At 36.2% G+C, this 56,115-nt stretch carries 44 protein-coding genes, 1 tRNA gene and 2 pseudogenes; 31 read left to right on the top strand and 16 right to left on the bottom strand.

The genetic code is table 11. The features are described from left to right. Positions 1 to 514 precede the first annotated feature (514 nt). Positions 515 to 600, bottom strand: a tRNA-Leu gene (locus G580_RS0108865). Between the two features lie 109 nt (positions 601 to 709). On the opposite strand from G580_RS0108865, the gene recN reads away from it, so the two are divergent. The 7 genes from recN to G580_RS0108830 all read left to right on the top strand — a co-directional run bounded on the left by recN (position 710) and on the right by G580_RS0108830 (position 8,728). After that, positions 710 to 2,350, top strand: coding sequence for a DNA repair protein RecN (gene recN, locus G580_RS0108860; protein ID WP_028841839.1), 1,641 nt, complete (start codon positions 710 to 712; stop codon positions 2,348 to 2,350). After that, the gene (locus G580_RS10760) at positions 2,351 to 3,280 is read left to right on the top strand and encodes a hypothetical protein (protein WP_022855023.1); all 930 of its coding nucleotides are present in this window, start codon (positions 2,351 to 2,353) and stop codon (positions 3,278 to 3,280) included. Further along, on the top strand, positions 3,265 to 4,071 hold the full coding sequence (locus G580_RS0108850) for an SAM hydrolase/SAM-dependent halogenase family protein (protein ID WP_028841838.1): 807 nt from the start codon (positions 3,265 to 3,267) through the stop codon (positions 4,069 to 4,071). Before G580_RS10760 ends, G580_RS0108850 begins: the two co-directional genes overlap by 16 nt. Next, complete coding sequence (locus tag G580_RS10755; protein ID WP_051173332.1) at positions 4,052 to 5,437, top strand: UDP-N-acetylmuramate--L-alanine ligase; 1,386 nt, start codon at positions 4,052 to 4,054, stop codon at positions 5,435 to 5,437. Before G580_RS0108850 ends, G580_RS10755 begins: the two co-directional genes overlap by 20 nt. Continuing rightward, positions 5,437 to 6,474, top strand: a complete 1,038-nt coding sequence (locus G580_RS10750; RefSeq protein ID WP_051173331.1) for a sensor histidine kinase — start codon at positions 5,437 to 5,439, stop codon at positions 6,472 to 6,474. The genes G580_RS10755 and G580_RS10750 overlap by 1 nt, the downstream gene beginning before the upstream one ends. After that, positions 6,464 to 7,861, top strand: coding sequence for a sigma-54-dependent transcriptional regulator (locus G580_RS0108835; protein WP_022855019.1), 1,398 nt, complete (start codon positions 6,464 to 6,466; stop codon positions 7,859 to 7,861). Before G580_RS10750 ends, G580_RS0108835 begins: the two co-directional genes overlap by 11 nt. Positions 7,862 to 7,957: 96 nt before the next feature. After that, the gene (locus tag G580_RS0108830; protein WP_028841837.1) at positions 7,958 to 8,728 is read left to right on the top strand and encodes a sulfide-dependent adenosine diphosphate thiazole synthase; all 771 of its coding nucleotides are present in this window, start codon (positions 7,958 to 7,960) and stop codon (positions 8,726 to 8,728) included. An 80-nt stretch (positions 8,729 to 8,808) separates the two neighbouring features. On the opposite strand, the gene uvrC is transcribed toward G580_RS0108830, so the two are convergent. From uvrC to ileS, 6 genes are read right to left on the bottom strand one after another with little or no spacing between them, the layout of a single operon-like run. Beyond that, positions 8,809 to 10,611, bottom strand: a complete 1,803-nt coding sequence (gene uvrC / locus G580_RS10745; protein WP_051173330.1) for an excinuclease ABC subunit UvrC — start codon at positions 10,609 to 10,611, stop codon at positions 8,809 to 8,811. An 8-nt stretch (positions 10,612 to 10,619) separates the two neighbouring features. Next, entirely contained in the window at positions 10,620 to 11,756 is a 1,137-nt protein-coding gene (locus G580_RS0108820) for a 3-isopropylmalate dehydrogenase (RefSeq protein ID WP_051173329.1), read from the bottom strand. Between the two features lie 40 nt (positions 11,757 to 11,796). After that, a complete protein-coding gene (gene pabB, locus G580_RS10740; RefSeq protein WP_051173328.1) occupies positions 11,797 to 13,572 on the bottom strand; it encodes an aminodeoxychorismate synthase component I in 1,776 nt (591 codons plus the stop codon). After that, complete coding sequence (locus G580_RS0108810) at positions 13,572 to 15,455, bottom strand: tetratricopeptide repeat protein (RefSeq protein WP_028841835.1); 1,884 nt, start codon at positions 15,453 to 15,455, stop codon at positions 13,572 to 13,574. Before G580_RS0108810 ends, pabB begins: the two co-directional genes overlap by 1 nt. Next, positions 15,445 to 15,915 (bottom strand): signal peptidase II, encoded by a 471-nt coding sequence (gene lspA / locus G580_RS0108805; protein WP_028841834.1) that lies wholly within the window; start codon positions 15,913 to 15,915, stop codon positions 15,445 to 15,447. The genes G580_RS0108810 and lspA overlap by 11 nt, the downstream gene beginning before the upstream one ends. Next, positions 15,916 to 18,717 (bottom strand): isoleucine--tRNA ligase, encoded by a 2,802-nt coding sequence (gene ileS / locus G580_RS0108800; RefSeq protein WP_028841833.1) that lies wholly within the window; start codon positions 18,715 to 18,717, stop codon positions 15,916 to 15,918. A 233-nt stretch (positions 18,718 to 18,950) separates the two neighbouring features. On the opposite strand from ileS, the gene mnmG reads away from it, so the two are divergent. Beyond that, positions 18,951 to 20,819, top strand: coding sequence for a tRNA uridine-5-carboxymethylaminomethyl(34) synthesis enzyme MnmG (gene mnmG / locus G580_RS0108795; protein ID WP_028841832.1), 1,869 nt, complete (start codon positions 18,951 to 18,953; stop codon positions 20,817 to 20,819). Further along, on the top strand, positions 20,813 to 21,892 hold the full coding sequence (locus tag G580_RS11160; protein WP_051173327.1) for a CCA tRNA nucleotidyltransferase: 1,080 nt from the start codon (positions 20,813 to 20,815) through the stop codon (positions 21,890 to 21,892). Before mnmG ends, G580_RS11160 begins: the two co-directional genes overlap by 7 nt. 2 nt (positions 21,893 to 21,894) lie before the next feature. On the opposite strand, the gene G580_RS0108785 is transcribed toward G580_RS11160, so the two are convergent. Then, positions 21,895 to 22,635: a hypothetical protein gene (locus tag G580_RS0108785; protein WP_211211394.1), complete on the bottom strand. Its 741-nt coding sequence runs from the start codon at positions 22,633 to 22,635 to the stop codon at positions 21,895 to 21,897. Between the two features lie 103 nt (positions 22,636 to 22,738). On the opposite strand from G580_RS0108785, the gene G580_RS0108780 reads away from it, so the two are divergent. Further along, positions 22,739 to 24,082, top strand: coding sequence for a sigma-70 family RNA polymerase sigma factor (locus tag G580_RS0108780; RefSeq protein ID WP_028841830.1), 1,344 nt, complete (start codon positions 22,739 to 22,741; stop codon positions 24,080 to 24,082). Here G580_RS0108780 and G580_RS0108775 read toward each other — a convergent pair. After that, entirely contained in the window at positions 24,079 to 25,575 is a 1,497-nt protein-coding gene (locus tag G580_RS0108775; RefSeq protein ID WP_028841829.1) for a UvrD-helicase domain-containing protein, read from the bottom strand. The two genes, G580_RS0108780 and G580_RS0108775, sit on opposite strands and share 4 nt — an antisense overlap. A gap of 22 nt (positions 25,576 to 25,597) precedes the next feature. After that, complete coding sequence (gene mnmA / locus G580_RS0108770) at positions 25,598 to 26,614, bottom strand: tRNA 2-thiouridine(34) synthase MnmA (RefSeq protein WP_028841828.1); 1,017 nt, start codon at positions 26,612 to 26,614, stop codon at positions 25,598 to 25,600. A gap of 68 nt (positions 26,615 to 26,682) precedes the next feature. Here mnmA and G580_RS0108765 point away from each other — a divergent pair, with 68 nt between their 5' ends. The 17 genes from G580_RS0108765 to G580_RS0108685 all read left to right on the top strand — a co-directional run bounded on the left by G580_RS0108765 (position 26,683) and on the right by G580_RS0108685 (position 43,017). Next, complete coding sequence (locus G580_RS0108765) at positions 26,683 to 28,425, top strand: YcaO-like family protein (protein WP_028841827.1); 1,743 nt, start codon at positions 26,683 to 26,685, stop codon at positions 28,423 to 28,425. A 16-nt stretch (positions 28,426 to 28,441) separates the two neighbouring features. Then, complete coding sequence (locus tag G580_RS0108760; RefSeq protein WP_028841826.1) at positions 28,442 to 28,876, top strand: NIL domain-containing protein; 435 nt, start codon at positions 28,442 to 28,444, stop codon at positions 28,874 to 28,876. Positions 28,877 to 28,921: 45 nt separating this feature from the next. Then, the gene (locus tag G580_RS0108755) at positions 28,922 to 30,013 is read left to right on the top strand and encodes a type IV pilus twitching motility protein PilT (RefSeq protein WP_028841825.1); all 1,092 of its coding nucleotides are present in this window, start codon (positions 28,922 to 28,924) and stop codon (positions 30,011 to 30,013) included. A 7-nt stretch (positions 30,014 to 30,020) separates the two neighbouring features. Continuing rightward, a complete protein-coding gene (locus G580_RS0108750; protein ID WP_028841824.1) occupies positions 30,021 to 31,184 on the top strand; it encodes a type IV pilus twitching motility protein PilT in 1,164 nt (387 codons plus the stop codon). Positions 31,185 to 31,194: 10 nt separating this feature from the next. Beyond that, the gene (locus tag G580_RS0108745; RefSeq protein WP_028841823.1) at positions 31,195 to 31,671 is read left to right on the top strand and encodes a hypothetical protein; all 477 of its coding nucleotides are present in this window, start codon (positions 31,195 to 31,197) and stop codon (positions 31,669 to 31,671) included. Beyond that, positions 31,668 to 32,552, top strand: coding sequence for a UTP--glucose-1-phosphate uridylyltransferase (locus G580_RS0108740; protein ID WP_028841822.1), 885 nt, complete (start codon positions 31,668 to 31,670; stop codon positions 32,550 to 32,552). The genes G580_RS0108745 and G580_RS0108740 overlap by 4 nt, the downstream gene beginning before the upstream one ends. A gap of 15 nt (positions 32,553 to 32,567) precedes the next feature. Continuing rightward, positions 32,568 to 34,925 (top strand): replication restart helicase PriA, encoded by a 2,358-nt coding sequence (gene priA, locus G580_RS10730; protein WP_051173326.1) that lies wholly within the window; start codon positions 32,568 to 32,570, stop codon positions 34,923 to 34,925. 27 nt (positions 34,926 to 34,952) lie between these two features. Next, positions 34,953 to 35,099 (top strand): hypothetical protein, encoded by a 147-nt coding sequence (locus tag G580_RS11575; RefSeq protein WP_156874819.1) that lies wholly within the window; start codon positions 34,953 to 34,955, stop codon positions 35,097 to 35,099. A gap of 126 nt (positions 35,100 to 35,225) precedes the next feature. After that, entirely contained in the window at positions 35,226 to 36,839 is a 1,614-nt protein-coding gene (locus G580_RS0108725) for an AAA family ATPase (protein WP_028841821.1), read from the top strand. Positions 36,840 to 36,852: 13 nt separating this feature from the next. Beyond that, positions 36,853 to 37,209 carry a response regulator gene (locus tag G580_RS0108720; protein ID WP_028841820.1) on the top strand — a complete coding sequence of 119 codons (357 nt, stop codon included), beginning with the start codon at positions 36,853 to 36,855 and terminating at the stop codon, positions 37,207 to 37,209. Between the two features lie 13 nt (positions 37,210 to 37,222). Beyond that, positions 37,223 to 38,407 (top strand): 12,18-didecarboxysiroheme deacetylase, encoded by a 1,185-nt coding sequence (gene ahbC, locus G580_RS0108715; protein ID WP_028841819.1) that lies wholly within the window; start codon positions 37,223 to 37,225, stop codon positions 38,405 to 38,407. Between the two features lie 22 nt (positions 38,408 to 38,429). Next, entirely contained in the window at positions 38,430 to 39,020 is a 591-nt protein-coding gene (locus tag G580_RS0108710) for an IMP cyclohydrolase (protein ID WP_028841818.1), read from the top strand. 3 nt (positions 39,021 to 39,023) lie between these two features. After that, positions 39,024 to 39,719 carry a type I 3-dehydroquinate dehydratase gene (gene aroD, locus G580_RS0108705; protein WP_028841817.1) on the top strand — a complete coding sequence of 232 codons (696 nt, stop codon included), beginning with the start codon at positions 39,024 to 39,026 and terminating at the stop codon, positions 39,717 to 39,719. Positions 39,720 to 39,730: 11 nt separating this feature from the next. Next, on the top strand, positions 39,731 to 40,555 hold the full coding sequence (locus tag G580_RS0108700; protein ID WP_051173325.1) for a shikimate dehydrogenase: 825 nt from the start codon (positions 39,731 to 39,733) through the stop codon (positions 40,553 to 40,555). After that, positions 40,555 to 41,838, top strand: coding sequence for a 3-phosphoshikimate 1-carboxyvinyltransferase (gene aroA / locus G580_RS0108695; RefSeq protein ID WP_038042006.1), 1,284 nt, complete (start codon positions 40,555 to 40,557; stop codon positions 41,836 to 41,838). Before G580_RS0108700 ends, aroA begins: the two co-directional genes overlap by 1 nt. Further along, on the top strand, positions 41,831 to 42,373 hold the full coding sequence (locus G580_RS0108690) for a shikimate kinase (RefSeq protein WP_028841814.1): 543 nt from the start codon (positions 41,831 to 41,833) through the stop codon (positions 42,371 to 42,373). Before aroA ends, G580_RS0108690 begins: the two co-directional genes overlap by 8 nt. Next, positions 42,370 to 43,017, top strand: coding sequence for an MBL fold metallo-hydrolase (locus tag G580_RS0108685; protein ID WP_028841813.1), 648 nt, complete (start codon positions 42,370 to 42,372; stop codon positions 43,015 to 43,017). Before G580_RS0108690 ends, G580_RS0108685 begins: the two co-directional genes overlap by 4 nt. Here the strand turns inward: G580_RS0108685 and G580_RS0108680 are convergent. Both G580_RS0108680 and G580_RS10725 read right to left on the bottom strand, forming a co-directional pair. Beyond that, entirely contained in the window at positions 43,012 to 44,319 is a 1,308-nt protein-coding gene (locus tag G580_RS0108680; protein ID WP_028841812.1) for a UDP-glucose dehydrogenase family protein, read from the bottom strand. The two genes, G580_RS0108685 and G580_RS0108680, sit on opposite strands and share 6 nt — an antisense overlap. A 28-nt stretch (positions 44,320 to 44,347) precedes the next feature. Beyond that, the gene (locus G580_RS10725; RefSeq protein WP_051173324.1) at positions 44,348 to 45,460 is read right to left on the bottom strand and encodes a D-alanyl-D-alanine carboxypeptidase family protein; all 1,113 of its coding nucleotides are present in this window, start codon (positions 45,458 to 45,460) and stop codon (positions 44,348 to 44,350) included. A 246-nt stretch (positions 45,461 to 45,706) separates the two neighbouring features. Between G580_RS10725 and polX the strand changes: the two genes are divergently transcribed. From polX to G580_RS0108660, 3 genes are read left to right on the top strand one after another with little or no spacing between them, the layout of a single operon-like run. Next, positions 45,707 to 47,425 carry a DNA polymerase/3'-5' exonuclease PolX gene (polX, locus tag G580_RS0108670; RefSeq protein WP_028841811.1) on the top strand — a complete coding sequence of 573 codons (1,719 nt, stop codon included), beginning with the start codon at positions 45,707 to 45,709 and terminating at the stop codon, positions 47,423 to 47,425. Beyond that, positions 47,426 to 49,735 (top strand): hypothetical protein, encoded by a 2,310-nt coding sequence (locus G580_RS0108665; protein WP_028841810.1) that lies wholly within the window; start codon positions 47,426 to 47,428, stop codon positions 49,733 to 49,735. Between the two features lie 17 nt (positions 49,736 to 49,752). Further along, positions 49,753 to 50,751: a YeeE/YedE thiosulfate transporter family protein gene (locus tag G580_RS0108660; RefSeq protein ID WP_028841809.1), complete on the top strand. Its 999-nt coding sequence runs from the start codon at positions 49,753 to 49,755 to the stop codon at positions 50,749 to 50,751. Between the two features lie 121 nt (positions 50,752 to 50,872). Here G580_RS0108660 and hpt read toward each other — a convergent pair whose 3' ends face one another. From hpt to G580_RS10720, 4 genes and pseudogenes are all read right to left on the bottom strand, one after another. After that, on the bottom strand, positions 50,873 to 51,406 hold the full coding sequence (gene hpt, locus G580_RS0108650) for a hypoxanthine phosphoribosyltransferase (protein ID WP_028841808.1): 534 nt from the start codon (positions 51,404 to 51,406) through the stop codon (positions 50,873 to 50,875). A 14-nt stretch (positions 51,407 to 51,420) separates the two neighbouring features. After that, the gene (gene gyrB, locus G580_RS0108645) at positions 51,421 to 53,832 is read right to left on the bottom strand and encodes a DNA topoisomerase (ATP-hydrolyzing) subunit B (RefSeq protein ID WP_028841807.1); all 2,412 of its coding nucleotides are present in this window, start codon (positions 53,830 to 53,832) and stop codon (positions 51,421 to 51,423) included. 46 nt (positions 53,833 to 53,878) lie between these two features. Next, positions 53,879 to 54,994, bottom strand: a complete 1,116-nt coding sequence (gene dnaN, locus G580_RS0108640) for a DNA polymerase III subunit beta (RefSeq protein WP_028841806.1) — start codon at positions 54,992 to 54,994, stop codon at positions 53,879 to 53,881. Between the two features lie 60 nt (positions 54,995 to 55,054). After that, a pseudogene (locus G580_RS10720) lies at positions 55,055 to 55,777 on the bottom strand (NAD(P)/FAD-dependent oxidoreductase); the annotation flags it as partial. 128 nt (positions 55,778 to 55,905) lie between these two features. Here G580_RS10720 and G580_RS10715 point away from each other — a divergent pair. Then, positions 55,906 to 56,115 (top strand): annotated as a pseudogene (locus G580_RS10715) (IS256 family transposase); the annotation flags it as partial.

The raw sequence follows: 56,115 nt of genomic DNA, 5'->3' as shown, positions 1-56,115 counted from the left end.
AATCTAACTTTTTTAAGTTTAGTATAAAACTAAATTTTTAAAAATGACCCTTTGAAACCCTGATGAAATCTATGCTTGACAGCCTGGGATAACAAAAATTTTTTACATAAAATCAATAACTTACAAGGATACTTTTTGGCAATTTCAATTGCAAATGAGACTCAATAAAATACCTCTAAAAATACCCTTCTCTATGTCGCATAAAATCTTATTTGTAGGGAAGGGCAAAAAATGTTTATTTGTTTACCAAATATACTTACACACACCCTTGAAAAAGTTATGCTGGCCCCTTAAAGCTCAAGATTGCCCCTGCCCTGTAGCCTATTCTCTTGTCAAAGACCTAAGATATATTAAAAACTATAATCTAAAACAAAATTTTTACAAGATAAATAGTTTAAAAATATAATTTGGAAAAGTAGGGAGGGGTTTAGAGTCTAATTTGTAATGGTTGTGATGAGCCCGCGTGGTTAAATAAAAATGTGAAAAAATAATTCCCTTGAAACTTAGAGAAAAATGCCCGGGGCCGGACTCGAACCGGCACGGGGCGGAAACCCCAGTGGATTTTAAGTCCACAGCGTCTACCAATTCCGCCACCCGGGCGAAAAACCCGTATACTTTTGTAAATATTACTCTAAAAATCTGGTTTATCAAGAGGTTCTCACCTTGTTTTTTGCCAGAAAATGTTTTAAAATTTTATCGTACTTAAGCCATGTTAAAAGAACTTAGTATTAGAAATTTGGTGTTGATAGACGAAATCTCGCTTAACTTTGATAAAGGATTTATTGTTTTTACCGGAGAAACAGGGGCAGGAAAGTCTTTGATAATAAAGGCAATAAGGCTCCTTTTAGGAGATCGGTTTAGTCAAGACTATCTGAAACCAGGGGCTAAAGAAGGAGAGGTAGAAGCCCTTATCTGGGGAGGCGATTTTCTATATCAAAGATTAAAAGACTTAGGATATCAAGAAACAGATGAGGTGCATATCCTCAGGGTTTTTTCTCCAAAAAAACAGAGAGTTTTTATTAACGGAGAACCAGCTTCTTTAACAGACCTTAGCTACCTAATCAAAGATTTAATCCTTCTTACCAGTCAGCACGAATTTTACACCCTTATTGATCCCGAAAAACAGTTAGAGCTTTTAGATGAGTTTGCTGATTCATTTAGTCTTTTGAAGGCTTATAGAGAGGCCTTAGCTCGTTATAAAGAAATTTCTTCTCAAGTTTTGGCTTTAGAAAAAAAACTTGAGGATCTCTCCGTTAAAAAAGATTTTTTACTTTTCCAGATAAAAGAGCTTGAAGACCTAAAACCCGATCCTGAGGAAGAAGAACAACTTAGAGAGGAAAGAGAAAAACTTAAAAACCTTACGTTTTTAAAAGAACAGTTAGACTTGACATCAAAAAGTTTAGAAGAGACTACCTCAAACCTTTATCAGGCTTTATCTTCTTTAGAAAAAATAAGTAGTTTGGATAGAGTTTTTAAGATTTATGCTGAAAAAACCTCAGGGTTTTATTATGAAATTAAAGAGATTTTAAGAGAAATATACACCTATTCCAGAGGGCTTCCTGAAGATAGTTCCCTTTTAGACCAAATAGAAACAAGGCTTTCTCAATACGAAAAATTAAAAAAGAAATATCAGCGAGACACCAGAGGCTTGCAAAAGTTATTAGAGGAACTCAAAAGTGAGTTAAACCTTCTTGAGTTTGGGAGAGAGGATTATGAGGATTTAAAGAAAAAGCAAGAAATAGTTTTAGAAGAAGTCTTAAGCTTAGCTAAAGATTTGTCGTTGAAAAGAAAAGAGGGATCTTTAGCCCTAACTAAATTATTAAAAGAAGAGCTAAAAGAACTTGGGATGGAAAAGGTTGAGTTTTTGATAGAAGTTAACTCTAAAGCACCTGAAGGAAGTAACCTTGGTTCTTATGGGCTTGATGAGGTGAGATTTCTTTTTTCATCTAATCCAGGGATCCCTCCAAAACCTCTTGAAAAGGTAGCTTCAGGAGGAGAACTTTCTCGTATTTTTCTGGCTATTCAATCAATCATCCAGACCAAACAGACACCTAAAACAGTAATTTTTGACGAGGTAGACGTAGGTATAGGTGGGATTACCGCGAAAAAAGTAGGTGAAAAACTTAAAAAACTTTCGGAAAATACGCAGGTAGTTTGTATTACCCATCTTCCTCAAATAGCAGCCATGGCAGATCATCATTTTTTAGTAGAAAAGTACTCAGATCTTGGAGAAACCAAAGCGGTGGTTAGACCTCTTGAGAAAGAAGAAAGGCTTAAAGAGATCGCAAGAATGTTAGGTCATCCTGAAAACCTTGAGTTAGCTCAGCAGTTTTTAAGGGAAAGTTCTTAGATGGGAAAGGCTCTTTTGTTATTTTCAGACGGGCTTGACAGCCTTCTTGCTGGCCTTGTCTTGAAGACTCAAGGGATAAAGGTTATACCTGTTAAATTTATTACCCCTTTTTTTGGTTGGAAATACAAAAAAAATCCTGAGATTTTTTATCAAAAGAGTTTAGAGCTGGGGTTTGAAAAAGGATTGGTTTTAGACATTACGGAAGAATATCTTCAGATTTTAAAAAAACCAAGATATGGGTATGGAGATTTTGCTAACCCTTGTTTAGACTGTAAAATTTTGATGGTTAGACTTGCTAAAACCTTACTTTCTGAACTTGGGGCTGATTTTATAGCCACTGGAGAGGTAGTAGGACAAAGGCCTATGAGCCAGAATCGACAGGCCTTAGAGACTATAGAAAGAGATGCAGAGGTAAAGGGAATACTGCTTAGACCTTTATCTGCTAAACTTTTGGAACCTACTATCCCTGAAAGGGAAGGTTTAGTAGACAGGGAAAAACTTTTAGACCTTCAAGGTAGACAAAGAAAACCACAGCTTGAGCTGGCTAAAAAATGGGGGATAAAGGAGATACCAACACCTGCTGGAGGGTGTTTATTGACAGACCCTCAGATAGGCTCAAGGGTGTTGAAAGTTTTGAAAGAAAAAAGACTTCTCACCTATAAAACCGCTCAACTTCTTTGCTTGGGAAGACATTTTTTAGAGGAAAACCTTTGGGTTATCCTTGGTAGAAACCAAGAGGAAAATCAGACAATCCAGGAGATAGTCGAAAAAGAGTTTCCTCTTTATATGCTTAGTCAAAGTTCTCCTGTTGCCTGTGTGGTTGAAGGAAATCCTCCTGTAGAGTTTATTAGAGAACTTCTATTAAAATATGCACCTAAAGCAAGAAAAAGGTTGGCTGAGGGAGAAGCCGTAGAATGTATAAAACTGTAGTGCTACTTACGGATTTTGGTATCAAAGACCATTATGTAGGGGTAGTTAAGGGAAAAATATTACAAGAACTTAATAGAAAAGGAGTGAACATAACAAGTCTTCAGTTTATAGACCTTTGTCATGAAATACCACCTCAAGATGTAAAACAAGCATCCCTTATGTTGTTTTTTTCTTATCGTTATTTTCCTGAAGGCACTGTTTTCCTCTGTGTGGTTGACCCAGGGGTAGGTACAGAAAGAAAGGCTTTAGTGGTTAAAACCGATAAATATTTTTTTGTAGGGCCTGATAACGGGATTTTTTCATTAATCTATCAGACAGAAAAGTGTATTCCCTATGAGATAGAGGTTTCTAAAGTTTTACGTCCTCCTTATAGCAAGACTTTTCATGGAAGAGATCTCTTTGCTCCGGTTGTATCTTTTTTGTTAGCAGAGGAACCGTTAGAGAGTTTTAGCCAAAAAATCTCTATGGATACTTTAGTTAAGCTTGAGTTTAAACCTCCTCAAAAAACCGAAAAGGGATTAAAATTAGCTATTTGGTATGTGGATCAGTTTGGCAACTTGATTACTAACCTTAGACAAGAGCTACTTAAGGCAAAGAACAAGCCTTTTAAAATTTTGGTTAACCATCGGGAAGTTCCTTTGGTCAAGACCTATGGTGGGGCCAAGAAAGGGGAGTTGGTAGCTTTGTTTGGGAGTGAAGGATTGTTGGAAATAGCTATAAATCAAGGGTCAGCAAAAGAGGTTTTAGGGGAACCTGAAATAGAAATTATTTTTGAAAACGAGGGAGTTTAATTATGAAGGTGTATTAAAACAGTCTGGGTATGAAGTTTTTGGTTCAGAAAAAGGAGAAATTTATCCTCCTGCTTCAGACATTTTAAAAAATTTAGGAATAAAGGTTCTACCTTTTGATCCAGAAAACATAGTTAAAATAAAACCTGACTGTGTGATCGTAGGAAATTCGGTAAAGGCTAACCATCCAGAGCTTTTGAAAGCCCAGAAGTTAAACCTTCCGTTGTACTCTTTCCCTCAATTTCTCGAAAAGAATTGGTTTAATGGGAAAAAAGTATTGGTGTGTGCAGGAACCCATGGGAAATCAACCACCACCGCGCTTCTAAGTTATTTAATGAAAAGAGGTGGCTATTCTCCTTCTTTTTTGGTAGGAGGGGTGTTGAGGGATGAAGAGAAAAATTTCGGTTATGGTGAAGGGGAATGGATGGTGATAGAAGGAGATGAATATCCCTCTGCCTCTTTTGATAGAGTGCCTAAGTTTTTTCATTATAAGCCCTATGCAGTTATTTTGACAAGCTTAGAATATGACCATGCAGACGTATATTCTAATCTGGAGGCTTTAAAAAAGGTTTTTATAGATATGATAGAGCTTTTACCTGAAGATGGTTTGTTGGTGTATAACGGGGATGATATAAACCTTAATGAGGTTGTTAGCAAAGCAAACCTTAAAGCTAAAGCCGTCAGTTATGGGAAAGGAGAGGCAAATGATTTTAGGTTGCTTAAAGTTGATAGTTTTTTAGATAATCAAGGGTTTATGTCTATTTTTGAGTTTAGTCAGGCTTATAAAAAAGAGGCTTTTCAAGTAAGCTTGGTAGGAGAATATAACGTGTTAAACACCTTAGGGGTGATAGCCTTGCTAAAAGGGTTAGACCTTTTTAACGAGGACATAGAAGAGGGATTAAAAACCTTCCCAGGGATAAAAAGAAGACAAGAGATAATCTATAGGGATAAAGACCTTGTGGTAGTAGATGATTTTGCTCATCATCCTACAGCTGTAAGATTAACTGTAGGTGAGCTTAAAAAAGCGATAAAGCCTGAGCTTACTGTAATATTTTTTGAACCCAGGACCAACTCAAGTAAGCGCAAAATTTTTCAACAGGATTATGTAGAAAGTTTAAGTATAGCAGATGTGGTTTACCTTAAAACACCTGCAGGTATAGAAAACGTTCCTTCAGAGGATAGAATAGACCTTGATAGGATGGTAGAAGAGATTAAACTTAAAGGTAAAAAGGCTTTTAAGCTTACTGAGGAATTTTTCTCCTATCCACGGTTTGAATGGCTAAACTATCTGGGAAAAAAGCTGGTAATATTTATGTCTAGTGCTTACATGGAAAGAGAAATAAAAGGTTTTTTAGCCCAACTCTCTTGATGACTCTAGCAGAAGTTTCTATATTTTTTACCAAAGATAGTATCGAAAAAATTAGACATCCTACCGTTGTGTCTGAATGTGAGAGAGTAGATTTTGAGTTTAAGCACAAAGTAGTTTATTACAATTCAAGATTTCTAAAAGAATTTATCTATCTTCTTAAAGATGACGAAATAGTCTTTTTAGAAGAACTTTTTGGTCCGGTTTTTGACACGTTTGGGTTGACTTTTTTTACTTTTGAAAATAACTTTTATTACCTGTTCAACCTACCTATCAATCCTAACTATACGATACACGTATTTATTCAGGAAAAAGACTGGTTTAGGTTCCCATACTGGATTAATACTGAAAGGCTTGCCAGTTTAGGAAAGATGGCAGGAGAGATTTCTCATGAGCTTAAGAATCCTTTAAGTGGTATTCTTTTGTATGCCAGTATGTTAAAAGAGGAAATAGGAGAGGTTCCTACTTATCAAACATGGATCGATAGGATTATTAATCTGACCGAACGATGTAGAAACATTATCAACGGACTTTTAGCTTTTGGTAGGCCAGAGGAAGAAAAGAGAGAATGGGTAGACTTAAACCTTAGTGTTAAAAAAGTGTATGAACTACTTTCTGAGTATCCTATGTTTAAAAACGTAACTTTTACGTTTAAACTACAAAAAAACCTACCTAAGGTATATGTTAGTCAAAAGCAGATAGAACAGGTGTTTTTTAATCTTTTTATCAACGCAGCCCAGGCGATGAAAGGAAAGGGAGAAATTATTGTAGAAACCTCTGTCAAATATGATACGGTTATCATAAAGGTAAAAGACACCGGTCCAGGTATACCTCCAGAAATTATGCCTTTTATTTTTGATCCCTTTTTTACTACTAAAGAAAAAGGTGAGGCTACAGGTCTAGGCCTTTCTATTTGTTATGGTATCATTAAAAATCATGGAGGTAGGATCAATGTTTATAACCTGAAAGAAGGAGGGGCTTGTTTTGAGATCCTTTTTCCCTTACCAACCAGGGAGACCTTGAGAGAAGATGCGATATAAAGGAAGGATTTTAGTGGTAGACGATGAAATAGATATAAGAGAAGGATTGTCTATCTTTTTTCAAAAAGAAGGTTATCAGGTAGATAACGCTGAAAATAAGAAAGAAGCTCTGGAACATTTTTCTAAGAAAGAATACGATGTAGTTTTTTTGGACCTAAAACTTCCCGATGGAAATGGTTTGGACCTTTTAAAAGAGTTTTTAGAGATAAACTATGAAAGCCAGATTATCGTTATTTCTGCCTATGGTAACATAGAGACAGCTGTTTCTGCTATCAAGATGGGGGCTTTTGATTTTTTAGAAAAGCCCTTTTCAGTCTATCAGGCTAAGGTAGCGGTTGAAAAAGCTATAGAGAAAAAAAAGCTTCTCTTAGAAAACCTTTATCTTAAACTAAGCCTGAAAGAAAAAGAAGAAAAGATAAACTTTGTAGGAGAAGACCCAAAGATAAAACAAATTCTTGAAAAGGCTAAAATCATCGCTTCTACCGACTGCACCGTTCTTATTACTGGTGAGTCAGGTACAGGTAAAGGGCTTTTAGCCAAAAAAATTCACGAAATGGATTTAGTTTATAAGGGCCCTTTTGTATGCGTAGACTGCGGGGCGGTAGTGCCAACTCTTTTTGAAAGTGAGCTTTTTGGACATGCTAAAGGCGCTTTTACCGGAGCTCAGCAAGCTAAGATAGGAAAAATAGAGTTTGCTCAAGGTGGAGTGCTTTTTCTTGACGAAATAGCCAATATTCCTTTAGACCTTCAAGCCAAACTTCTAAAAGTGGTAGAGGAAAAGGAATTTTCTCCTGTAGGTAGTTTAAAGGTGATAAAAGCCAACGTAAGAATCATAGCCGCAACCAACAAAGACCTAAAAGAAGAGGTTAAAAAGGGAACTTTTAGAGAAGACCTTTACTATCGTTTAAACGTGGTAAACCTTCACTTGCCTCCTTTAAGGGAACGAAAAGGAGATATATTACTTTTGGCTAACTATTTCTTAAAATACTTTTGTGAAAAATATAAAAAGCCTATGAAAATTTTCTCTCCTAAAGTTTTATCGCTTTTTATGGATTATCACTGGCCAGGAAACATAAGGGAACTTAAAAACTTAATAGAAAGATTGGTTATTTTTTCTACCAAAGAGGAAATCACAGAAAAAGATTTGCTTTTAGCAGAATTTGAGCCTCTGGTTAAAGAAAAAAGGACAGAAGAATTAACAAAAGAATTGGTTACTTCAAATGGGGAAGAGATCGTTCCTGTAGAAGAGATAGAAAAGCAGTATATAATTAAAGTTCTTAAGCAGCTTAACTGGAACAAAAGTTTAGCCGCTAAAAAATTAGGGATAGACAGAAAAACCCTAACCCTTAAGCTTAAAAAATGGGGATATGATAAACAACTGTTTTAGGTCATTGGTTATGTGAAATATTTCTCTTAACCTTAAAAATATTTATTTTTAAACTATTTTAGTTATTATTTAAATTTTTAAAATAGGAGGAGATTTATGGAGCTTGAGATTCAAAGAGCTATTGTAAAGTATGGGATGGAGGACCTTTACGAGTACAGTAAGGTAGACGCACTAATAGTAGGGGCAGGGCCTTCAGGTCTTACTTGTGCTAAGTATTTAGCTGAAAAGGGTTATAAGGTAGCGGTTTATGAAAAAAGGTTGTCTTTTGGTGGGGGGATAGGTGGTGGAGGTAACATGATACCTAAGATAGTGGTTCAGGAGGAGGTATTACCTATAGTAGAAGATTTTAAGATAAAATGTCAAAAAGCAGATAAAGGCTTATATGTAGTTGATCCTGCAGAACTTATAGCTAAACTGGCTACAGGGGCTTTAGATGCAGGCGCCAAATTTTTTCTTGGGGTTTATGTAGAAGACGTAATCGTTAGAGATAACCCACCTAAGGTTTGTGGGGTTTTGTGGAAATGGACAGCTATAGAGATGGCAGGATTGCATGTAGACCCACTTTTTACTTCTTCAAAAGCTTTGGTTGATGCCTCTGGTCATGGGGCAGAAATCATACAGATCGCTGCTGAAAAGAACCCAGATTTAAACATTTTTATCAAAGGAGAAAGGTCAAACTGGAGCGAAGCCTCTGAAAGATTGGTGGTAGAACATACAGGGAAGGTAGCAGAGGGTCTATATGTTACAGGGATTGCTGTTTGTGAAATTTTTGGTTTGCCAAGGATGGGACCAATTTTTGGCGGTATGCTTATGAGCGGAAAAAAAATCGCAGAGGTTATAGCAGCCGACCTCTCTAAAAAAGCATAGATCTTTAAAAAGGGTTAAGAAAAATACAAACTGTAAAACAAACATAAGGGGGGTATGTGGTGCTGCCCCCTATGTTTTTATCAATTCGAGAGTTGTAATAGGGTTTCTTTTATAGTTTTGGCTAAGTTTAGGTTAAAGCCAGGAAGTTTGGCGATTTTTTCTAAAGGAGCTTGTATTAACTCTTCTAAACTTTTAAAATGAGAAAGGAGAATTTCTTTACGTTTAGGTCCTATCCCTTTGATTTTATCTAAATAGCCTGATAAGTCTTTATGAGTTTTTTTCTTTTCAGCAAAGGTTTTGGCAAACCTGTGGGCTTCTCCCATAACCCTTCCGATAAAATGAAAAACCTCTTTATACTTAGGTAAAAAAACAGGATTTTTTCTCTCAGGGATATAAAGCTTTTCTGGTTGTCTTTTTTCGTTTTTAGCTACAGCCCTTACTTCTAAGTCTGTTATGTTAAGGTCTTCGAGGACCCTTAAAGCGGTTTCTAAATGGCCTTTTCCTCCATCTATCAAGAATAAGTCTGGTAGGGTTCCTTCTTCTAATCCTCGTCTTAATCTTCTGTATAAAACTTCATAAAGCATTGAATAGTCATCTCTACCTGCTTCTTTGATATGATACCTTCGATAAAAACTTTTATCTGGTTCTCCTTCAAAAAAACATACGGTTGCACCAACTTTAGCTTCTCCATAAAACTGCGAAAGGTCTATAACTTCTACCCGTTGAGGTTCCTTAGAAAGCTTTAGAACTTTTTTAACTTCTTCTGCAAGCCCTGAATACCAGGGTTTTTCTCTTCTTTTTTCTGAAAAAATATATTCTTGCAAGTTTTTTAAGGCGATTTGCTTTAAAACGACAAATTCTTCTGAGTTAGGATGTATCAACAGTTTTATTTTATGTCCTGTGCTTTCTGTGAAGATTTCTTCTAAGTCTTCTTTCTCTTCTATTTCATGCGGGAGATAAATTTCTGGAGGAATAATCTTTCCGTCAAGATAAAACTGGATTAAAACTTCTTTTAGGGCTGAACCTTCAAGAGGGGTTTTAACATCAAAGGTCTGAAAGCCATATAGATAACCATGTCTGATAAAAAGGACGATAAAGTATTCTTTGTTTTCTGTTTTTTGGTTTAACCAGAAGTCCAAGTCTGCCGTTTCTTGTAAAACTACTGCTTGCTTTTCTAAGATGTTTTCAAGGTCTTTTAATCTATCTCTTAAAAAGGCTGCTCTTTCAAATTCTAAGTTTTCGGCAATTCTTTCTATTTCCTGTCGGATTTTTACTGCTAACTTTTTTCCTCCTCCCTGGAAAAATTCTACCACTCCATTTACCAATGTTTGGTATTCTTCCTTAGAGATAGGCTTGACACAGGGAGCTAAACATTTTTTGATTTGATAGTACACACAAGGGGTTTTTCTCCTTTTCATTTCAGAAAGACTGCATTTTCTTAGGGGAAAGGTATTAGAAAGAAGCTTTAAAACCTCTCTTAGCCCACGAGCAGAGGTAAAGGGTCCAAAATACAGAGCTTTATCTCCCTTTTTTCTTCTACGAACGATCTGTAGAGAGGGATATTCTTCTTGTAATCCCAACCTTAATAGAGGATAATTTTTATCATCCTTTAAAAGGACGTTATATTTAGGACGGTATTTTTTGATAAAAATAGCTTCAAGTAAAAGAGCTTCCTTTTCTGTTTGAGTAAGGAAATATTCTAAATCTTTGGCAGTTTCTACTAACCGCTGAATTTTAGGAGAAAGAAGAGGTCCTTTTACATAGTAAGACAACCTGTTTTTTAGGTTTTTAGCTTTTCCTACGTAAAGGACCTCTCCTTTTTCTCCTTTAAAGAGATAAACTCCTGGAGATTCGGGAATTTCTTTCAGGTTTATCGTTAACATCTTTCATGTTAAAGTTCTACTCCTTCTTCGGTATACTTGGCTACTAAGTCTCCGACCTCGGTTGTAGAATAACCCATCTGTCCTGCAGACAAGCTTTTTAGATGGTCTCTACAAACTTTGATAACCGCATTTTCTACGGCTTTAGCTGCTTCTTCTTCCCCGAGGTGTTCTAACATCATCATACCTGCACAAATGGCAGCCAGGGGATTAATTACGTTTTTTCCTGTATACTTGGGAGCAGAACCACCGATGGGCTCGAACATAGAAACTCCGTTTGGATTGATGTTTCCTCCAGCAGCAATACCCATACCACCTTGTATCATAGCTCCCAGGTCGGTGATGATATCACCAAACATGTTGTCTGTAACGATTACGTCAAACCATTCAGGATTTTTTACAAACCACATACAGGTGGCATCGACATGTGCATAGTCTTTTTCTATGTCAGGATATTCTTGTCCTACCTCTTGAAATACTCTATACCACAGGTCAAAGGCATAGGTTAGAACATTGGTCTTTCCAACCAAAGTAACCTTTTTCTTTTTATTTCTTTTTCTGCAGTATTCAAAGGCAAACCTGAGGCACCTTTCTACCCCGTATCTGGTATTTATGGATTCCTGTATGGCCACTTCATAGGGAGTCCCTTTTCTTAAAAAGCCACCACCTCCTGCATAAAGCCCTTCTGTATTTTCTCTAACTACTACAAAATCTATGTCTTCTGGACCTTTATCTTTGATAGGAGTCCAAACCCCTGGATAAAGTTTTATCGGCCTAAGGTTAACATACTGGTCAAGCTCAAACCTGATCCTTAATAAGATTTCTTTTTCAAGAATTCCAGGTTTTACCTCAGGATGCCCTATTGCTCCTAAGTATATGGCATCATGTTTTTTAAGCTCCTCAATACCCCCCTCTGGGATAGTCTCTCCGGTTTTAAGATATCTCTCTCCTCCCCAGTCAAAGAAGTTCCAGTCAAAATTTAGGTTAAACCTTTTTCCTGCAGCTTCTAAAACTTTTATTCCTTCTCTTATGACCTCAGGCCCTGTTCCATCTCCTGGTATTACAGCTATTTTGTAAGACTTTTTTACTTCCTGTACTTCTTGAGAAGCTTGTTTTTTCCTTTTACAAGTTCCACCCTTTTTAGCCATTTTAACTCCCTCCTCCTTATTATGCACTTTTAAATAATTTTCACTTTAGTATAAACCAATCTTCTACTTTACCAAGTCCACGCACTGAATTGCCCACATAAATTTCTGAAAAGTTTTTTAGGGTTTCAAGAGAGAGTTCTTGTTCTAAGGCTATTTTCTTTTTAACCAAAAATTTTCTCAGAACTCCATCAAGAAGTTTTAATTTTAAAGGTGGGGTATAAAGTTTCCCCTCTTTTTTGACGAAAAAGTTAGAAAAAGATCCTTCGAGAATTTTACCGTTTTCATCATAAAAGACCACCTCATCAAACCCTAATTTTTTTACTTTTTGCAGGGTCTTTTCTAAAGGAGATCTTACGGTAGTTTTGTGATAGAAAAGATTAGATAAATCAAAATCTCGCTTCATAAAGGCTATTTTTAGTCCTTTTTTCCAGCCCTCATAAGGAAGAAAAGATAATTCTACCTTTCCTTCAGGATAAAGGAGAAGCCTTACTTTATATTTTTTTTGGTCAGGTATTTGGGTTTCGATAAACCTTTGGAAACTGGAAAAATTTTGTAAAACCTTGGGTAGGTTAAACCTGAAATATTTAGCAGAAAACACCAACCTTTGATAATGGAGTTTTAGAAGGGGGTTGAGGGTATGGGACTTAAACCAGAAGGTTTCTATCAGTTGAAAATAAGGCAAAGGATTTAAAAAGAATTTAGCTTTGAGCAAACACTCTTCATATTCTTCATCAGGGTTGCTATCCCAAACCACCCCACTTCCAATACCTGCTTCTCCAAGATAACTTTCTAAATCTTTTTTAGTGAACACTAAGGTTCTTATCCCCACGTTAAAGAGAAAATTATGGTTTGGGTCTATATACCCTATCGCTCCTGTGTAAACTCCTCTGGGTTCTTTTTCAACCTCAGCGATAATTTCCATCGCCCTTATCTTAGGTGCTCCGGTAATTGAACCGCAAGGGAAAAGCGCCTTAAAGATTTCAAACAAATTTTCGGTTGAAAGTTTTCCCTTTACAGAAGAGGTCATCTGATGAAGGGTAGGGTAGGTTTCTATGTTGAAAATATGGGTTATCCAAACCTCTCCAGGCACACAAACCCTTCCTAAATCATTTCTTAAAAGGTCCACTATCATTACGTTTTCTGCCCGATTTTTTTCATCCAAAAAAAGTTCCCTTTTTCTCTTTTGGTCTAAAACGAAAAAGGGAGCTCTCTTAATCGTTCCTTTCATCGGGGAGGTTAATAAAAAATACCCCTCTTTTTTGAGAAAAAGTTCTGGAGATAAAGAGGCTATCGAGAAATTTTCTTCTTCTAAATAAAAACTGTATTTACAGCGCTGAGAAAAGAGGAGCCGATAAAATAAGTCTGATGGATGGCCTTTTAAACAAAACTTGACCTTAAAGGTGTAGTTAACCTGATAAACATCCCCAGAAGCTATGTAATCTTTTATTTTTTTTATGTCTTTCTGATAGGTTTCTTTAGATACAGAAAAACTAAGGTTTTCGATCGACAGAAAATTTTCCGTTTTAGCTAATTCAAGGGGATTGATGAAGAAGTTTTGGGGAGGAAGATAGATTCCAAAATAACCAAGTGGCAGGTTAGGTTTTTTAAAAAACTTGTTAAGTCTTTTTTCTAATAAGTATCCTGTCTCATAACATAAGAAACCACAGGCATAAAAACCTTTTTTGATAAAATTTTGGAGTTTTTCAAAAAAAAGAGATAGATTAGAAGGATCATCTATTTTGATAACTTCTAAAGGGTTTTCGAAAGATAAAACCTGATAGGGAAATTTTTCTGCGTTAACCCAAATAAATTTCATCATTCAGGATTTTTAGTATAGGCAAGGATCAAACAAAGGAATAAGATAACAACAGAGATAATTAAAAACACGGGAATAGTAAGCAGGCTTTCTAAAAAAGAATCTTCAAAAAGATATCCGATTACATAGAAGGTTACCAAAAGGGTTTCTAACAGTAAAAAATTTCTTAAAAAGTCTGTCAGCCTTCTTCTAAACACCCATTTTCTCTTAAGGTCATCTTTAAGGTCTTTTAATAGCTGAACCTTTTCTTCTGCTAAGTTTAGTTCTGAAAACATCAGGGTCAAAATCTGTGATATATCTCTTTTTTTGGTATTTTCTAAGTTTTTTTCAAGTAAATTCTTTAGGGTTTTTAATTCTTTTCCGAAGATTATATCTTCTTCTTTATAAGGATATTTTGACCAAAAGGTCGCAAGAACTTCATATTGTTTTTTTAACTCTGTTATTTTATGGTTTATTTCTTTTACTTTGTTATAAACCAAAGCCTGCAATTCAAGGGTAAGGTCAAGTGCTCGGTCTGAGGCTTTATCTATTGCTCCCATACCTCTGTGATAAATGTCATACGCTAAGGTTTTAAGTAATTCTTCGTATTCTTTGATCTCATCTTTGGTCATTACGTGTTTTAACCGATGAAACAGGTCTTCAGCTTCTTTAAGTCTTTGCAAGGCATTTTCTCTTTTCTCAAGGATTCGTTTTTCTATAAAATTTTCTAACTCCTCCTGATCTCTAATAAACAGAGGCTCGGTAAAAGCCCAGAAAATAAGAAGGGGATGTCCAAAATAACCCATAAACTTATCAATTGGTTCATCATTTAAATAATCTAAAACTCTTAATCTGAAAAAGACAGGTAAAAAGGTTTTATCTAACTCAAAAGCTTTTTGATATAGTTCTTTGGCTGTCAGGTCGTTTCCTTGATATTCGTAGAGATATCCTTTTAAAAAAATTATATAACTTTTGGTAAAATTAGAAGTGTTTTGACTTAGAGCGGTTTCAAGAAAGTATAGAGCCCTATCCCATCTATTTTTTAACAGGTTTACAAAGGTCAACCCTATACAGGCCTTTAAATCACTTTCTTCTTCAAGAAATCGACTTTCAGCCACGTTTAAATCTCCTTTTATGAGAGCATCCAAACCTATCCCGATGTTTCCTCCTCTTACAGGGGTTTCTATCGAAAGTTTTAACTGAGACCAGGAAGTTAACCCTTCTCCTCGGTAAAAAACTATCTTTAAAAATTCAGGTAAAAGATAAAAGTGCCTTATATTAAAATAATTTGGTTTTTCCTCTATCAAGCCCTGCCATATAATTTGAGAAGTCTCTGAAAAAGGAAGGTCTAAGGCTTGTTCTAACACCGATCTTGGTTGAGGTTCTAAAAGACCAGGACATTTGTGGTAAGGGTGATGGGTGCTTCCACAGAAAAAACATGGTGGGTTTGGTCCGGTAAAAAAGAAGTCTTTATAAAAAAAATCGATTTTAGGGTCAACAGTAGCAGGCAGCGTTAGCTCTTTCCAGTCGTCTAACCAGTCCTGAACCTTATAAAAAAGGTTTACCCCTTCAAACTCCTGTAAAACCTCTTTTTTTAGGTTTTCTTGAAAATAGATTTTTCCTGCCCTTACATGTTGAGGCTTTTCCGAAAAGTCTCTTTCTTTTGAAAGGATTATATAAAAGGGTAAAGGGGAAGAACCTAAAAATTTTTTAAACCGCTCTTTCAGGTTGTAAAGGATCTCGTTGAGATAAACCAGGTTTTTAGGGGGAACTTGGTAAAAGTTAGAAGATACCCCTTTGTATGTCTTTTTTAAAAGCTCTTCTACATGATAATCTAACTCTTGAGAAGAGGTTTTAAACAAAAAATGTTTTAATCTTGGAATTTCGATGATTTTAAGAAACATGTTTTACTTGTTTATAAATTAAGATAAAAAGTCCTAAGGTTATGGCTATATCTGCTACATTAAAAGCAGGCCAATGAAAATTTTTTACATAGAGGTCTATGAAGTCAAACACTGCCCCAAAAAACAATCGGTCTAAAAGGTTGCTAATTCCCCCTCCAAAGATCAACCCTAAGCCGATAGTCTCCATCTTGGCTTCAGGTTTATAAGCTTTATGTTTAGCCAAAAAAAATATCAGTGCGAGGAGAATTAGGTTTAGAAAAACCAACCCTAAGGTTCCTAAAAAGCTATTTTTAGCAAAAAGCCCAAAAGCTATTCCTTTATTCCAAACTTTAACTAAGTTAACACCAGGTAAAACCTGCCAAACGTCTTGACCACCTGGAAAGGTCAAGTTTATAAACAAAAATTTGGTTAATCTGTCTAATAAGAAAACGATATTAGCCCATATCCAAAAGGTTTTCATTTAACCACCTACCACCTGATAACATCTTTCGCAAAGCTCAGGATTAGGGAGCCTACCAACCTCAGGCTTTCTTTGCCAGCACCTTTCACATTTTTTATATTCGGTAGGCTTCACCAAAATCTTAAGTCCTGGTGTTTCTTCAGAAACAAAGGTTTGAGGTTCAGACACTGGATCCAATGCTTCTATCATTTTAAACTTAGCTACCATCAAAAAGTATTCCCAAAAAGAGTTATCTTTTAAGAGTTCCTTTATATCTTCTGGAGCCTCTACATAGACTTCAGCCTCTAAAAAGGTGCTGATAACTTTGTGGTCCTTTCTGGCTATCTCTAAGGCTTTTAGAAATTCTTCTCTAAGGCTAAGTATGGTTTCCCATCTCTTAACCTCATCTTGAGAAAGATCAAACCTGTAATCAGGAAACTCAGTAAGAAAAACCGAAATTTCTTCTTTAGGATAGGGAAGGTTTTGCCAGATGTCTTCTGCGGTAAAAGAAAAGATAGGAGCGATAAGTTTAACTATAGAATCTAACGCATAGTAAAAAACCGTTTGAGTAGCCCTACGTTTGAAACTTTCTCGAGGTTCACAATAAAGATAATCCCGGTTGATATCTATTATTAAGGAGGAAAGTTCGATTACACAAAAACGATAGATCTCATGATAGACTAAATGAAATTCAAAGCCTTCGTAGCCTTTTTTAACCTTTTCTATTAGCCTGCTTAGTCTATAGAGAATGTATTTTTCAAAGGGAGGAAGTTTTTCGAAAGGTACTAAGTCTTTTTTAGGGTCAAAGTCATAAAGATTACCTATCAAAAACCTGCAGGTATTTCTTACTTTACGGTAGGCTTCAACCAACCTTGAAAGGATTTCTTTAGAGATTTTTATGTCATCACGGTAGTCTTCAGCCGATACCCAAAGCCTTAATATTTCAGCTCCATGTTTTGTGATTATATCCTGTGGATGAATAACATTCCCCAAGCTTTTAGACATTTTTCTTCCCTGTCCGTCTACCACAAACCCATGGGTAAGTAAGGCTTTGTAAGGAGGAACCCCCCTTGTTCCTACCGAGCAGAGAAGGGAACTATGGAACCAACCTCTATGTTGGTCTGATCCTTCTAAATATAAGTCTGCAGGGAAGGAAAGCTCTTCTATTTTTTCAAGTACTGCAGCAAAAGAAACCCCTGAGTCAAACCAGACGTCTAAAATGTCTTTTTCCTTAGAAAACTGGGTATGACCACAGTTAGGACAGACTGTCCCTTCTGGTAAAAGCTCTTCTGCTGGTTTTACAAACCAAGGGTCACAACCCTCTTTTTCAAAAATCTCTATGACCTTTTCATAATACTTAAAATCTCTTAAGATCTCTTCACATTTTTCACATTTAAACACGGTAATAGGGACACCCCATACCCTTTGCCTGGATACACACCAATCAGGTCTGTTTTCTAACATGCTGTAAAGACGGTTTTTCCCCCAATAAGGAATAAATTTGACTTTTTCTACCGCTTGTAAAGCTTTTTCCCGTAAACCTTTTAATTCCATAGAAATAAACCACTGGTCTTCAGCCCTAAAAATAACTGGTTTTTTACACCTCCAGCAAAAAGGATAACTGTGCTCTATTTTATCTGAGGAAAGTAGATGCCCTTTTTGTTTTAAAATTTCTAAAATTTTTTCGTTAGCCTGATAGATAGAAAGTCCACCTATTAAGTCTACCTCTTTGTAAAATCTCCCTTCCTGATCAACAGGCACATAAACCTCTAATCCATATTTAAGCCCTACCTGATAGTCCTCTTCTCCGTGTCCAGGGGCTATGTGCACTATTCCTGTTCCGGTCTCTAAACTTACAAAATCAGCCAAGATGATAAGGCTTTCTCTGTTATAAAAGGGATGAAGAGTTTTCTTGCCTTCTAAATTTTTGGGGTCTATTTTAGCAACGATTTTGGGTAAGTCCTTGTTAAGTTCGGCACAAAGACCTGAAACACGGCCTTCAGCTACTAAATAATATTCATCCTCCCACTTTACTAATAAATAGTCAAAATCAGGGTTTAAGGCTAAAGCCAAGTTTGCAGGCAATGTCCAAGGAGTAGTGGTCCAGATTAATACATAAGCCGGTTTGTCTAAGGTCACCTGATATTCTTTAGAGATAAAATCTTTAAGCTCTTCAGTAAAGGGGAACTTTACAAAAATAGAATAAGACTTGTGTGGTCCATACTCTACTTCAGCCTCTGCCAAGGCAGTTACACAGGTTGGGCACCAAAAAACCGGCTTTTTTCTTCTATAAACCTGGCCTGATTCTAAAAACCTTAAAAATTCTCTGGCAATCGTAGCTTCATACCTATAATCCATCGTAAGATAAGGCTTATCCCAAAAAGCAAAGACCCCAAGCCTTTTAAACTCCTCTCTCTGTATGTTGATATACCTTTCTGCATATTTTCTACAGGCTTCTCTTATTGTGAGAGGAGGGAGTTCTCCCCTTTTTACCCCTAATTCTTGTTCTGTCTTCAATTCAATAGGTAATCCATGGCAATCCCACCCTGGCACAAAGGGTACCTTGTACCCAGCCATCATTTTGCTTTTTACTATGATATCTTTTAAGATTTTGTTTAAAGCTGTACCTAAGTGTATGTTTCCATTGGCATAAGGAGGTCCGTCATGAAGGATGTATAAAGGAGCATCTTTTCTTTTTTCAAGCATTTTTTCATAGATTTTTTCTTTTTCCCAAAACTCTAAAAATTTTGGTTCCCTTTCTACAAGATTAGCCTTCATCGGAAATTCAGTCTGAGGAAGGTTCAAAGTATCTTTCCAATCCATAATGAAAGCCTCCTTTTTAAGTAAGCTATATGACTTCTAATTTTAACATAACTTACAAAAACCACTATCGTTTTAGCTATTAAATATCTAAGGTTAGGTTTATTAAAAAGTAGGTTTGTAGAAAAAGATAGGTATTCTTAGGGATAAAGGATTTAAGGGAAGGGTTAATGTGGTATAATATAAAACTTGAGAGTTTTAATTTTGATTAAATCAGAATATTAAGGAAGGTTAGGATGATTTTTCTTGATACCTTTGATGTGATAGTCATAGGAGCAGGCCATGCAGGAATTGAGGCTTGTTTAGCCTCTGCAAGGATGGGGTGTAAAACCCTTCTTATTACCATCAATTTTGAAAGAATAGGGGCTATGAGTTGTAATCCTTCTATAGGTGGAATAGGTAAAGGTCATTTGGTAAAGGAGATAGACGCCCTTGGTGGGGAGATGGCTTTAGCTATAGACGAAACAGGTATTCAGTTTAGAAAACTTAACACCAAGAAAGGACCCGCGGTAAGGGCTACCAGAGCCCAGGCAGATCGCTTTAGATATCAAGAGAGGATGAAAAAAAGGTTAGAAAGGGTACCGAACCTTTTTATCAAACAGGGATTGGTTACTCAAATTTTGGTAAAAGATAAAAGGGTAATAGGGGTTAGGACTAAAGCTGGAGAAGAGTTTGGGGCTAAAGCTGTGGTGATAGCCCCAGGAACTTTTTTTCATGGACTTATACACATCGGGCTTGAAAGTTTTCCGGCAGGAAGACTTGGAGATCCTCCTTCCAACAAACTGGCAGAAAATCTCAAAGAACTGGGTTTTGAGCTCGGTAGGTTTAAAACCGGAACTTGTCCCAGACTTGATGCCCGTACCATAGATTATACTAAAATGGAAATCCAATGGGGAGATTTTCCCCCACCTCTTTTTTCCTTTAAAAACTTAGGAAAACGTCCTCCTCTCCCTCAGGTACCATGTTTTATAACCTATACCACAGAAGAGACCCATAAGATTATCCAAGGTGCTTTAGACAGGTCTCCCCTTTTTACAGGAAAAATTAAAGGGAGAGGGGTTAGGTATTGTCCTTCGATAGAAGATAAAGTCTTCCGTTTCCCAGACAAAGAGAGACATCAAGTTTTTATCGAACCCGAAGGTCTTGATACCGTTGAAGTTTATCCTAACGGGATAAGCACCAGCCTTCCTATAGACGTGCAATGGAAGATGGTAAGAAGTATTCCTGGGTTGGAAAAGGCTGAGATATTAAGGCCAGGGTATGGTATAGAACACGATTTTGTTTTTCCAACTCAACTTAAAACCTCTTTAGAAACCAAACTCATCTCAGGGCTGTTTTTAGCCGGACAAATCAACGGAACCACAGGTTATGAAGAGGCTGCAGCTCAAGGGCTCATAGCAGGTATAAACGCAGCCCTTTACGTAAAGGAAGAAGAACCTTTTATTCTGGACCGTTCAGAGGCTTATATCGGAGTCTTGATCGATGACCTGGTCACCAAAGGTGTAGATGAACCTTACCGAATTTTTACCTCAAGGGCAGAATATAGGTTGTTGTTAAGAGAAGATAATGCTGACCTAAGACTTACGGAAAAGGCAAAAAAGTTAGGTTTAATCGATGAAGAAAGGTGGTTAAGATACCTTGATAAGAAGCAAAAATTAGAAACCTTAGAGACCCTTCTTCGAGAAATTAGGGTCTCACCTGATTTAATAAACGGTTACCTTCAAAGCAAAGGTATAGCTCCTATCAAACAAACTACCAAGGCTTACGACCTTTTAAGAAGACCAGAAATAGATATAGAGGACCTTGTAGAGTTCCTCCCAGAATTAAAAAGGTTTGACCAAGAAGTTCTCTTAGAGGTGGAAACAGAGATAAAATATAGTGGATATATAGAAAGACAACTCAAAGAGGTAGAAAGGTTTAAACGCCTTGAAAACATAAAACTGCCAGAAGACCTAAATTATTACGAAATTCCTGGGCTTACCAACGAGGTTCGTGAAAAATTTAGTAAGATAAGACCTACTTCTTTAGGTCAGGCCCTAAGAATACCAGGAGCTACCCCTGCAGCCATTTCAGCGATCCAGGTGTATCTAAAGAAAAAGTGTTAGACCTTTCTATCCCAAAACCGATCTTAAAGATCATCAAGCGTTTAAAACAAAAGGGATATACCACCTATTTGGTAGGGGGGTGTGTAAGGGATCTTCTTTTGGGATTAGACCCTAAGGATTATGATATCGGAACTACCGCCACTCCTCGAGAGGTGGTCTCTCTTTTTCCTAAGAGGGCTTTTATCATAGGAAGAAGGTTTCCGATAGTTCATGTCTATATAACCAAAGATCAGTACGTAGAAGTTAGTACCTTTAGAGGTAAAGAGGAATACGACGGTAAAGTAAAGGAAAACTACGGAACCCCAGAAGAGGATGCTTTAAGAAGAGACTTAACCATAAATGCCCTTTTTTATGACGTTTTTTCAAAAGAGATCATAGATTATGTCGGAGGATTAGAAGATCTAAAAAAAGGTATAATAAGGGTTATAGGAAACCATGATCAAAGGTTTTTAAACGATCCTGTTCGTATGTTGAGAGCTATAAGACACGCATCAAGATTAAAATTTAACATAGAACCATTAACTTGGGAAGCAATTATTAGAAACTCTCATCTTATTAAAAAGGTTGTTTGGGAAAGGTTGAGGGATGAAATTTTAAAAGACCTTATTGGTTTTTGGGTGCTGGACTGGTTTAGACTTTTACAAAAGTCTGGGCTACTTTATCAGATATATCCTTTTTATCTGAAAATGGTCGAAGAAAAATCCTTAGATGAAAAATTTCTTAGGCTGGTTTTGACCAAGCTTTCTCAAGACCAGGACTTGGCTGTGGAAGAACGTATTTGCCTTTTTGCCTATGCTTTTCTCCCGTTGATAGGTAAAACCTATGTTCCTTTACCTTTTCAACCGGTGCCTGGTTTTGAAAGAAAGGAATTATTACGTTTGTTCTTCTCTTTGTTTTTTACTTTTAGGTTTAATCGAGGGTTGTTTGAACGGTCTATGGATTTATTAAGAGATGTTTATAAAGGAATTTATTTTGCTCGAAAAAACCAACCTTTGCCAAGAAAAATGCAAAAAAAGTCTTATTTTCATCAAATTCTAAGATTAGTAGATATTTTACAAGATCTTTTGAATTAACCCTATTCTAAGTTTTCTCTTAACCTTGCCTTTTTTTTCTGATATTTTTTCCAGGGTTTTTCTTTCTTCTTTCCGTGAGTTAGCTTTCTAAAAGGCAGGTCTTGGTCAGTTTGATAATTTTCTTGGTTAAAAGCAGTTTGATTAAAAGGGATGATAGGGTCCGGTCTTTCAGCAGGTTTTTGTTGCGGTAAGTATTTACGGATAAACTTTTGATCGATAGAAGGCCCTTTCAAAAAATTATGATGAAGGTAAGAGAGTAACAACACCTTTTCTCCAAACTGGTAAATTTCAATGTCTTCAAAAAATTTATAAGGTAAAACCTCTATCAACAGTGCACCTTTAGCTTTAGCCCAATTTTCTGCCAATTCTTTTTCAGTAAACACAGGGAAAAGTCCTTCCTTAGGGCTCCATTTTTCATCTAAACACAATTGATACCACAACCTTGGCTTGACAAATGTCCAAAGTTTTTTAAAATTATAAACTTGGGTTAAACTTATCTTAAAGGGGGGAGTGAATCTTTTCTCCTTAGGCTTTACTAAGTTTGATGTTTCTAAAAATTCAAAAAAATCTCTATAATAGTAAGAAAATAGCTGCTTTAATATGTTTAAGTTTAGTTTTTTAAATTTTTTAGTAAAATTTAGAGCTTGAAAAATTTCTTTTATTTTGAAAAATTCATTATTATCAGGAATAAGACCGAACTCATCGGGGTGATAGCTGAGCATGTAGATTAAAGTTTTTAACAAAAGTGGATCCTGCATGGTTGAAGATAAAACTTTAATAGTTATCTTTTTGGTTATATTTAAATTTAACAAAACAATTTAAAAAGAAAAGGGGTGGTTGAAGTAAATGGCACAAAAGGACCTTAACGAAAAGATTTTAGAGTTAGGGAAAACCGGTCAGCTTACTTATGAAATTTTAAACAAGATCTTACCTGAAGAGTATAGCGACCCTGACAAGATGGAAGAGATTTTTGACCTTCTTGAGAGTTATGGGATAGAGTTAAAAGACATGGATCCTTATGAAAGAGAGGAGTATATAGAGAAGAAGGTCCATGATAAGATTAAGGAGCTTTCTACTTTTGCCGAGGGAGAATTGATCGAAGAAGAGACCATTTCAGAGCCAGGTTCAGAGGAGTTATTATCCCTTTATCTCAAAGAAATGGGTAAGTATGACCTTTTAACCCCAGAAAGAGAAGAAGAGCTGTCAAGAGAGATAAGGGAAGGTTTTGATAATATATTAAAAATTATAAAAGAAGCTCAGATAGAATGTAAAGAGATTTTAGAGATGAAAGCAGTAGTTCAGGAATGGCAGAGAAGAGACCCTAATCTTAAACCTAAAAAAACTTACGTTAACTATCTTGAAAAGATGGTTAAGGAATTAGAAGAACGATATATAAAAAATAAGAAACAAAAGATAGAGCCTAAAGGTATAAAAGATTTTTGTTTTAATATAAAAAAGAATATCTCTCGTATAGAAAAGGCAAAAGATGAAATGGTAAAGGCTAATCTTAGGTTGGTAGTATCTATCGCTAAAAAGTATATAAGACAGGGGTTGTCTTTGGCTGACCTTATTCAGGAAGGAAACCTTGGTTTGATGAGGGCAGTCTATCGTTTTGATTATAGAAAAGGTAATAAGTTTAGCACCTATGCTTCTTGGTGGATAAGGCAGTCTATCACAAGAGCTATCCTTGATAAGACAAGAACCATAAGACTTCCTGTACATTTTTTAGAGCTAAGAAACTATGTTTTTAAGGTTTTTTATGAGCTTTCTAAAGAGTTAGGAAGGGAGCCCACTCCTGAGGAGCTTTCTCAAAGAACTGGAGTTCCTTATGAAAAAATCTTGGTAATCTTTGAAACTTCAAAAGAACCTGTCTCGTTAGAAACCCCTATTGGAGACGAAGACAGCACCTTAGGAAATTTTATAGAAAATAAAAAAAGCCCTTCCCCTTATGATACAGCCAGAAAAAAGGATATTTCAGACAAGATAAAAAGGTTTTTAGCCACCCTCTCTCCAAGAGAAGAAAAAATCATTCGCATGAGGTTTGGTCTTGGAGAATATGAGGGATATACGTTAGAAGAAATAGGGTATATGTTTAAGGTTTCAAGAGAAAGGATTAGGCAGATAGAAAAAAAGGCACTTTACAAGATGCGACAACTTGCTCAAAAAGAAAAGTTTGACATCAGAGATTAAAAAAGGCCTTGCTGCTTAGGTTTAGGTGGTTTTTGCTTAAAGGTTTGAAGAGGTAGCTCCTTAAAGAAAGGAGATAATCCCTGGGTTAGACAAAAATGATAAATCTTTCTTTCTTTTACCCCAGAAAAATAAAATTCTTTCTTAGCTCTGGTTAGGGCAACATAAACCAGTCTTCTTTCTTCCTCTTCGTCTGTGTCTTTAAAAATCGTAAGGGGAATAAGCCCTTGCTCTGTGCCCACTAAAATAACTATTTCAGCTTCTAGCCCTTTTGAGGCATGTATAGAGAGAAAGTTAACCCCCTCTCGGTCTGTGTCTATAAGGTCAGAGGGTTGAGTGCTGACAAGATATCCTAAAAATTTTTCTTTATCTTGGTTCGAAAGCTCCCAAAGATTTTCCAAATAGGTTTTGGTCTTGTGAGGTGCCTTTTTTATCAGATCTGTTATAGAAAAAACCGAAGATTGAGCTTCATAGATAAACTCTTGTAGGATTTCATAGGTAGACTTAGCCTCTTCTTCTGCTAAGTTAACCGGTATCCCAGCCTTGAGAAAGGCTTCTTTTAAGGGTTGAAATACCTCTTTAAATCTTGAAAGGACAAAGATTTCTTTAGGAGAAATCCCTCCCTGTTTTTGTTGCTCTAACTGTAATCCTCCTAAGAGTTTTTTTACCAAATTAGTTAAAATTTCTCTTTCGTGAAAGGGATTTTCAAAAAAAAGCCCCTGAACCTTCCCCCCGTTTTTTAAACTGTTGTAGGGTGCTTGTTCCCAGGGTGAACATTTAAACCGTTCAGCTATCTTAAGAATTTCTTCTGGACATCTAAAACTCTGAGAAAGAGTTAGTACCTTAAAGTTAGGTCTAAAGTTATGCCAAAAGTCTTTGATTTTTCTTAGGTTAACTCCGCGGAAACCATAAATAGATTGATTGGGGTCTCCAAACAACGTAAAGGTTGCATCCTTAAAAAGGGTTAAAAATTCTAAAATATCTTCTGATAGGTCTTGAAATTCGTCTATAACTACATGATAGCCTGAAAATTTTAGGTTATGAAAGGATGAAGCCTCATAAAGTAAAAGTTCAAAGTCTAAAAGCTGGTTCTTTTTAAGGTATTCGAAAAAAGTTAGTTTGTTTGTTGACTGAGTTAAAGGTTTTGGGGTTCTACCAAAAAGTTTTCTTAAGATTTCCTTTTTTTCCTTTTCTGTAATAAGTTTAGGAGGTTTTTGATGATGTTGACACCATAGATCATAGGCATAGCCATGGAAGGTATCAACCTTTATTTTTTCTAAACCTGCCTGAATCAATTTTTGCCTTAATTCCTTTGAGGTTTTGACAGAATAGGTGAGGACTAAAATTTTTTTAGGCGAAACCTCGTTTTTTTCTATAATTTGTTTTAGCTTAGCCACAAGTGTATAGGTTTTCCCTGTTCCAGGACCTGCTATTACGATTGCATCTTGGAGGGTAGCTAAAACCTCCTGTTGTTCTTTGGTGAGCTTAGACTCCATAGAGGTTGATTATAAACTGAAATTATAACTTGTCTACGATAATACCACCTCCTAATAAGAATCCCTTTTCATAGAAGGCACAAACCTGACCAGGGGTTACCCCAAAAACAACCTCTTCAAAAAAAATTTTTGTTTTCTTCCCTTCAGTGGTTATCTCTTTAACCTTCACCATGGGGCTACGGTATCTTATCTGGGCTTCAGGAGAGGTCCATTTATCTATCGGAAGGTGTAGGTTTAGACTCTCAAGTACAAGTCCTTTGGCTGCAAGGTCTTTTTTTTCTCCTAAAAAGATGGTATTAGTTTGTGGGTCTAACCGGGTTATATAAAGGGGTTTACCTAAAGGAATCTTTAGACCTTTCCTCTGCCCTATGGTATAGAAAAATATGCCTTCATGGGTCCCCACTACTTTGTCTTTATAAACCACAGGCCCCTTTCTAGGTTTTAAAAACATAAATAAAAACTCTTTAACTGAACTTCCCTTTAAAAAACATACGTCCTGAGATTCTTGTGAGGGTTCTATCCCAAAAATTTCTTTAGCCATCATTTTAACTTCTTCTTTCAAGTAGCCACTTAAAGGAAATGTTAGAAAAGGTAAAGCATCTTTGTTGATCAAGGACAAAAAGTAAGATTGATCCTTTTTAGGATCTTTTGCTTTCTTTAACAGGAGCTCTCCTTGGTATTCCCCTAAACCCACGTAATGTCCGGTAGCTAACTTTTCGGTCCCTAAATTTTTTAACGTCCAGTCAAGGACTTTCCCAAATTTTATTTTTGCGTTACATAGAGCGCATGGATTGGGAGTTTGACCTTGGGCATAAGTGTTTATAAAATAAGAGATGATTTGCTTTTGAAATTGATGGGTAAGGTCTATGGTGTGATGAGGTATGTCAAGGGTTTGGGCTATAAACTTAGCTTTTTCTACTTCTTTTTGTTTTTCAAAAAGCTTAAAGGTGATTCCGACTAGAGAGGCTCCTTGTTTTTTTAAAAGATAGGCAGAAATAGCGCTATCAATTCCTCCGCTTAGACAAATGGCGATTTTCATGTTTTATGGTAAAATAAAGTTTACCAAAGTAATTAAATTTTTTAAATTATAAACAAAAGGAGTGGAATATGGAAGGCATTTTAAAAAAATTTTTTCAACCTTCTAAAAAAGTAATAGCCGACAAGGCAGCTTTTCCTGAAGAGACGATATTGAGGGTAGAAAATAGGCTTAAAAGCCTGGGGCTTAAGGTCTATAAAGGAGTTCAGAGGATAGATAAGGGAAGGCTTGGAATTCCTGTTTATATAAGTCTTTATGATATAGATGGACAAAGGACTACCGGAAATTTTAAACAGATGGGTAAGGGTTCTACTGAGGTTTTAGCTAAAGCAAGTGCACTTATGGAGTTGGTAGAAAGGTTTTCTCTGTTTTCTTTTTATCGATCGGTAGAAAAGTTAGGAAGATTAACAACTTTCGAGGAGTTAGGAGAAGATGCCCTTGCCTGGGAGGTATTTTTGAGGTCTGTAGAAGATGAGGAAAAAAGTAAGGTTAGAGAAATAGCCTATCGTTATCTAAAAAACACCCCTATGTGGTTTGTTCCTGGGTTAGAGGTTACCACCAAAAAAGTTAAATATTTACCTTTTCATTGGTTTTGGATGCTTTATGAATATAATGGTTCTGCCGGGGGAAATACCTATCCTGAGGCAGCCACTCAGGCTATCTGTGAGTTGATAGAAAGACATGTGAACGCTCTTTCGGTAAGAAAGGGTATACCCATGGCTGAAATAAAAAGGAGTTCAATTTCAGGGGAAGGAGAGAGACTGCTTTCTTGTTATGGTCGATTGGGAATAAAGGTGTGGATAAGAGATATGACCTTTGGGATGCCTGCTCCAACGATAGCGGTGATGGCGATGGACCCTTCTACCTATCCTAACAGAAGTGAAATCGTTTATGCTGCTGGTACAGGCACCTCACCGGAAAGGGCTTTAATAAGAGCCTTGACAGAAGTAGCTCAGCTGGCAGGAGATTTTGATACCGAGGGTAAATACTTAGAAAGTGGGCTTCCAAAGTTTAGCACTTTAGAAGAAGCTTCTCAGGTATTGGCTACCAAAGGAGAGGTTAGTTTGCAAGATCTTCCTAATCTTTACTCTGAAGATCATATTCAAGAACTTGAGGTTTTAACTGATAGACTAAAAGAATTAGGGTATCAAACCTATTTGATAGATATAACTCACCCAGATTTAGAAATTCCAGCGGTTTATGCGGTGATTCCAGGAATACTTTTTAGAGAAAGGACTAAGATTTCCTATCTTTATCAGTTTGTAAGAACTTTAAGTCTTTATTTTCCTCTTGAGTCTCAAAAATCAATCTTAGAAGAGTTGATAAAAGAGGTACCAGACAGATATTTTCTTTGGGCTTTTTTGGGTAATGTTTATAAGGAGTTAAAAGAGATTCCCAAGGCGATCTCAGCCTATCAAAAGGCACTTGAAATGATCGATTTTGACGACGACAAAATAGCCCTTTATACACATTTAGCCGATGCTTATTTAAAATATGAACAGTATAAAAAAGCGGTGGAAACTGCTTTACAGGGTCTTTCTTTAGAAGAGGTGCCTGAGCTTTACAACATCTTAGGAAGGGCTTATTATAAGTTAGAAGAATATTTTTTGGCTATGGATGCCTTCTTTAAAGCCATAGATTTAAATCCTGCTTCAGCTATAGACTATGCTAATGTAGGTTATTGTTTAAAAGCGTTAAACCAGCTACCTACTGCAGAGGTTTTCTTCTTAAAAGCCTTAGAGCTTAATCCTGATTTGACGGTTGCTAAAATGGGATTAGAATATTGTGGAAAGTTCTTAAACAACAAAAACTAATCCTTGGAGGGTAAAGGTGGTCTACAAAAAAGGGTTTTATCTTAAGTTTAACCCAGAGATAGTAGACCAGCCTATAGTGTATAGGCTGGTAAAGGATTATGATTTAGTTTTTAACATTCTTAGGGCGGTAATCACCCCGGGTAAAGAAGGTATCATGATCTTAGAGTTAGAAGGCACCCCTGAAAAACTAAGAGAAGGATTAAACTATCTTAAAGAGGTAGGGGTTGAAGTCAAGTCTTTAGAACAACAGATCATCAAAAATGAGGAAAAATGTATTCATTGTGGAAACTGTACTGCTGCATGCCCAACAGGGGCTCTTTATGTAGAAAAAGACACCTTTTATATAAGGTTTAACCCTGAAAAATGCACTGCTTGTGAGTTTTGTGTGGCAGTTTGTATCACCAAAGCTATGGAAGTCCATGTAGAAAGAGAGGTAGAAAGTTTTACCTAAGAGGCCTATTGACTTTTTGATAACATTTATCATAATTATTAAACAATGGCGAAGTTAGACGCTTTTTTTAAATTGATGGTTGACACTCAAGCCTCTGACCTGCATCTTTCTGCAGGTAATCCTCCTCTTCTCAGGATTCACGGAGACCTTCAAAGAGTTAAATATAAAGTTTTAGGAGATGAAGAACTCAGAGAAATGCTTTATGAAATAGCCCCTGAAGAAATCATCAAAAGGTTTGAGGAACAAGGAGAAGTAGACTGGGGTTATGAAATTCCTGGTTTAGCTCGTTTTAGGGTTAACTATTATCGTCAGAGAAGGGGGGTTGCTGCAGCCTTTAGGCTTATTCCTAACAAGATAAAAACCGTAGAAGAGTTAGGCCTTCCTTCCATCCTTAATCGTTTAGCCCTTTTACCAAGAGGTTTGGTCTTGGTTACTGGTCCCACAGGGTCAGGTAAATCTACTACCTTAGCTGCTATCATAGACTATGCCAATAGAATGCGTTATGACCATATTCTCACCATAGAAGACCCTATAGAGTTTGTGCATGAGCCTAAAAATTGTTTGATAAACCAAAGAGAACTTGGTGTCCATACCAAAAGTTTTGCTAATGCCCTTAGGGCTGCTCTGAGAGAAGACCCAGATATCATCATGATAGGTGAAATGAGAGATTTAGAGACCATTTCCTTAGCGCTTGAGGCTGCTTTAACCGGACATTTAGTGTTTGCTACCCTCCATACCATCAGCGCAGCTCAAACTGTGAGTAGAATTGTGGATGCTTTCCCTCCAGAGGAAAGAGACCAGATAAGGGTTTCTTTATCAGAGGCTTTAAGAGCGGTTATTTCTCAGACGATGTTTAAAAGAATAGACAGACCTGGTAGGATTGTGGCCATGGAAATCATGATAGCTACCCCTGCGATCAGAAACCTTATAAGAGAAAATAAAATCCATCAAATACCTTCGATGATTCAGATGGGTAAAAAGTATGGAATGATGTCTCTTGACGACTGTATTATGGAATATCTTAACAACAAGTGGATAAGCCCTGAAGAGGCCTTTATCAAATCAGTTGATAAAAGTAGGTTTATTCCTTTTGTCCAAAACAAAGAAATTTTAGACTTCACCGAAATGCCGGGTTAGTAATTTCATGCTAACAGATTTTGACATAAAAGAGTTACTTTACAACTTAGCTAACATAGAGCCAGGTGTTTCTGATATTTTTATTCTTTCAGGCTATCCTTTTCAGGTTATGGTTTATGGAAAGATGAAAAATGTATTTTTAGAGGATTTTTATGTAGAAAGGTTAACTCCTCATCAAACCGAGAGCATTGCGTTCAATCTTTTAAAAGAGAACCCTCAACTTTTTTTGAAACTTTTAAAAGACGGATATGCAGACCTTTCTTATTTTTTAGATGACAAAACCCGTTTTAGGGTAAACGTCTTTTCTCGTCAAAAAACCTATAACATTATCATGAGGAAACTTGAAGGGAGGGTTAAGGGGATAGACGAATGGGGCCTCCCTGAGGTTTTTTATAAAATAGCTAAGGAGAAATTTGGGATTGTGTTGGTTACCGGAGCTACCGGTCAGGGGAAAACCACCTCCTTAGCTGCTATACTTCATGAAATAAACAAGACTCAACCTGTCCATATCTTAACCTTAGAAGACCCTGTAGAATATATCCACCAACCCATTAAAGCCACCATTAACCAAAGAGAATTGGGTACAGATTTTAGCTCTTATGCAGAGGGGCTTAGGGCTGCCCTAAGAGAAGCTCCTCAGGTGATTTTGGTAGGAGAAATACGAGACAAAGAAACCATGGATATTGCACTTATGGCGGCTGAAACCGGACATTTAGTTTTTTCTACCTTACATACGATAGGAGCCTCCCAAACGATAAACAGGGTGATAGGTTTTTACCCTCCTGATGAAGAAAATTTTATCAGACAAAGATTAGCAGCCTCTTTAAAATGGGTTATAGGACAAAAACTACTTCCTAAGATAGGAGGAGGAAGGGTCCCTGTGTTTGATATACTTTACAATAACTTAAGGGCAAAGGAGATTATTCTTACAGGAGAATCAGAAGGTAAAACCTTTTATGACGTTATGACCCAGGGGAAACCTTTTGGGATGCAAACCTTCGATCAACATCTGATAGAGCTTTACGAAAAAAATCTTATAGAAGAAGAATTGGCCATCTATCATGCATTAAGAAAAGATGTTGTAGTAAGACAAATAGACCTTATTAAGAAAAAAAGAAGGGTTGAAGAAGAGGCACTTAACTTAGAGCTTGGAGGCAAAGGGGTAAAATAAGAGGTTTTTCATGAGGGTTGATTCTTCAGATTTATTTTTACAAAAATTAGTCGTCGGTTTTTTTTGGAAACTTTCCAATTCTTTTAATCCTATAGCAGACTGGTTTAAAGTTAATAAAGATTATGTGGTAAGAGAAATTAAAGACAAGGAAGACTTGGTTTTTCTGATTAAAAATAGACTTTTAAAGGTATTGGTGATAGGTGTCAATTCTTTAGAGGAAGTTTATGAGATTAAACAATTTTTAGATTTTAAGATCTCTGTTGAACTAAGAAGAGAACTTGAGTTGATATATGTAAGCCCTCAGGTAGAAACTTTAGACCCAAAGACCACCTTTTTATGGAGTGCCAATTTAGTTTTAAACCCTCAGCATTTATCAGAATTTTCAACCATTTATACCAAAAGTCTTTCTTACTGGGAAGATCTTTATAAACATTTTAAGAAGGCTAAAGAGTACTTTTTTGAAAAAACTCTTGAGAGGTACTTATGATAGTAAAAAAAGCAGTCCTCCCTGTAGCAGGACTTGGGACAAGGATGCTTCCGATTACTAAAGTGGTCCCTAAGGAGCTTTTACCTGTGATAGAAAGACCTACTATAGAGTATGTGATAAACGAAGCAATCCAGTCTGGAGTTAATACACTGGTTTTTATCATTTCTCAAGGTAAGGGTAAGATTATAGATTATTTTGATATCGATTTAAACTTAAGGAGTTTTCTTAAAGAAAGAAAAAAGACAGAACTTTTAGAAAAGGTACAAGAGGTAGAAGAAAAGATCAAACATCTTATAGAGGTTAGACAAAAGGTGCCTGAGGGGTTAGGACATGCTATTTTGATGGCAGAAAAGGCGGTAGGTGAAGAACCATTTGCTGTTTTGTTAGGAGATGACTTGGTAGATGCAGATCCACCCTGTATTAAACAGATGTTAGACGTTTATCAAAGTTTGTCTTCCGAAAGTTCTGAAATAAGCCTTATAGGAGTTGAAGAGGTAACCTGGAAAGATGTTTCTAAGTACGGAATTATAGAGGGGGAAAGGGTAAGCACAGACCTTATAAAGATAAGAAAGGTAGTAGAAAAACCTAAACCCGAAGAGGCTCCTTCTAATCTTGCTATCATAGGGCGTTATATCTTTAGTCCTATAGTGTTTGATTATCTTAAAAGAATACCTAAGGTCAATGGAGAATATCAGCTTACCGATGCTATTCAGCTTATGATAGATGAAGGACATGAGGTATATGCCTATTTATTTAAAGGAAAAAGGTTTGATACAGGAAACAAAGAGGGTTTTTTTCAAGCTATTCTTCATTACGCATGTAAAGACCCTAAGCTTGAGGCAGTTTTAAGAAATTTTTACAAAGAACGGTTTCAAGATTAAAAATTTAAACCTTAAATGTATCTTGTTGAGGTAGTCCTTCCTTTACCATTACAACAAACTTTTTCTTACTTAAGTGATAGGTTTATCCTTCCTGGGGTAAGGTGTATTGTTTCTTTTAGAAACTCAAGGTTAATAGGGATTGTGCTAAACTGTGAGTTAGCTGAGGAAAATCTCGTCAAAAATTCTCCTTTTACCTACAAAGAAGTAGAAGAAGTAATAGACAAAGAACCTATCGTTCCTCCAAAGATGTTTTCTTTTCTTGAATGGGTAGCAAATTATTATCTATGTGCTTTAGGTTTGATGTACAAAATAGCCCTTCCTTCTGGGACCTTTAGTCTTCCTAAAAAACGAATTTTTCTTACCTCACAAGGAAAAGAGGCTTTGAAAAAAGGAGACCTTCCTGAGGTTTTTTCTTTAATCAAAACAAAAGGATATGAGTTTAAGACTTTTCTTAGAAAGACTAAACTTTCTTCTAAAGATTTGCAAAAATGGAAAAAACAAGGACTGATAGAAATTCAATACTATTTTCCTGAGGTCAAAATCCCCACAGAAGTCTTTATTAAAATAAAGCCCGATATTTCAGAAGATTTAATAGAAAAAAACGAAATTTTACGTTATATCAATAAATTAAAAGAAATTCCTGAAAAAGTTTTGAAAAGTCTTTTTTCTTCTGAAGAGGTAAACAAGTTAATTAAAAAAGGGTTTTTAGAGCGGGTAGAGTATTTGAAAATGAGAAAGATTTCTATGTTTATGTCTGTTCCAGAGGAGTATCGTTTGACCCCTTTACAAAGGGAGGTTTTTTTGAAGATTAAGGAAAGGCTTGATAAAGGAGGTTTTTATCCTGTTTTGCTTTTTGGGGTTACAGGAAGTGGTAAGTCTTTAATATATTTAGAGGCCATAAAGGAGGTCTTAAATCAGGGGAAAAAAGTTTTGGTTCTGGTTCCTGAAATCGTGTTAACCACTTATATGGAGATGTTATTACTTAAACATTTCAAAACAGACATAGCAGTTCTTCATAGTGGTCTTTCTGCGGGAGAAAGATTTAGAGAGTGGCAAAGAATCATTAAGGGTGAGGTTAAAATCGTGGTAGGAGCAAGGTCTGCTATATTTGCTCCTATAGAAGGATTGGGATTGATAGTGGTAGATGAAGAGCATGACCCTTCTTATAAAGAGGAGACCCTTCCCTGTAAATATAATGCCAGAGATCTTGCTCTGGTAAGAGGTAACTTAGAAAACATACCGGTAATTTTAGGCTCAGCTACCCCAAGCATAAAAACTTTTTACAAGGCTGTTGAAGGAAAATATGATCTTTTGGTTCTAAAAGAACGTCCTTATACAAAACTTCCAGAGGTTCGTCTTATAAAGCATCCAGGGTTTAAGCTGATTAACTCATCTTTAAAAAAAGCTATAGATGAAGAACTTACCAAAGGTAAATCGGTATTTTTATATCTTAACCGAAGAGGATATGCCCCTTTGGTTAGGTGCGAAGATTGTCATCATCTTTGGGAATGCCCTAATTGCGGTATTCCTTTAACCTATCATAAAGAAGAAGACAGCCTTTTATGTCATTACTGTGGTTTTGAGTTAACCAAAACTTTAGTTTGTCCTGTTTGTAAAGGGACTAACTTAAAGTTCTATCGTGCAGGAACAGAAAGGGTAGAAGAAGAGTTAAGAAAGATTTTTCCAGAAGTAGAGGTAATACGATTAGATAGGGATAGTATCAATACAGAAAAAAAGTTTTTAAAGATCATGGAAAAAATTTACCAACCTATCGCCAAAATTATCGTAGGTACCCAAATGGGGGTTCATGGGCACAACTTTCCAGAGGTAAGTTTAGTAGGGGTTTTAAGGGCAGAGGAGGGCTTGTTTATTCCCTCTTATAAAGCTGCAGAAAGGACCTTCCATCTTCTTACTCAGGCCGCAGGTCGGGCTGGAAGAAAGACCGAAAGAGGCAAGGTATTTTTCCAAACCTCCTTAGAGGAACACTATGTGATAAAGTATGCCTTGACCCAGGACTACGAAAGTTTTTACAAAGAGGAAATCGCGCTAAGGAAGGCTTTTTTATTCCCCCCTTTTATAAGACTTGCAGTCATAAGAATAGAGGGTATAAAAGAAGAAATAGTTAAGCAAGGAAGCATTAAAGCCAAAGAATTTTTAGAAAAAATTGTAGAAGACGAGGGCTTGGAAGGGATCTGGGTTATAGGCCCCTCTCCTTGTCCTTTTAGAAAGTTAAAAGGTTTTCATCGGTGGCATATCCTTATCAAGTCAGAAAGCTATAAAAAAATTAATCAAGTTTTAAGAAGTTTTTTGGGTAGATTTAGGGTAGAAGGTTTAAAAATAACCTACGATATAGACCCGGAAGACCTTTTATAAGGTAAAGGTGACGAGGTTTCGGTTTTTATGTTAGGAAAAGCTGTTTTTTTTGAAAAGCTTTCTAACGAGCAGTTTAACATAATGGAACAAAAAACACTTTTCAGGGAGATTTTTATGTCTGAGGTTTATGTTAAAAGGTTTATGGGCTTGAGCCTTCTTTTACTTGTGCAGTAGTCTTTAAGGTAGATCTTTATTAGCTTGTTAAAGAGGCAGATAAAGTTTTAACTTTTTAAAGTTAAAAACCAAAACTATAAATAAGGTTTACATTTTTTAAAAAAGGCATATATTATAAAAGTTGATATGATAAAAACTTCAAAAGTCAAGATAGAAAAACTGTCTTCTGAGAGGTTTTCTTCAGTATATCAATTTGACCTTAGGCCTCTTGAGCTGGAAAGTTTTTTAGACGAATATATAGTAGGACAAAGAGAGGCCAAGGCGATTATTTCTACCAAGATATGTACTCACTTCCAGAAAATTAAACATTATGTCTTAAAGAGAAACGAGGATTTTGATTTTGTGAAAAACAACCTTCTTATAATAGGTCCTACTGGAGTGGGTAAAACCTATATGATGAAGTTAATAGCCAGAAAAATAGGAGTTCCTTTTGTAAAAGGGGATGCAACCAAGTTTAGCGAGACAGGTTATGTAGGTGGGGATATAGAAGACTTGATAAGAGAACTTTACTGGGAAGCAGGAGGAGACCTTGAAAAAGCCCATTATGGGATGGTTTTTTTAGACGAAATAGACAAGATAGCCTCTACCGGAGAAACCATAGGACCAGACGTTTCCCGTACAGGAGTACAAAGGGCTTTATTAAAACCTTTAGAGGAAACCATGGTAGAAATCAAGTTTCCTCCTGAGGTAGGTCCTGGGGTTGAGCATAAGGATATTTTTGACAGAAATCGCAAAAGAAAGATAGTTTTAAACACTAAGCATGTTCTTTTTGTAGCAAGTGGTGCCTTCCAGGGTTTAGAGGATATCATAAAAAAAAGGCTAAAAAAACAAAAGATGGGCTTTCTTTCTGAAATAGAAGAAAAATTAGACCAAAAGTTAAATTATTTAAAATTTGTCTCTCCGGAAGACCTTGTTGTTTATGGATTTGAGAGAGAGTTTGTAGGGCGTTTTCCGGTAATTGTAGTATTTGATCCTCTTTCTGAGGAAGAATTTTTTGAAATTCTTGCTAACCCTAACAATCCTATGGTTTTAAACAAGAGAAAAGATTTTAACGTTTATGGAATAACCTTAGCTTTTTCCAATAGGGCTTTAAGAGAAATTGCTAAAGTTAGTGCTAAAGAAAATACCGGGGCCAGAGCCTTGGTGATGGTGTTGGAGAGAGTTTTAACCCCATACGAAAGACTCTTACCTTCTAAAGGTTTTACACATCTTGGAGTAACCGAAGAGATGGTAAAAGACCCTGAAGGGGTCCTTCAGGCTATGTTAAACTCTCCTAAAAACGACCGTTGGAAAGAAATCTTTAGGGCGTGTCTTTTAGAGGAAGAGGAAAGGTTTAAATGTTATCTTAATTCAAAAGGTATTTTTAAATCCGAAAGTTTTTTTGATTTAACCCCTAAAAGGGTTGAAATGCTCTTTGATTTTTATTTGAACGGGGCTATTGAACTAACCAAGGGGTGGGAAAAACTTGGTTATGTATGGCAACAGGTTAAAAACTATGAAAAATTTTTCGAAAATAGGTATAACTTAAAGATTTGCTTTTCAGATGATGCGATAGACTTCATCATGGAAAGAGCTATAAAAAAAGAAACCGGTGTTTTTAGTATTTGTGAAAAACTTATGTCTCATTTAAAAGATGAACTAATTTATTTAAAAGATTTTTGGGATATAAAAGATATTACCATAACCTCACTTGCTTTTAAAAATCCAGAAAGATTTTATAAACAAACCCTAAAAAATTAGAGGGTATGGTTATATGATCTACTTAGCCCTTTCTGAAGATTTGTTTAAAAAGTTGAAAGAGGTTTTAGAAAAACATAAGATCAAACATAAACTGATAGAAGACGGCGAGACCCTATTTAGATTAGCTAAAAAAGAAAAACCTAAACTGATTGTTTTGGAAAAAGACATTCCTTTGTTAGATGGATTTGCTACGACTTTACTTTTGAAATCACACCCAGAAACTCAAACCATACCTATCGTCGGGATTTGTAAAGTTCCATTAAAAGAGGAAGAACATAGGGCTAAGGATTGTGGTTGTGATGATATTTTAGTCTATCCTTTTAAGGAAGAGGAGTTTTTAAACAAAGTTTTAAAATACATAAAAAGGTAGAGGTAAAAAAGTAATGATAGGGATTTCTAAACTTTATTGTGGAACCATAGAGGCTTCAGACCCTTTAAGGTATGGGAGGCACTCAAAAAACCTTCCATCCCATCTTCTTCAATTTTCAGCAGACAAAAAGCCAGTGGTAGTATGGAACGTAACCAAGGCTTGTAATCTTAGGTGTATTCACTGTTATGCTAAGGCAGATAACAAGCCCCATCCAGAAGAACTTACCACTAAAGAAGGTATGGCTTTGCTTGAGGATTTGTCCCAGTTTGGAGTACCTGTGGTCTTATTTTCTGGGGGAGAACCTCTGGTAAGGTCAGATATTTTAGATTTGATAAGAAAGGCTGTAGAGTTAGGGATGAGGGCTGTGCTTTCTACCAACGGTATTTTAATAGACGAACCTTTAGCCAAGGAACTGAAAAAATTAGGGCTTTCCTACGTAGGGATTAGCCTTGACGGATGGAAAGAGGTGCATGACAGGTTTAGAGGAGTAAAGGGCTGTTTTGACAAAGTTATCTCTGCTATAGAAAACTGTAAAAAAGAAGGAATAAAAGTAGGTCTAAGATTTACTATCAATAAACTTAATGCCCAAGAAATTCCTAAGGTTTTTGATTTGGTTGAGGAACTTTCTATTCCAAGGATATGTTTTTATCATTTAGTCTATGCCGGAAGAGGTAGCTCTTTGATTGATATGGATTTAGACCATGAGGAAACTCGATATTGGGTAGACTACATCATAGATCGCACTAAAGAGTTGCATGATAAAGGACATAAAGTAGAGGTGTTAACCGTAGATAATCATGCCGACGGTCCCTATTTATATCTTAGGATGAAAAGAGAAGGAAATCCAAGGGCAGAAGAGGTCTATGAACTTCTTAAGATGAACGGAGGTAACAACAGTGGGGTAGGTATAGGATGTATTTCTTGGGATGGAGAGGTTCATGGAGACCAGTTTTGGAGGCACTATTCTTTTGGTAACGTGAGGGAAAGACCTTTTAGTCAGATCTGGACAGATCTTTCAGACCCGTTGATGGCTAAACTTAAAGAGAAAAAGAAGCATGTTAAGGGGAGATGCGCTGCTTGCAAGTTTTTGGAAGTATGTGGCGGAAACTTTAGGGTGAGGGCAGAGGCAGTCACAGGAGATGTTTGGGCTCCTGACCCAGCTTGTTATCTAACTGACGAAGAGATAGGTATAGCCTAAAATTCTACCTAAGGAGAAATTTATGAATAAGATAGAAAGGGCTCTTATAAGCGTAACAGATAAAAAGAGGGTAGTGGAGTTAGCTAAAGAACTTGAAAACTTAGGGATAGAAATCATCTCTACAGGTGGTACAGCCAAGGTTTTGAGAGAAGCTGGGGTTAAAGTGGTAGAGATTAGCGAAGTTACAGGTTCTCCTGAAATTTTAGAAGGAAGAGTAAAAACGTTACATCCACATATTCATGGAGGAATTCTTTTTAAAAGAGATAACCCAGAGCATGTAGAAACTATCAAAAATCTTCAGATAAAACCTATAGACTTGGTGGTGGTAAATCTCTATGCCTTTGAAAAAGTGGTAGAAAAAGGAGGGGATTTAGAGGAAGCTATAGAAAACATAGACATAGGAGGTCCTACTTTACTTAGGGCTTCTGCCAAAAATTTTAAATATGTTACGGTAGTGGTAGACCCAGGAGATTATGAAAAGGTTCTTGAAGAAATAAGAACCTACGGAAACACCACCCTTAAAACCAGGTTTGAGCTTGCTAAAAAGGTGTTTGCTTTAACCAGTGGTTATGATAAAACCATCTTTGATTACCTATCAAAGTTTGGTGTATAAAAGATGTTTTGTGTTTCTTTGGCTAAAACAAAAATTAATCAAGTTTGCGAACAGATAGAAAAATTCTCAGAAATAACAGACCTTTTTGAAATAAGGGTTGATAGTTTAGAAAATCCTTCAAAAGATGAAATTTTAAAAGTTTTTTTCTATCCTTTTAGGTTTATCTTTACTTTAAGAACTTATCGAGAAGGGGGAAAAGCACAGGTCTCCCCTCAGTCTTATGCAGATTGGATTCTATGGGCCTTACAACAACCTTTTTATCTGGTAGATGTAGAATGGCGTTATTTGAAGAAATATTATAAATTATTTGACCTAACTAATTCTTTTTATGATAAAATTTTGGTTTCTTATCATAATTTTAACCGAACTCCTGAAAAGGGATATCTAAAGAGGATGTTATGCGAGATGGGAGATAAGGGGGTTATAAAGGCCAAGATTGTGACCATGGCTAAGGTTTTCGAAGATAGTTTAAGACTTTTAGACTTGATAAGATTTGCCAAGGAGTTAGGGATAGAGCTTATAACCTTTGGTATGGGAGATGCAGGGAGTTTAAGTCGGGTATTATGTTTACTTGCTGGATCACCTTTTACTTATGTAGCTCCTTCTAAAGAAGAGACAGTAGCACCTGGACAAATCGACCTTTTGACTGCTAAAACTATATACTCTAATCTTTTAGACCATTTACCTAAACCTTCTTGAAGATAAGCCTAATGTATGAGGTATATGGAGTAATAGGATATCCTGTTAAACATTCTCTGTCTCCGGTTATACATAACTTAGGGTTTAAACTTTTAGGGCTCAAATCAGTTTACGGCACTTTTGAAGTCTCTCCTGAAAACTTTGAACAAGCAGTCATGGGAATCAAAACCTTAGGAATTCAAGGAGTATCTGTAACAGTTCCTTATAAAGAACGTATTGTGAAATACTTAGACGAAATAGATAAAACTTCTTCTGAAATAGGGGCTGTAAATACGGTTGTGGTAGAAGGAGGGAGGTTTTTAGGTTTTAACACAGATTGGATAGGGGTGTTAAAGGCTTTTGAGGAAAATGGGATAAGTTTGAAAGGCAAACAAGTAGTGGTAATCGGTGCAGGAGGAGCGGCTAAGGCGGTAGTTTATGCCGCAAAAAAAGCTGAAGCAAGAGAAATAGTGATTTATAACAGAACTTATCAAAAGGCAGTTGAACTTTCTCAAAAATTTGGTGGTGTACCCAAACCTTGGGATGAGCTAAAAAAGGCTGAAGGAGAGGTTATCATCCAAACCACAAGTGTGGGGTTAAATTCTGAAGAAAGCGTAGTTGGACCAGAAGTACTTTTAAGGTTTAAGGTTGCGATGGATCTGGTTTATTCACCGCTTAAAACCACTTTTTTGACCTATGCTGAGGAAAAAGGTTGTAAGGTTATAGATGGCCTTCAAATGCTATTTTATCAAGGGATTGAGCAACTTAAACTTTGGTCTAAAAAAAGTTTATCTCAGGAAATTTTGTCTATTATTCAAAAAGAGCTTTATGCCGAAGTGCAGAGGAGACAAACTTGATGAAAAGTGTTAAACCGATACGTCCCTTAAAAGGTTTAAAAAAAATAGAGATAGAATTACCTTCTTCTAAGAGTTTAACCCAGAGATCTTTAGTTTGTGCTTCCCTAGCAGAAGGGAAGTCTCGCCTGATAAACCCTTTGATAAGTGAAGATACCTTGCTTTTAAAAGACGCTTTGGTTGCTACTAAGGTAGAGGTTAAAGTAGTTGATGAAGAGAAACTTTGGGAGATCAAGGGAGGTTTTCCTCCTTTACTTTCGGGTGTAAAGGTTTATTTAGGGAATAATGGGACAGGTTCAAGATTTTTCTTAAGTTATGCCTGTTTAGGGAAGGGAAGTTTTATAGATATTTACGGAAAGCCAAGGCTTCATGAAAGACCAGTAAAACACCTGATAGAGGCTTTAAGAAAATTAAACGCAAAAATCGAATGTTTAGAAAAAGAAGGGTATTTTCCTGTACGGGTAAAATCAAACGTTCTTAGATCTGAAAACATCATTTTGCCAGGAGATGTTAGCAGTCAGTTTGTGTCTTCGTTATTGTTAATAGGACCTTATCTTCCTAACGGTGCAGAGATTTTGATAGAAGGATCATTTTTTTCACGTCCTTATGTAGAGATTACTTTAGAGGTTATGAAAGAGTTTGGGGTAGAGGTTTATGCTGAAGAAAGATTTTTTAAGGTAAGTCCTGGTAGGTATAAACCGTCGGTGTATGAGATCGAGGCTGATGCCTCAAGTTCTTCATATTTTTTAGGTTTACCTTTGATTTTAGGGGAAGGGGAAGTAGTAGTAAAGAACTATAATTGTTTTTCTAAACAGGGAGATACTAAATTTATAGATTTTATCAAAAAGATGGGAGCTTACGTAGAACCTCTTTATCCTAAAGGTGTAAGGGTAGCCTTTAAAGGAAGACCTAAAGCCGTAGAACTTGACTTAAAGGATACCCCAGACCTTTTTCCTACGATGTGTGTTTTAGGGGCTGTGGCTGAAGGTAAAACAATACTTAAAGGAGCTCCTCATCTTAGGTTTAAAGAAACCGACCGTATAAAAGCTATGGTGACTGAACTACAAAAAATAGGAGTTAATGCTCAAGAACTTCCTGACGGAGCTGTGATAGAAGGTACCCAGGAGTTTCTGCCTGCAGAGATAGAAACTTATGACGACCATCGAATAGCTATGTCCTTTGCCCTTTTAGGGTTAAAAACCGGAAAGATTAAAATAATAAACCCTGAATGTGTAACCAAATCTTTTCCTGATTTTTGGAAATATTTTGAAAATCTTTATGGATAAGGTGTTATTAATAGGTTTTAGGGCAGTAGGTAAAACTACCGTAGGTAGACTCCTTAGTAAGGCTTTAAACTGGGATTTTATAGATACAGACCAAGAGGTTCAAAACCTTTCCGGGAAAACGATAAAAGAGATAGTCGAAAACGAAGGATGGGAGGCTTTTAGGAGGATTGAAAAAGAGATTTTGGTTAGGTTGGTTGATAGGAGAAAAATAGTGATTGCTTTAGGTGGGGGAGGAGTTTTACATCAACAAGAAATTAAAGCCTTAAAATCAAAAGCGTTGGTTGTATGGCTTAAAGCCTCACCTGAAACCATTATAGAAAGAATGCTTAAAGATGAAAAAACCCTAAAAGAAAGGCCTAAGCTTACCTCTGAAGATTTAACTTCAGAGGTTCTTCAAGTTTTAAAATCGCGAGAAACTCTCTATCGTGAGTTTGCAGATTTAAGTATAGATACCGAGCAAAAGTCTCCAAAAGACATACTGGATTTAATACTTAAACAATTGAAAAACCAAAATATGGTAGGGGAAATTATATGAAGATAGAAAGGTTGATCGTAGGAAGTTTTGAGGTCTGCTGTTATATCGTCTATTGTGAAGACACCAAAGAAGGGGTTATCATAGACCCTGGAGCAGAAGACTCAAGAATTTTAGAGCTAATTAAGACTTTGGGTATTAAGGTAAAAGCTATTTTAGGTACCCACGGACATCCTGATCATGTAGTAGGTGTTTCCTTTTTGAAGGAAGCTTTAAACGTTCCCTTTGGGTTGCATGAGGAAGACGACAGGTTTTTTCAAGATAAGAACAATTTTTCTTTTTTCAGGTCTTGGGGTTTTCCAGAAAATCCAAAAGCAGACCTTAGGTTAAAAGAAGGTGATGAAATTGTTTTTGGAAAGGAGAAACTAAAGGTTATACATACCCCTGGACATTCTCCTGGGTCGATTTGTTTTTATAGTTCCCAAGAACAGGTTTTGTTTACAGGGGATACTTTGTTTGTAGAAGGGGTGGGAAGGGCAGATTTACCTGGGGGTAATTTTTTTCAGATGATGAATTCTATCAAGGAAAAGATCTTAACCCTACCAGAAGAAACTCATATTTTTCCAGGACATGATTATGGATCTAAGCCTGTATCTACTATAGGAGAGGAAAAGATTAACAATCCTTTCTTAGAAGAGGTTTTATAATCTTCCTATTCCTTCGTAGCTAAATCCTAAGGATTTTACCACGGAAGGTTCATAAATATTTCTCATGTCTATGATCAAAGGATTCTTCATCACCTTTTTCAGTTGAGAGAGGTCTAAAAACCTGAATTCATTCCATTCAGTAAGAAGTACCAATCCATCTGTTTGAGTAGCACAGTTTAAAGGATCAGAGGCATATTCTATGTTAAGTCCTTTGGCAGCTTTTTTAAACTCTTCCATAGCTACAGGGTCATAAACCTTTACTTTTGCTCCTTTTTCTAAAAGTACGGGGATGATAGATAAAGCAGGGCTTTCTCTGACATCGCTTGTGTTAGGTTTAAAAGAAAGTCCTAAAACTCCTATAGTTTTATCCTTAAGGTCTCTTAAAAATCTTTCTAATTTTTCTATCACTCTTAGTTTCTGTTTTTCGTTGACTTCTACCACTGCCTCAAGGAGTCTAAAAGGTGAGCTTACTTTTCTTCCTTGATGGATAAGAGATTTTACATCCTTAGGTAGACAGGAGCCTCCAAAACCCGGCCCTGGATTTAAAAATTTAGACCCTATTCTTGGGTCTATTCCTATGCCTTTGGCTACCGTAGTAACATCAGCTCCTACTTTTTCACAAAAATTGGCGATTTCATTGATAAAGGAGATTTTAGTAGCTAAAAAGGCGTTGGTTGCATATTTGATAAGTTCAGCGGTTTCAAGGTTGGTTATGAGAAAAGGAGTTTCTGCTAAATATAGAGGACGATAAATGTCTTTTATGATGGCGATGGCATATGAACTTTCTCCTCCGATAACCACCCTATCTGGATGCATAAAATCTTCTACAGCAGAGCCTTCTCTTAAAAATTCAGGATTAGAAATTACATCCACAGCTACAGAGGTTTTTTTATTTGAATCTATCAGGTTTTTGATCCATCTGTTAGTCCCTACAGGTACTGTGCTTTTGGTAACGATAACCTTATATTCATCGATGATCTCGGATAAGGATAGGGCTACTTCTTTTATTTGGGAAAGGTCTGCAGAACCATCAGGATTAGGAGGCGTTCCTACACAGATAAAGACTACCAAAGAATTTTTAACTGCCTCTTCTAAATTTGTAGTAAAAAACAGTCGTTTTGCCTTTACGTTCTTTTTTACCAATTCCTCTAAGCCAGGCTCATAAAAAGGTATAACTCCATTTATTAATTTGTTTATTTTTTCTTGGTCTTTATCTACACAAAAAACCTTCATACCAAAGTCTGCTAACCCTGCACCAGAAACTAACCCTACATATCCTGTCCCTATGATGGTAATGTGCATCTTCTTCCTCTTAAGTTAGTAATTTAAATTATGAACGTTTTTTTTGAGTGTTAGAAGACTTAACTGTTATTTTGGTATTTTTTTTCGTAGTTTTAGCCATCTTTGTTTTTAACTTAGAAGTTTTTTGGAGTTTAAGGGCCAATGTTTTATTTTTACCATTCTTGGTAGTTTTTTTGACGAATTTGTTAGATTTTTTGGAACTTTTAGCTACTGATTTTGCTTTGAAAATTTTACTTTTAGACACATGATGCATCGGAATCTGTGAGGTTACTACTGTGGTAAGGTATAAAGGTTCTGCTTTGTTTTCTAAAACTAATCTGCTAAACTTAATTAGTTCTTTAGAATCACGCCATAAACTTTCTCTTGAAGGAGCTCCAAGTACAGAGGTTATGATTAAACGATTGTTAACTTGAGAAGCTGTTACCAAACAATGTTTAGAAGCCCTGGTAAAACCCGTTTTTCCACCTAACACATAACCTTTTAACTCTGGGTCTTCTAAAAGGGTGTTAGTGTTTTTAAGTACAAGCACCCTTCCGTTTTCCGAAGCTATGATTTTCGTAGGAGTATGGATGATTTCCTTTATTAGAGGATACTTAAGAGCATGATAAAGAATCAAGGATAGTTCATAGGCAGTGGTATACTGTCCAGGAGCAGGCAACCCAGAAGCAGAAGTAAAATGAGAATTCTTTAATCCTAATTCCTTTGCCTTCTGGTTCATGTAAAGGGTAAAGTTTTCTTCAGAACCTGCCACTTCTTCTGCCAGAGCTACCGCAGCTTGGTTGGAAGATTTCATAAGCGTTAAATACAGAAGGTCTCTTACTGTATAAACCTCTCCTTCTTTTAAAAGAGGAGCAACACTCTGGGTTTCAGCTGCGTTTTTAGAAATGGTTACTTTCTTGTTTAAAGATAGTTTGTCTAAAACCACCATTGCTGTAACTAATTTTACCGTGCTTGCAGGAGGTATTTTAAGGTTAGGATTTTTGGCAAAAAGAACTTTCCCTGTGGTTGCATCTAAAGTAACCGCAGTTATAGCACTTATCTCAGATAAACTGTTTATGTCTTCAGCTAATCCTTGTTTTCCAAAGAGGATTAAGCAAAAAAATAAAATTAATCCTAAAAATTTTTTTATGTTTTTTTTCATTTTTTTCTCCTCCTTTTTTAAATTTTTAAGTAAATTTAAAGCTAAAACTTAAAAAACTTTAAAAGAGCTAAAAAATATAGTCAAAACTTCCAAGATTTTTCTAAAATTACCATAAAAAACCAAAAAAGTCAAATATTAAAAAACGATAAAACTTTAAAAAAAACAAAGAATGGTTAAAATTTAAGAAGAAACAGGGTTTATTTGATTAAATTACTATATTATTACGATTATTTAGGGTTTCTGATTATGAAAAACAAAGAAGTAGCTGATATCTTAGACAAAGTAGCAGCATTTTTAGAGATAAAGGGAGACAATCCTTACAGGATTAGGGCTTATCAAAGGGCAGCTCAAGTGATAGAGTCTTTATCTCAGGACGTGGAAGTGTTGGCTAAAGAAAATAAATTGGAAAAACTCCCAGGAATTGGTGTAGATTTAGCAGGTAAAATTAAAGAGATTTTGCAAACAGGAACCTTAAAACTTTATGAAGAGCTAAAGTCAGAGATACCACCGGTGCTTCTTACTTTTTTAGAAATCCCGGGACTTGGTCCAAAAAAAGTAAAAGTGCTTTATGAAAAGTTAAACATTTTAAGCTTAGACGAATTGGAAAAAGCCTGTAAAGAGCATCGGTTGGCTAAACTTCCTGGTTTTGGGATAAAAACCGAGGAAAACATCCTAAAAGGAATAAAACTTTTTAAAGAAAAAATAGGAAGAAGACCTTTAGGAGAGATTTTGCCTATAGCAGAAGAGATAGTCCAAACTCTTAAAGCCATAAGTCCTGTGGAGCAGATTGCTATAGCCGGAAGTATAAGAAGAAGAAAAGAGAGTGTCAAAGACATCGATGTGCTTATTACTTCTCAAAAGCCAGAGCAGGTGATGAAAAAGGTCGTTGAACTACCTTTAGTGGAAGAGGTGATAGCCTTTGGAGAAACTAAAACAAGCGTTAGGTTAAAAACAGGTATTCAAATGGACGTAAGGGTAGTGAGTCCTGACTCTTGGGGAGCGGCTTTAGCTTATTTTACAGGTTCGAAAGCCCATAATATTAGGGTAAGAGAACTTGCCTTAGAAAAAGGTTTAAAAATAAACGAATATGGAGTTTACAAAGGTGAGATTAAAATTGCTGGGAAGACTGAAGAAGAAGTTTATCAGGTGTTAGGTCTTCCTTTTATACCTCCTGAACTTAGAGAAGACCGTGGCGAAATAGAAGCAGCTCTTGAAGGAAGATTGCCTAAGTTGGTAGAGTATCAAGAAATAAAAGGAGATGGACATGTACATTCAAAATATAGTGACGGCAAGGCAAGCTTACAAGAAATCGTTCAAAAAGCTGAAGCGATGGGGCTTGAATGGGTTATAGTTTGCGATCATTCTCAAGGATTAAAAGTGGCGGGAGGGGTACCTGTAGAAGACCTTTTTAAGAAAAAAAAAGAAATAGAAGAAATAAACAAAAGATCCAAAAAGGTTAAACTGATTTTTGGAGCAGAGGTAGACATACTTTCAGATGGTTCTTTAGATTATCCTGATGAGGTATTGAAAGAGATAGACTTTGTGATTGCTGCTATCCATACAGGTTTTCAGCAATCTGAGGAACAGATTACCCAAAGAATTATCTCTGCTTTAAAACATCCTTTAGTTCATGCGATAGCCCATCCTACAGGTAGGGTCATCGGAGAAAGAGAACCTTATGCCGTAAACCTTTCCAAAATAATAGAAGTAGCCGCTCAATATCAAAGAGCTTTGGAAATAAACGCTTATTACAAAAGGTTAGATTTAAACGATGTCAACATAAGAGCAGCCATAGAAAAAGGGATACCTGTTATCATAGGGACTGATGCACATTTTATAGATCAGATGGATTACCTACACTTAGGGACAGCTACCGCAAGAAGAGGTTGGTGTGAAAAAAGAAATGTTTTAAATACTCTTTCTTATTCAGACCTTATATCTTGGTTAAAGAGGTTAAGACCATAGGTGAAAAGAGAGTACCTTGAGTTACAACAAGTTTCAACCCATAATCTCAAAGGTTTTGCCCTTAAAATTCCATTAAACTCTTTAGTCGTTATCACCGGCCCTTCAGGCTCTGGAAAGAGTTCCCTTGCTATAGATACGATCGCCGAAGAAGGGAAAAATCGACTTTTAAAGATTTTGAATTATGATAAAGAATTTTACGTAACTACTTCTTATCAAGCGACTTTTTCTTCTTCTATACCTCCTGTCTTTGCTTTAACTCAGGGCGTAAGAAATTGGTTCCCTTATAAAACCGTTGGAGAGTTTTTAGGACTGTTAAAGGTTTTAGAGGTTTTATTTTTACATGAAGGAGAGGTTTTTTGTGCTTCCTGTGGGGCTTTTAACAGGATACATTCTATCTCTCAGGTTCTTTCTTGGTATGAAACCTTAAAAGAAGGGACTAAATTTTATTTTTTAGTTCCACTTTTAGGGGTTACTCCTAAAGCTATCGAATATTTAATTTCTCAAGGTTTCGTAAAATATCTCGTAGACGATAAAGAAATAGACCTCTCAGAAGAAATACTGCCTCAAAGTTTTAATGAAGTTTTTTTGATTTTAGACAGGATGGTTAAAGAAGGGAAGGGCAGAGATAGGTTGGTTGAAAACATAAGAATTAGTTTTTCTCTTAGTAACGGAAGGTTTTTCTTAAAAACTACCGAAGGGCTGCAAGCTCAGTTTAGTTTAAGGCCTGTTTGTTTTCAATGCGGCAGCATCCTACCGATGGGTTGGTTTTATTGTAAAACCTGCGGAGGTAGAGGTTATAAACAAAAGGTAGCCTGTGACACTTGTAATGGATTAAAGTTAAGAGAAGAGGTTTTAAAAAGTAGGATAGGGGAGGTTAGTATAGAAAAATTTTTAAGATTAGACCTTAAAAGTTTTAAGGAGTTTTTATCAAGATTTTCTGAAGTTAAAGGCTTAGAGAATTTTGTAAAGTCTTTACTATATAAGTTAAAACAAGCTGAATTTTTAGGAATAGCCTATCTTAGCCCTTCCACCCCTGTGTTTAAGCTTTCTGTAGGGGAGAAAAAACTGATAGAGGTTTTGCAGGTTTTAACCGCAGATCTTACTCACTGCCTTTTTGTTCTTGATGAACCTACTTTAGGACTTGAATTAGACCAGAGGTTTAAAGTGTTAGAATTTCTGAAAAATCTTGTAAAAAAAGGAAACTCATTGTTAGTCGTAGAACATGATCCCTATTTTATCTCTGAAGCAGATTTTATCATCGAGTTAGGGTTTGGAGGAGGAGAGAAAGGAGGATACTTGGTAGAAGCAGATTTTACTCCTTTATATTTTGAAAAAAATCGCACCTTAACCTCAGGTTATTTTTCAGGAAAGAAAAGGATTGTTAAAAAAGAAAAAACAAGAGACACAGAAATGGTTGATCTATCTTTACCTTTGGGTCGTGTTAAGATTTTTTCTAACCGGATAAATCTTATTTACGGAAGGCCTGGGAGTGGTAAAACGAAAGTTTTTAAACAACTTTTTGAGTTTTTAGGCAATCAGGGTAAACAGGTGGTTTTCAGTGATCTCTCAGTTTTTGAAAAAAAACAGGATTGGGTTATCCAGTATCTAAACGTTTGGGACACGTTAAGAGAAGTTTTGGCTCAAGTTCCTTCGGCAAGGGTAAAAGGTCTTACTAAAAGATATTTTAGTTTTACTACCAAAGAAGGAGTTTGTGTGGGTTGTCAGGGTAAAGGTAAAAAAATCTACAAAGAAGAAGAAACTGTGATAGAAGTTTTGTGTGAAGAATGTTTGGGTAAAAGATTAAGTTTAGAGGTATTAAACTTAGAATACAAAGGTTTTAAAATTTTTGAACTTTTAGATTTTACCATAGAAGAGGCCATTCAGGTTTTTTCAAACCTTCCTAAGGTAAAAGAAAAGTTGATGCATCTCATAGACATCGGACTTGGGTATTTAAGGCTTTCTCAAGAAGTCCGGACCCTTTCTGGAGGAGAAAAAAGTAGGCTTTCTTTGATAAAAAGTTTAACCGAGAAAAAACACGTGGAATATATTTTCTTAGAGTTTCCTTTTGAAGGGCTACATTTAGAAGATATAAACAGGCTTTATCAGTGGATAGAAAAGATGGTTGCAAAAGCTGTGACTTTTATTATCTTAGAGACAAACCCGTTGGCTGTGTTTTTAGCTGATTTTTTAACAGAGGTTCAAAACCAGAAGATAATTTTTCAAGGTTCTTTGGAGGACTGGCTAAAGGCTCAACCTGAAACACTTAAAGAAAAGTTTGCGTTTTATCAGCGTTTTGTGGCTAAATTTTAGAAAGAGGGAGGGTTTTTATGGATGTAAGGGTAGGAGGTATTTTATTAGCTCTCTTGTTGGTTTTGGGAGAATATTTTGATATTCCCTGGGGTATTACTAACCAACCTTTTTTTAATTTATTTGTTCTTTGGTTAGGAGCTTTTTTTTCTGCCAATCTTTTTAAAGAGTGTGGCTTAAGGATACCGGCTAATCAAGAATGGACTAAAAGTCTTATTGCTGGTGTTTTAATGGGTATAGGAGCATTTTTAGCAGCAGGAGACAACGTTACCTCTTTTGTAATGCCCTTTGTTAACCTTTCTGCAGGTTCTTTGGTGGTAATGGTTGGTTTGTGGATAGGGGGTTTTATAGGGATAAAATATCAGCTAAAAGAGTTAGAAAAAAAGCAACAGGTTAGAGCGATACAAATAAGATTTACCAAGTTAAATCCTCTGCTGGCTTTACTAAGCCTTGGGGTTTTGGTTTGGTTGTGTTTTAAGTCCTGGGATCTTGTTCTTTGGGCAGCTATAGGAATGGTTCTACAAAAAAGCAACTGGTGTATGGTGAATACGCTAAAAGAACCTTTCTTTTCAGAAAAAAACATAAATACCCAAGCTGTGGTTTTAACCTTAGGATTAGCGGTTTCAGGTATATGGGGACTCAAGTATTACCAAGTATTAGAACCATATACCTATGTTTTACCAAATTTTGGAGTCTTAGGTCTTGTCGGAGGGATAATCTTTGGATTAGGGATGTTGTTAGCAGGTTCTTGTGGAGCAAGTCTCTTTGCGAAATCAGGAGAGGGAGACCTTAAGTCTTTCATTACCTTAGGGGTTTTACTAAGCTGTTATAAAGCTTTAAACTCAACCATCTCTCTTTCTTCCTTACAAGGACCGCTAAAAAATCAGACCATTTATCTGCCAGATTATTTTGGTTATCCAGGGGCTCTTTTAATCTCATTGGTGGTGTTAGGTTTCTGGTTGACTTTTAGTTGGTGGAACAGCAAAACCAAAAAGTTGTTAAAGCGTTATTATATTTGAAGTGGTTTATTTTAACTTTAGTAATTTTATCAAGATATAAGCAAGGAAAACGGCCCCTGATATCCTTATCACCCATAAATACCAGGGGCTGTTTTTAAGATAATTCCAGATAAATCGTTTTTTATTCATCTTTTATCACCTCATAAACCTCAGAGAGGTGTCTGTAGCGTTCAGCAAAGTCTAAACCATAACCTACCAAAAACCCTTTTTCTACTTCAAATCCAACGTAATCTACCGGCACATCTACTTTTCTTCTTTCTCTTTTATTGATCAGAGCACAAACTTTAAGGGTTTTAGGGTTTAACTCTTTAATCCTTTCATACAAAAATTTTAAGGTAAGTCCGGTATCAACGATGTCTTCTACGATGATTACGTTTTTGCCCTCTACAGGTAATTCTAAATCTTTTACCAATTCAACTTTTCCAGAAGATTTGTCAGAAAGTCCATAACTTCTAACCCGAACAAAATCAACCTCTACATTAGGATTTCTGATATGCTTAACAAGGTCTGAAAGAAACATAAAAGCTCCTTTCAACGTACCTATAAATACTATCGGTTCTTCGTTAAAATCTTTATCAATTTTATCGGATAACTCTTTTATTTTGCGTAAAATTTCTTCTTCAGATATAATAAGTTTTAGTTGAGGTTTTTCCATGTGTTAGCCCCTCGTTATATGTCTAATTCTCTATATTCTAAGGCGTGTTTATAGATAAATTCTCTTCTTGGTTCTACGTTTTCTCCCATGAGAATAGAAAAAAGCTCATCTGCCTTTTCAGCATCTTTGATGGTTACTTGTTTTAAAACCCTTTTTTGAGGGTCCATTGTGGTTTCCCACAACTGTTTTGAGTTCATCTCTCCTAATCCCTTATATCTCTGTACAAATAAACCTTTTCTTCCTTCTTCTCTAAGATAAGAAAGAATTTCAGAAATAGAGAAAAACCAGTTATCCCAAGACTTTTTTTCTCCTTTATACTCTATGTGAATTGTCTGCCCCAGATTAGGTTTAAGGTGAGAAAATACCTTTAAAGCCTCCCTGTAGTCTCTTTCTAAGATTAGTTCTGGTCCAACCAAACAGGAAACGGTCGCTTCTTTTTCAGAAAACACGAAAAATTCATAGTATTTTGGATTATAACTACTGGATTTTGTTTTGGAAACTTTAAATCCTGCTTTTTGACAATCTATAGCTATTTGTTCTATCTTGTTTAGATCTTCAAAATAGGTAAGATTGTCAAAACCTCCCTGAAGTAGAATTAGTACTACCTGAGGGGGATAGGTTTTTTTTAGTAAGTTAAGAAGCAGTCTATCAAGTTTAGCACAATTAAGGAAGAAAGATTTGAAATCCTTTAATAAAAAGGTTTGTTGATCTTTAGTAAAAGAGATCTTTACGTTTTCTGCCAACTTATTTATGATATACTTATCTAACTCTTCGTCGTTTTTTAGGTAAACTTCTTTTTTGCCATCAACCACCCTATAAAGGGGAGGTTGAGCTATAAAAATCCAACCTCTTTCTATCAACTCAAACATCTGTCTGTAAAAAAAGGTTAGTAAAAGGGTCCTTATATGAGCTCCATCTACGTCGGCATCAGTCATGATGATTATTTTATGATATTTACATTTATCTGGGTTAAAACTTTCAGGACCTATCCCAGTGCCTAAAGCTGCTATCAGGCCTTTTATTTCTTCAGAAGAAAGCATTTTTTCTATATTAGCTTTTTCTACGTTAAGAATTTTCCCTTTCAAAGGAAGGATAGCCTGAAATCTTCTATCTCTGGCTTGTTTGGCAGACCCTCCTGCAGAATCTCCCTCTACTATAAAAAGTTCTCTTTTTTCTGGAGCTTTTTCTGAACAGTCAGCCAGTTTACCAGCTACGATAAAATCTTCTATTTCACTTTTTTTTCTTACCAGTTCTTTAGCCTTTCTTGAGGCCTCTCTTGCCTTGGCGGCTATTACCAATTTTTGGATAATTTTTTTGGCTTCTCCAGGATTTTCTTCGAAAAATTTTAAGAGTCCTTCATAAACTATTGATTCTACGATAGGTTTTACTTCGCTGTTTCCAAGCTTCATTTTGGTTTGTCCTTCAAACTGTGGGTCAGGCACTTTAAGAGAGATTACACCGCAAAGTCCTTCTTTTACATCCTCTCCTTCGATTTTTATCTTAAACTGCTTGGGAACTTTATCGTCTGAAATATAGCGATTTATGGCTTTGGTAAGGGCAGCCCTAAACCCTATCACATGGGTGCCTCCTTCCTTGGTAAAGATGTTGTTTACATAGCTGTAAATGGTCTCTGTATAGCCTGAATTATATTGTAGTGCTATCTCTACTTTTATGTTTTCTTTTTCTCCTTCAATGTATATTACTTTAGAATGGACAGGATTTTTTTTAGCGTTTAATCCCTTGACTAACTCTACGATACCTCCTTTATAGTGAAACTTTTCTGTATAACCTATTCTTTCGTCTATAAGATGAAGTTTTATGGCTGGGTTTAAGTAGGCTAATTCTTTTACCCTTCTCTTTATTATGTCTAAGTCAAACTCTAAATCTCCAAAGATTTCTCTGTCAGGCTTAAACCTAACCAAAGTCCCTCTTTTTTTGGTTTCCCCTACTATCTCTACAGGACCGTCTGGAATTCCTCTTTTATAGGTCTGTTTGTAAGTTTTTCCATCTCGGTAAACCTCAGCTATCAACCATTCTGAAAGGGCGTTTACTACCGAAACTCCTACTCCATGAAGTCCACCTGAGACTTTATAAACACCATGGTCAAACTTTGCTCCTGCGTGAAGTCTGGTCATAACCAGTTCCAACCCTGGCACTTTTTCTTCTGGATGAAGGTCTACAGGAATCCCTCTTCCGTTATCTTCTACACTGGCAGAACCGTCAGGATGGATTCTGATCCAGATTTCAGTAGCAAATCCTGCTAAGGCCTCATCTATGGCGTTATCTAAGACTTCCCAAAGCAGATGATGAAATCCTGAAACATCGGTAGACCCTATATACATCGCAGGTCTTGTTCTAACACCTTCTAAACCTGATAAAACTTTAATACTTTGAGCTTCATACTGCATGTTTCTCTCTGTCTCCATAGCCTCTACAGCACCTTTAGATAATTTTTGATTTTGTATTAAAAAACTATAAAACCATAGGCATTAGTAAATACAAAAAACCTTCGTCTCTATAACCGGTTAAGATAGCAGGTATTTTTCCTGCACCTATTTTCATTTCTACTTCTTCGGACTTCATTATTTGTAAGGCATCAAGTAGGTAGTCAGCATTGTAATTAACCACCATAGGTTCTCCTTGATATTCTCCTGGAATCCTTATTTGAGCTTTACCCATTTCGGTTTCCTGGGAAGTAAGAATAACTTCGTTAGGTAGCAACTCTAAGGTGACAGGTTTAAAACGTTCGTTAGCCACCAACGAAACCCTTTTTAACGCATCTATAAAAAGTTTTCTGTCTATCCTTAAAATGTTTTGGTATTCAGAGGGTATTACCATTCGGTAATCAGGATAAGGTCCTTCTATGGTTCTTGCAAAAAAAAGTGCCGTTGAAGTCCAGATAACCACATAGTTATTAGTAAATCCTAACCTTACCAACAGCTCTTCTTCTGCTATCTCTTCTATTTGTTTAGCTGCCTTTTTGGCTATGATAAAACCCTCTGGAAAGTTTTCTATCCCACTAACCTCTCTGTCTAAGAGGGCTAATCTATGACCATCTGAGGATACAGCCCTAAGTTTGCCCTCCTCTCTTAAAGGTTCTAAATAAATCCCAGCCAAAACAAACCGAGTATCCTCTTTAGAAGTACAGAAAGCTGTAGTATCTATAAGTTCTGCCAAGGTTTTTCCAGGAATTTCTACTGTGTGATCCTCTCCAAACTCTGGTAAACTCGGAAAGTCTTCGCCATCCATGATGCTAAGATTATATAAAATTTTTTCTTCTTCATCTTTTATAACCAGTTTGTTTTCCTCTTTTATAAGATAAAGGGTGTCTTCTGGAAAGTTTTTGACTATTTCGTAAAATTTTTTAGCAGAAACACAAAAAGGATCTGAATCTCCTTCTATTTCCACCCAAACTTTACCTTTATACCCTATCTCAAGGTCAGTAGCCGTAAAGTAAAGGGTGTTTTCCTCTAAGTTTGGTTTGATTAAAACCATAGAAAGTACTGCCATGGAAGCCTTTTTATCTGATACTTTTTCTATGTTTTTAAGAACTCGTTCTAACTTGGAGGTATCTACTTTAACCTGCATATGTGCCCCCTGCTTCAAGTTTGCTCTTATTATAACATAAATTTAGTTGTTTGCAGTTTTTTAAGAAAAACGTCTTAAGATTTCTCTTGCTACTACCACTCCTGATACTGAAGCTTGAATTAACCCTCTGGTAATTCCTGCTCCATCCCCTGCGGCAAAGAGATTCCTGATCTCTGTTTCTAAAACAGGGCTAAGATTTATCCTTAGGCTATAAAACTTAACTTCTACTCCGTAAAGCAACGTATAGGGAGAGGCTATACCTGGGATGACTTGATCAAGTGCTTCTAACATCTCTAAAATGTTTACTAAATATCTATAAGGAAGGACAAAACTTAAGTCCCCCGGAGTTGCGCTTTTTAAGGTAGGTTGTACTAAGTTTTTAGCTATCCTTTTTTCGTTAGACCTTCTCCCTCTTTTTATATCTCCTAAGCGCTGGACTAAGACCCCATTTCCTAAAAAATTGGCCAATTTAGAGATGTTTTTTCCGTATAAAACAGGTTCTTTAAAAGGTTCGGTAAAATATGTGCTGCAAAGGATAGCAAAGTTGGTGTTTTCTGTTCTTTGATTAGCATAACTATGGCCGTTTACCGTCCATATGCCGTCTATGTTTTCCATAACCACTTCCCCGTAGGGGTTTACACAAAAGGTTCTTACCTTATCATCAAAAGTTTTTGAGAAATAAACGAACTTAGGCTCATAAACTTTGGACGTAAGGTCCTCCATTATTGCAGCAGGAACTTCCACCCTTACACCAATATCTACAGGATTGATAGCCGTAGAGAGTTTGGGAGTAGAATATAAATTGTGTCTTTTAATAAAATATTTTAGAGGCATAATAAAAATTTTTAATATTTTTTAAATTAATGATAACATAAAACCTAAAAGACTAAACTAACCAGGAGGTCTGTAAAATGGAAAACTTAGACTTAGATTTAGAAAAAGTTTTAAGTGAAATCTCAAAAATTGAATCAAAAGAGGGTATCAAAATGGCTGCTGCACTCCTCTTAAACGCTCTCATGAAAAAAGAAAGAGAAATATTCCTTAGAGATAGTATTGATAATAAAGCTAATGGTTACTATGAAAGACAACTTGCCTGTTTCTTAGGTAACCTTGGTATCTCT

Source organism: Thermodesulfobacterium hveragerdense DSM 12571, assembly GCF_000423845.1.
In the GTDB taxonomy this organism is placed as follows: Bacteria; Desulfobacterota; Thermodesulfobacteria; order Thermodesulfobacteriales; family Thermodesulfobacteriaceae; genus Thermodesulfobacterium; species Thermodesulfobacterium hveragerdense.
Note: the sequence above shows the minus strand (reverse complement) of the source record. Positions and strands in the feature narration are given on the sequence as shown.

Excerpts from the sequence above, each read along its gene's own strand:
- recN (WP_028841839.1), top strand. The coding sequence starts at position 710 with ATGTTAAAAGAACTTAGTATTAGAAATTTGGTGTTGATAGACGAAATC.
- G580_RS10760 (WP_022855023.1), top strand. The coding sequence starts at position 2,351 with ATGGGAAAGGCTCTTTTGTTATTTTCAGACGGGCTTGACAGCCTTCTT.
- G580_RS0108850 (WP_028841838.1), top strand. The coding sequence starts at position 3,265 with ATGTATAAAACTGTAGTGCTACTTACGGATTTTGGTATCAAAGACCAT.
- G580_RS10750 (WP_051173331.1), top strand. The coding sequence starts at position 5,437 with ATGACTCTAGCAGAAGTTTCTATATTTTTTACCAAAGATAGTATCGAA.
- G580_RS0108835 (WP_022855019.1), top strand. The coding sequence starts at position 6,464 with ATGCGATATAAAGGAAGGATTTTAGTGGTAGACGATGAAATAGATATA.
- G580_RS0108830 (WP_028841837.1), top strand. The coding sequence starts at position 7,958 with ATGGAGCTTGAGATTCAAAGAGCTATTGTAAAGTATGGGATGGAGGAC.
- uvrC (WP_051173330.1), bottom strand. The coding sequence starts at position 10,611 with ATGTTAACGATAAACCTGAAAGAAATTCCCGAATCTCCAGGAGTTTAT.
- G580_RS0108820 (WP_051173329.1), bottom strand. The coding sequence starts at position 11,756 with ATGGCTAAAAAGGGTGGAACTTGTAAAAGGAAAAAACAAGCTTCTCAA.
- pabB (WP_051173328.1), bottom strand. The coding sequence starts at position 13,572 with ATGAAATTTATTTGGGTTAACGCAGAAAAATTTCCCTATCAGGTTTTA.
- G580_RS0108810 (WP_028841835.1), bottom strand. The coding sequence starts at position 15,455 with ATGTTTCTTAAAATCATCGAAATTCCAAGATTAAAACATTTTTTGTTT.
- lspA (WP_028841834.1), bottom strand. The coding sequence starts at position 15,915 with ATGAAAACCTTTTGGATATGGGCTAATATCGTTTTCTTATTAGACAGA.
- ileS (WP_028841833.1), bottom strand. The coding sequence starts at position 18,717 with ATGGATTGGAAAGATACTTTGAACCTTCCTCAGACTGAATTTCCGATG.
- mnmG (WP_028841832.1), top strand. The coding sequence starts at position 18,951 with ATGATTTTTCTTGATACCTTTGATGTGATAGTCATAGGAGCAGGCCAT.
- G580_RS0108780 (WP_028841830.1), top strand. The coding sequence starts at position 22,739 with ATGGCACAAAAGGACCTTAACGAAAAGATTTTAGAGTTAGGGAAAACC.
- G580_RS0108775 (WP_028841829.1), bottom strand. The coding sequence starts at position 25,575 with ATGGAGTCTAAGCTCACCAAAGAACAACAGGAGGTTTTAGCTACCCTC.
- mnmA (WP_028841828.1), bottom strand. The coding sequence starts at position 26,614 with ATGAAAATCGCCATTTGTCTAAGCGGAGGAATTGATAGCGCTATTTCT.
- G580_RS0108765 (WP_028841827.1), top strand. The coding sequence starts at position 26,683 with ATGGAAGGCATTTTAAAAAAATTTTTTCAACCTTCTAAAAAAGTAATA.
- G580_RS0108755 (WP_028841825.1), top strand. The coding sequence starts at position 28,922 with ATGGCGAAGTTAGACGCTTTTTTTAAATTGATGGTTGACACTCAAGCC.
- G580_RS0108750 (WP_028841824.1), top strand. The coding sequence starts at position 30,021 with ATGCTAACAGATTTTGACATAAAAGAGTTACTTTACAACTTAGCTAAC.
- G580_RS0108745 (WP_028841823.1), top strand. The coding sequence starts at position 31,195 with ATGAGGGTTGATTCTTCAGATTTATTTTTACAAAAATTAGTCGTCGGT.
- G580_RS0108740 (WP_028841822.1), top strand. The coding sequence starts at position 31,668 with ATGATAGTAAAAAAAGCAGTCCTCCCTGTAGCAGGACTTGGGACAAGG.
- priA (WP_051173326.1), top strand. The coding sequence starts at position 32,568 with ATGTATCTTGTTGAGGTAGTCCTTCCTTTACCATTACAACAAACTTTT.
- G580_RS11575 (WP_156874819.1), top strand. The coding sequence starts at position 34,953 with ATGTTAGGAAAAGCTGTTTTTTTTGAAAAGCTTTCTAACGAGCAGTTT.
- G580_RS0108725 (WP_028841821.1), top strand. The coding sequence starts at position 35,226 with ATGATAAAAACTTCAAAAGTCAAGATAGAAAAACTGTCTTCTGAGAGG.
- G580_RS0108720 (WP_028841820.1), top strand. The coding sequence starts at position 36,853 with ATGATCTACTTAGCCCTTTCTGAAGATTTGTTTAAAAAGTTGAAAGAG.
- ahbC (WP_028841819.1), top strand. The coding sequence starts at position 37,223 with ATGATAGGGATTTCTAAACTTTATTGTGGAACCATAGAGGCTTCAGAC.
- G580_RS0108710 (WP_028841818.1), top strand. The coding sequence starts at position 38,430 with ATGAATAAGATAGAAAGGGCTCTTATAAGCGTAACAGATAAAAAGAGG.
- aroD (WP_028841817.1), top strand. The coding sequence starts at position 39,024 with ATGTTTTGTGTTTCTTTGGCTAAAACAAAAATTAATCAAGTTTGCGAA.
- G580_RS0108700 (WP_051173325.1), top strand. The coding sequence starts at position 39,731 with ATGTATGAGGTATATGGAGTAATAGGATATCCTGTTAAACATTCTCTG.
- aroA (WP_038042006.1), top strand. The coding sequence starts at position 40,555 with ATGAAAAGTGTTAAACCGATACGTCCCTTAAAAGGTTTAAAAAAAATA.
- G580_RS0108690 (WP_028841814.1), top strand. The coding sequence starts at position 41,831 with ATGGATAAGGTGTTATTAATAGGTTTTAGGGCAGTAGGTAAAACTACC.
- G580_RS0108685 (WP_028841813.1), top strand. The coding sequence starts at position 42,370 with ATGAAGATAGAAAGGTTGATCGTAGGAAGTTTTGAGGTCTGCTGTTAT.
- G580_RS0108680 (WP_028841812.1), bottom strand. The coding sequence starts at position 44,319 with ATGCACATTACCATCATAGGGACAGGATATGTAGGGTTAGTTTCTGGT.
- G580_RS10725 (WP_051173324.1), bottom strand. The coding sequence starts at position 45,460 with ATGAAAAAAAACATAAAAAAATTTTTAGGATTAATTTTATTTTTTTGC.
- polX (WP_028841811.1), top strand. The coding sequence starts at position 45,707 with ATGAAAAACAAAGAAGTAGCTGATATCTTAGACAAAGTAGCAGCATTT.
- G580_RS0108660 (WP_028841809.1), top strand. The coding sequence starts at position 49,753 with ATGGATGTAAGGGTAGGAGGTATTTTATTAGCTCTCTTGTTGGTTTTG.
- hpt (WP_028841808.1), bottom strand. The coding sequence starts at position 51,406 with ATGGAAAAACCTCAACTAAAACTTATTATATCTGAAGAAGAAATTTTA.
- gyrB (WP_028841807.1), bottom strand. The coding sequence starts at position 53,832 with ATGGAGACAGAGAGAAACATGCAGTATGAAGCTCAAAGTATTAAAGTT.
- dnaN (WP_028841806.1), bottom strand. The coding sequence starts at position 54,994 with ATGCAGGTTAAAGTAGATACCTCCAAGTTAGAACGAGTTCTTAAAAAC.